General features: G+C 69.1%; 45 protein-coding genes, 1 tRNA gene and 1 pseudogene (2 of these 47 cut by a window edge). 24 read left to right on the forward strand and 23 right to left on the reverse strand.

Going from position 1 to position 57,671, the window contains the following annotated elements; genetic code table 11:
- On the forward strand, positions 1–1,559 hold the 3' portion of the coding sequence (locus AC1PK7_RS15655; protein WP_481098732.1) for a putative bifunctional diguanylate cyclase/phosphodiesterase. 331 nt of this gene lie to the left of the window's left edge; the window shows 1,559 of its 1,890 coding nt (coding positions 332–1,890); its start codon lies beyond the left edge, outside the window; the stop codon is at positions 1,557–1,559.
- Between the two features lie 405 nt (positions 1,560–1,964).
- On the opposite strand, the gene AC1PK7_RS15660 is transcribed toward AC1PK7_RS15655, so the two are convergent.
- The 5 genes from AC1PK7_RS15660 to AC1PK7_RS15680 form a co-directional block, all read right to left on the reverse strand.
- Complete coding sequence (locus tag AC1PK7_RS15660) at positions 1,965–2,672, reverse strand: hypothetical protein (protein WP_481098733.1); 708 nt, start codon at positions 2,670–2,672, stop codon at positions 1,965–1,967.
- Between the two features lie 10 nt (positions 2,673–2,682).
- Positions 2,683–3,261 (reverse strand): hypothetical protein, encoded by a 579-nt coding sequence (locus tag AC1PK7_RS15665; RefSeq protein ID WP_481098734.1) that lies wholly within the window; start codon positions 3,259–3,261, stop codon positions 2,683–2,685.
- Between the two features lie 304 nt (positions 3,262–3,565).
- Positions 3,566–4,579 (reverse strand): Fic family protein, encoded by a 1,014-nt coding sequence (locus tag AC1PK7_RS15670; protein WP_481098735.1) that lies wholly within the window; start codon positions 4,577–4,579, stop codon positions 3,566–3,568.
- A gap of 104 nt (positions 4,580–4,683) precedes the next feature.
- Positions 4,684–4,757, reverse strand: a tRNA-Gly gene (locus tag AC1PK7_RS15675).
- Between the two features lie 258 nt (positions 4,758–5,015).
- The gene (locus tag AC1PK7_RS15680) at positions 5,016–6,839 is read right to left on the reverse strand and encodes an autotransporter outer membrane beta-barrel domain-containing protein (RefSeq protein ID WP_481098736.1); all 1,824 of its coding nucleotides are present in this window, start codon (positions 6,837–6,839) and stop codon (positions 5,016–5,018) included.
- A 171-nt stretch (positions 6,840–7,010) separates the two neighbouring features.
- On the opposite strand from AC1PK7_RS15680, the gene thiS reads away from it, so the two are divergent.
- The 4 genes from thiS to AC1PK7_RS15700 all read left to right on the forward strand — a co-directional run bounded on the left by thiS (position 7,011) and on the right by AC1PK7_RS15700 (position 10,824).
- Complete coding sequence (gene thiS, locus AC1PK7_RS15685; RefSeq protein WP_010341814.1) at positions 7,011–7,211, forward strand: sulfur carrier protein ThiS; 201 nt, start codon at positions 7,011–7,013, stop codon at positions 7,209–7,211.
- Positions 7,212–7,275: 64 nt separating this feature from the next.
- The gene (locus AC1PK7_RS15690) at positions 7,276–8,070 is read left to right on the forward strand and encodes a thiazole synthase (RefSeq protein WP_481098737.1); all 795 of its coding nucleotides are present in this window, start codon (positions 7,276–7,278) and stop codon (positions 8,068–8,070) included.
- Positions 8,071–8,080: 10 nt separating this feature from the next.
- Entirely contained in the window at positions 8,081–8,839 is a 759-nt protein-coding gene (gene trmB / locus AC1PK7_RS15695; protein WP_371180874.1) for a tRNA (guanosine(46)-N7)-methyltransferase TrmB, read from the forward strand.
- A gap of 116 nt (positions 8,840–8,955) precedes the next feature.
- Entirely contained in the window at positions 8,956–10,824 is a 1,869-nt protein-coding gene (locus AC1PK7_RS15700) for an SLC13 family permease (protein ID WP_010341810.1), read from the forward strand.
- Between the two features lie 31 nt (positions 10,825–10,855).
- Here AC1PK7_RS15700 and AC1PK7_RS15705 read toward each other — a convergent pair whose 3' ends face one another.
- Entirely contained in the window at positions 10,856–11,194 is a 339-nt protein-coding gene (locus tag AC1PK7_RS15705; RefSeq protein ID WP_481098738.1) for a Rieske (2Fe-2S) protein, read from the reverse strand.
- A gap of 202 nt (positions 11,195–11,396) precedes the next feature.
- On the opposite strand from AC1PK7_RS15705, the gene AC1PK7_RS15710 reads away from it, so the two are divergent.
- From AC1PK7_RS15710 to AC1PK7_RS15730, 5 genes are all read left to right on the forward strand, one after another.
- Positions 11,397–11,669 carry a hypothetical protein gene (locus AC1PK7_RS15710; RefSeq protein WP_017910413.1) on the forward strand — a complete coding sequence of 91 codons (273 nt, stop codon included), beginning with the start codon at positions 11,397–11,399 and terminating at the stop codon, positions 11,667–11,669.
- A 119-nt stretch (positions 11,670–11,788) separates the two neighbouring features.
- Positions 11,789–12,496: a fumarylacetoacetate hydrolase family protein gene (locus tag AC1PK7_RS15715; protein ID WP_420007603.1), complete on the forward strand. Its 708-nt coding sequence runs from the start codon at positions 11,789–11,791 to the stop codon at positions 12,494–12,496.
- 124 nt (positions 12,497–12,620) lie between these two features.
- Positions 12,621–13,040 (forward strand): large-conductance mechanosensitive channel protein MscL, encoded by a 420-nt coding sequence (gene mscL / locus AC1PK7_RS15720; protein WP_019802352.1) that lies wholly within the window; start codon positions 12,621–12,623, stop codon positions 13,038–13,040.
- 96 nt (positions 13,041–13,136) lie between these two features.
- Positions 13,137–14,552, forward strand: coding sequence for a M28 family peptidase (locus AC1PK7_RS15725; protein WP_481098739.1), 1,416 nt, complete (start codon positions 13,137–13,139; stop codon positions 14,550–14,552).
- A 65-nt stretch (positions 14,553–14,617) separates the two neighbouring features.
- Positions 14,618–15,667 (forward strand): LacI family DNA-binding transcriptional regulator, encoded by a 1,050-nt coding sequence (locus tag AC1PK7_RS15730; RefSeq protein ID WP_481098740.1) that lies wholly within the window; start codon positions 14,618–14,620, stop codon positions 15,665–15,667.
- A 238-nt stretch (positions 15,668–15,905) separates the two neighbouring features.
- On the opposite strand, the pseudogene AC1PK7_RS15735 reads toward AC1PK7_RS15730, so the two are convergent.
- The 3 genes and pseudogenes from AC1PK7_RS15735 to AC1PK7_RS15745 form a co-directional block, all read right to left on the reverse strand.
- Positions 15,906–16,751: pseudogene (locus AC1PK7_RS15735) on the reverse strand (cytochrome P450); the annotation flags it as partial.
- A 91-nt stretch (positions 16,752–16,842) separates the two neighbouring features.
- Positions 16,843–16,923: a tryptorubin family RiPP precursor gene (locus AC1PK7_RS15740; protein ID WP_234006660.1), complete on the reverse strand. Its 81-nt coding sequence runs from the start codon at positions 16,921–16,923 to the stop codon at positions 16,843–16,845.
- A 207-nt stretch (positions 16,924–17,130) separates the two neighbouring features.
- Positions 17,131–17,973 carry a TrmH family RNA methyltransferase gene (locus tag AC1PK7_RS15745; protein WP_481098741.1) on the reverse strand — a complete coding sequence of 281 codons (843 nt, stop codon included), beginning with the start codon at positions 17,971–17,973 and terminating at the stop codon, positions 17,131–17,133.
- A 466-nt stretch (positions 17,974–18,439) separates the two neighbouring features.
- On the opposite strand from AC1PK7_RS15745, the gene AC1PK7_RS15750 reads away from it, so the two are divergent.
- Complete coding sequence (locus tag AC1PK7_RS15750; RefSeq protein WP_481098742.1) at positions 18,440–19,501, forward strand: hypothetical protein; 1,062 nt, start codon at positions 18,440–18,442, stop codon at positions 19,499–19,501.
- Between the two features lie 55 nt (positions 19,502–19,556).
- Here AC1PK7_RS15750 and AC1PK7_RS15755 read toward each other — a convergent pair whose 3' ends face one another.
- Positions 19,557–20,117: a GNAT family N-acetyltransferase gene (locus AC1PK7_RS15755; protein WP_481098743.1), complete on the reverse strand. Its 561-nt coding sequence runs from the start codon at positions 20,115–20,117 to the stop codon at positions 19,557–19,559.
- Positions 20,118–20,283: 166 nt separating this feature from the next.
- Between AC1PK7_RS15755 and AC1PK7_RS15760 the strand changes: the two genes are divergently transcribed.
- Both AC1PK7_RS15760 and AC1PK7_RS15765 read left to right on the forward strand, forming a co-directional pair.
- On the forward strand, positions 20,284–21,027 hold the full coding sequence (locus AC1PK7_RS15760; protein WP_148828492.1) for a polysaccharide deacetylase family protein: 744 nt from the start codon (positions 20,284–20,286) through the stop codon (positions 21,025–21,027).
- Complete coding sequence (locus AC1PK7_RS15765; protein WP_481098744.1) at positions 21,024–22,145, forward strand: glycosyltransferase family 4 protein; 1,122 nt, start codon at positions 21,024–21,026, stop codon at positions 22,143–22,145. Before AC1PK7_RS15760 ends, AC1PK7_RS15765 begins: the two co-directional genes overlap by 4 nt.
- Positions 22,146–22,170: 25 nt before the next feature.
- On the opposite strand, the gene AC1PK7_RS15770 is transcribed toward AC1PK7_RS15765, so the two are convergent.
- The 6 genes from AC1PK7_RS15770 to cysD all read right to left on the reverse strand — a co-directional run bounded on the left by AC1PK7_RS15770 (position 22,171) and on the right by cysD (position 33,424).
- Complete coding sequence (locus AC1PK7_RS15770) at positions 22,171–25,296, reverse strand: efflux RND transporter permease subunit (protein ID WP_481098745.1); 3,126 nt, start codon at positions 25,294–25,296, stop codon at positions 22,171–22,173.
- The gene (locus tag AC1PK7_RS15775; protein WP_481098746.1) at positions 25,293–26,390 is read right to left on the reverse strand and encodes an efflux RND transporter periplasmic adaptor subunit; all 1,098 of its coding nucleotides are present in this window, start codon (positions 26,388–26,390) and stop codon (positions 25,293–25,295) included. Before AC1PK7_RS15775 ends, AC1PK7_RS15770 begins: the two co-directional genes overlap by 4 nt.
- Before the next feature lie 152 nt (positions 26,391–26,542).
- Positions 26,543–26,965, reverse strand: coding sequence for a hypothetical protein (locus AC1PK7_RS15780; RefSeq protein ID WP_481098747.1), 423 nt, complete (start codon positions 26,963–26,965; stop codon positions 26,543–26,545).
- Between the two features lie 118 nt (positions 26,966–27,083).
- Entirely contained in the window at positions 27,084–29,762 is a 2,679-nt protein-coding gene (locus tag AC1PK7_RS15785) for a M1 family metallopeptidase (RefSeq protein WP_481098748.1), read from the reverse strand.
- A gap of 765 nt (positions 29,763–30,527) precedes the next feature.
- Positions 30,528–32,516, reverse strand: coding sequence for a sulfate adenylyltransferase subunit CysN (gene cysN, locus AC1PK7_RS15790; protein WP_481098749.1), 1,989 nt, complete (start codon positions 32,514–32,516; stop codon positions 30,528–30,530).
- On the reverse strand, positions 32,516–33,424 hold the full coding sequence (cysD, locus tag AC1PK7_RS15795) for a sulfate adenylyltransferase subunit CysD (RefSeq protein WP_481098750.1): 909 nt from the start codon (positions 33,422–33,424) through the stop codon (positions 32,516–32,518). The genes cysN and cysD overlap by 1 nt, the downstream gene beginning before the upstream one ends.
- Positions 33,425–33,619: 195 nt before the next feature.
- On the opposite strand from cysD, the gene AC1PK7_RS15800 reads away from it, so the two are divergent.
- From AC1PK7_RS15800 to AC1PK7_RS15810, 3 genes are all read left to right on the forward strand, one after another.
- Positions 33,620–35,506: an assimilatory sulfite reductase (NADPH) flavoprotein subunit gene (locus AC1PK7_RS15800; RefSeq protein WP_481098751.1), complete on the forward strand. Its 1,887-nt coding sequence runs from the start codon at positions 33,620–33,622 to the stop codon at positions 35,504–35,506.
- A gap of 134 nt (positions 35,507–35,640) precedes the next feature.
- Positions 35,641–37,365 (forward strand): assimilatory sulfite reductase (NADPH) hemoprotein subunit, encoded by a 1,725-nt coding sequence (cysI, locus tag AC1PK7_RS15805; protein WP_481098752.1) that lies wholly within the window; start codon positions 35,641–35,643, stop codon positions 37,363–37,365.
- On the forward strand, positions 37,362–38,102 hold the full coding sequence (locus AC1PK7_RS15810) for a phosphoadenylyl-sulfate reductase (RefSeq protein ID WP_010341781.1): 741 nt from the start codon (positions 37,362–37,364) through the stop codon (positions 38,100–38,102). Before cysI ends, AC1PK7_RS15810 begins: the two co-directional genes overlap by 4 nt.
- Before the next feature lie 304 nt (positions 38,103–38,406).
- Here AC1PK7_RS15810 and AC1PK7_RS15815 read toward each other — a convergent pair whose 3' ends face one another.
- From AC1PK7_RS15815 to AC1PK7_RS15825, 3 genes are all read right to left on the reverse strand, one after another.
- Positions 38,407–39,831 (reverse strand): PepSY-associated TM helix domain-containing protein, encoded by a 1,425-nt coding sequence (locus AC1PK7_RS15815; RefSeq protein ID WP_481098753.1) that lies wholly within the window; start codon positions 39,829–39,831, stop codon positions 38,407–38,409.
- A complete protein-coding gene (locus tag AC1PK7_RS15820) occupies positions 39,831–41,819 on the reverse strand; it encodes a TonB-dependent receptor (protein WP_481098754.1) in 1,989 nt (662 codons plus the stop codon). The genes AC1PK7_RS15815 and AC1PK7_RS15820 overlap by 1 nt, the downstream gene beginning before the upstream one ends.
- Before the next feature lie 130 nt (positions 41,820–41,949).
- On the reverse strand, positions 41,950–42,354 hold the full coding sequence (locus AC1PK7_RS15825; protein WP_481098755.1) for a DUF2946 family protein: 405 nt from the start codon (positions 42,352–42,354) through the stop codon (positions 41,950–41,952).
- Positions 42,355–42,722: 368 nt separating this feature from the next.
- Between AC1PK7_RS15825 and arsC the strand changes: the two genes are divergently transcribed.
- Positions 42,723–43,148: an arsenate reductase (glutaredoxin) gene (gene arsC, locus AC1PK7_RS15830; protein WP_481098756.1), complete on the forward strand. Its 426-nt coding sequence runs from the start codon at positions 42,723–42,725 to the stop codon at positions 43,146–43,148.
- A 134-nt stretch (positions 43,149–43,282) separates the two neighbouring features.
- Positions 43,283–44,482 (forward strand): GAF domain-containing sensor histidine kinase, encoded by a 1,200-nt coding sequence (locus AC1PK7_RS15835; protein WP_481098757.1) that lies wholly within the window; start codon positions 43,283–43,285, stop codon positions 44,480–44,482.
- A 374-nt stretch (positions 44,483–44,856) separates the two neighbouring features.
- On the opposite strand, the gene AC1PK7_RS15840 is transcribed toward AC1PK7_RS15835, so the two are convergent.
- Positions 44,857–45,444, reverse strand: coding sequence for an LURP-one-related/scramblase family protein (locus AC1PK7_RS15840; protein WP_481098758.1), 588 nt, complete (start codon positions 45,442–45,444; stop codon positions 44,857–44,859).
- A 355-nt stretch (positions 45,445–45,799) separates the two neighbouring features.
- Positions 45,800–46,783, reverse strand: coding sequence for a LysR family transcriptional regulator (locus tag AC1PK7_RS15845; RefSeq protein WP_209030980.1), 984 nt, complete (start codon positions 46,781–46,783; stop codon positions 45,800–45,802).
- A 166-nt stretch (positions 46,784–46,949) separates the two neighbouring features.
- On the opposite strand from AC1PK7_RS15845, the gene cobA reads away from it, so the two are divergent.
- Both cobA and cysK read left to right on the forward strand, forming a co-directional pair.
- Positions 46,950–48,143 carry a uroporphyrinogen-III C-methyltransferase gene (cobA, locus tag AC1PK7_RS15850; RefSeq protein ID WP_481098759.1) on the forward strand — a complete coding sequence of 398 codons (1,194 nt, stop codon included), beginning with the start codon at positions 46,950–46,952 and terminating at the stop codon, positions 48,141–48,143.
- A gap of 28 nt (positions 48,144–48,171) precedes the next feature.
- Positions 48,172–49,131 (forward strand): cysteine synthase A, encoded by a 960-nt coding sequence (gene cysK / locus AC1PK7_RS15855; RefSeq protein ID WP_481098760.1) that lies wholly within the window; start codon positions 48,172–48,174, stop codon positions 49,129–49,131.
- Between the two features lie 556 nt (positions 49,132–49,687).
- Here the strand turns inward: cysK and AC1PK7_RS15860 are convergent.
- The gene (locus AC1PK7_RS15860) at positions 49,688–50,785 is read right to left on the reverse strand and encodes a nucleoside hydrolase (protein WP_481098761.1); all 1,098 of its coding nucleotides are present in this window, start codon (positions 50,783–50,785) and stop codon (positions 49,688–49,690) included.
- Between the two features lie 275 nt (positions 50,786–51,060).
- On the opposite strand from AC1PK7_RS15860, the gene AC1PK7_RS15865 reads away from it, so the two are divergent.
- A complete protein-coding gene (locus tag AC1PK7_RS15865; protein WP_420007630.1) occupies positions 51,061–51,576 on the forward strand; it encodes a methyltransferase family protein in 516 nt (171 codons plus the stop codon).
- A 22-nt stretch (positions 51,577–51,598) separates the two neighbouring features.
- Here AC1PK7_RS15865 and AC1PK7_RS15870 read toward each other — a convergent pair whose 3' ends face one another.
- Positions 51,599–52,096 carry a hypothetical protein gene (locus tag AC1PK7_RS15870; protein WP_481098762.1) on the reverse strand — a complete coding sequence of 166 codons (498 nt, stop codon included), beginning with the start codon at positions 52,094–52,096 and terminating at the stop codon, positions 51,599–51,601.
- A 125-nt stretch (positions 52,097–52,221) separates the two neighbouring features.
- On the opposite strand from AC1PK7_RS15870, the gene AC1PK7_RS15875 reads away from it, so the two are divergent.
- The 3 genes from AC1PK7_RS15875 to AC1PK7_RS15885 all read left to right on the forward strand — a co-directional run.
- Positions 52,222–52,764, forward strand: a complete 543-nt coding sequence (locus AC1PK7_RS15875) for an O-acetyl-ADP-ribose deacetylase (protein ID WP_481098763.1) — start codon at positions 52,222–52,224, stop codon at positions 52,762–52,764.
- Positions 52,765–53,008: 244 nt separating this feature from the next.
- The gene (locus AC1PK7_RS15880; RefSeq protein WP_481098764.1) at positions 53,009–54,706 is read left to right on the forward strand and encodes a ShlB/FhaC/HecB family hemolysin secretion/activation protein; all 1,698 of its coding nucleotides are present in this window, start codon (positions 53,009–53,011) and stop codon (positions 54,704–54,706) included.
- A 13-nt stretch (positions 54,707–54,719) separates the two neighbouring features.
- Positions 54,720–57,671: the beginning of an MBG domain-containing protein gene (locus AC1PK7_RS15885; RefSeq protein ID WP_481098765.1), read on the forward strand. Its footprint extends 3,051 nt past the window's final position; the window shows 2,952 of its 6,003 coding nt (coding positions 1–2,952); its start codon is at positions 54,720–54,722; the stop codon falls past the right edge of the window.

Genomic DNA, 57,671 nt, shown 5'->3' on the forward strand with positions numbered 1-57,671 from the left:
GCATGCGGCTGTATCTGGCATTCAGCATCTTCGGCGTGGGCATCTGCTGTTTCGTCTGCACCATGCACATCCGCGTGATGTCGCTGATCGTCATCTGCCTGACGACGCTCCCATGCACCTGGATGTTCGTCGAATTGGGCCTGCCCGGCGGGACGGCGGCGGGGTCCCTGGCGCTGATCATGGCCTGCACGATGGTCGTCTCGATGTTCAGCTATCAGCACGATTTCAAGAAGCTGATCGCGACGCGGGTCGAGGCCGAGTTCCTCGCGGCCGAAAACATCCGGCTGGCCAGCGTCGATGAGCTGACCGGGCTGCCCAACAGGCGGTATTTCATCCAGCAGTGCCGCTTGCGTACCGCCAATGGCGCGACGGACAGTACCTCCCTGGCGATCGGCATCATCGACATAGACGGCTTCCGCTCGATCAACGAGCATCACGGTCATCAGATCGGCGATATCGTGTTGAAGGAGGCGGTCAAGCGGATCGAAAGTGCGGTTCCGGCCAATTCCACCGTCTGCCGCATCGGAGGCGATGAATTTGCCGTCCTGATCTTCGATCCGATCGTCCCGAAGGCGCTGCTGCAGATCGGCACACGTCTCAAGGCTGCATTCGAACAGCCCGTTGCAGCCAGGGATATCCGCGCGACCATCGGCTGTTCGGTGGGCTTTGCCTGTTATCCCCAAAATTCCCGTGATGTCGAGACGGTCTTCGAGCTTGCCGAATACGCCCTTCGCCACGGCGATGGCGAGGGAAGCAGCAGATGCACCGTTTTCAATGAGGATCTGGAACGGCTTCGCGCCTCGGAAGCGTCTTTGGAGCAGGCCCTGCGGCACGCCATTTCGCTGGGCCGGCTGTTTCCCGTCTACCAACCGATCACCCGCTCCGCCACAGGCGACATCATCGCCTTCGAATGTCTCTGCCGCTGGACGGACCCGCAACTGGGCGCCGTGCCGCCCGACATTTTCATCAGACTGGCGGAGAAGCTTGGACTCATTCAGACCCTGACCAAACAGATCCTGGCGTGCACATTGCTCAACATGCAGCGTTGGCCGCACGAGATGAAGGTCTCCATCAACATCTCGGCCACGGATGTGGCGGACCGCGCCTTCATGGAGGAGCTTCTTTGCCTGATCGGGGGGTCTTCGATCTCGCCAAGCCGCCTGATCTTCGAGATCACGGAAACCGCCGTCCTCTCCGATTTCGCAGGATCGCGACGTCAGTTGGACCTTGCGCGGCGGTCCGGCATCGAAATCGCACTCGACGATTTCGGCACGGGCTTCTCCAGCATGAGCCACCTGCACCAGCTCCCGCTGGACAAGGTGAAAATCGACAGGCGCTTCATCACCGACCTGTGCGACAACGTGGCAAGCCGCAATATCGTCTCCGGCATCGTTTCGCTCTGCGACAATCTCGGCGTCGCCTGCGTCGCCGAGGGCGTGGAACATGCGGCACAGCTGCAAATCCTGACGGATCTCGGCTGCACCTACAGCCAGGGTTATCACATCTCCCGGCCTGTGCCGGCCGACGAGGTCCCGAAGCTGATCGCCGCGCTGCGTTGACCTCTTCCGGCCTGGCGCTGGCACGCACTACCGCAGCGGATCGCTGATGCCGGGTAACCACGAGGCCAGCGAGACCCGCTGCTTTCATCTGCACGATCGGACTGCAAACGATCACATCGTCGGCCTCGTAGCGCGACAGGCACGGCGAGGTGGCTATCGACATTGGGTGCCGGCCGGCGCCGGTCCCGGAGTTGGGTGAAGAACCAAAAAATCCATCGCACAAATGCTTGACGGCAAAAATCCACTTCGATAACAGAACAACCAATACGTCCCGCGCCCAGCATTTACAAATTAAATGCGAGCACACACTTATAGCAGCAACGTAACCGCAGTCGACAAAAATACCAAAATTAAATATGTGAAATTAAAATCCGAATGAGCGTACCCACCCGGATTTAGCGAAACTCACTCAATTGGCCTGGGAGACGGCCGCTGATATTTTGCAAAAGTTCTGTATAGAGACGCAGCACGTTCGTCCGCGGCTACGCTCTCCACACCGCTCAACCCACGCAAAGCAATATCTGCAGATGCTTTCCCGTCCCCGAGAAGATAAGCAAGCCGCAAGTAAGCTGCGCTATCAATAAGATTCTTTTCCTTTATATCACTAGCATAAACCTCAGATATTCCATAATAAGCATACAAGCTGCCAGAAGATGCTGCGCCACGAAGGATTCCAAGGCCCTCTTGAAATCGCCCGCCCTCGATTGCCGTCTTCTTGCCATAGACCACAATAGCAGCTTTATTACCAGATTGAGCTTCGGCCTTCAGCTGCTCCAAGCTCATTTTCTCCAGCCGTGCCAGTTCGGCCTCCGAAGGATAGCCATTTACTAAGAGCCACTGAGCTTCTGCTTCTGTATTAGCAACAAGTGGCCCACTAGCCTTACATAAATCCGCCCCACTTTGACAGAGATACTGCTTGGCATCTTTCTGCATGGATTTAGTGCCGTTGGCACCAACTGGAATTGAAGCCAACTTTCCATCACCTGCTGTACCGACTCCCGCCGCTGGTTGCTGCTTGGAGGAGGTGTCCTTTGCTGCCGGATCGTCTGCCTTCCCGCATGAAGCCACGCAAATGGCAAGACTGGCTACAAAAAAGATCTTCTTTGTTTTCATCTTACGGCCTTTAGGGAGTGCATTGATTTTGCTGAAAATTGGTCCACCAAGTAGAGCAAGCCGCATCGGCAGAAGTAACTTTCCATTTTACCCCAAGCGAATTATCCATACTGGCGGAGCTAACGACCGGACCAGGCACATAGCTCTCCAAGGGCACCCCATACCGCTTAGACCAATCCAGGAAGAACTGGATAAAGCTCATTTCATCGTCAGCTTCAACATCCAGAGCCTTCATAATTTGGAAACAATAGTATTCAGGAACCGTCAACTGACCAGCAATTCGATACTTGCTGGAGCCCATGCTTTCCAACTCACATACCGATTTCAAATCATTCCGAAAAACCGTGGTCGCGTCCTTGAAGGACATGCCAGGATTCGCGTAATTTTGAGTCTGTTTATTTAAGGCAAAATCCATTGCCCATGCTGCAGTTGGATCAACCTGAGATACGGCTCCATTGGGACCATAAGCTCTGTTCTGAGAGTAAGCAATCGCCATCAATACGGTAGATTTGCCGTTAATCCCGGCGCCCGGGAGTTTGTCTTGTGCATAGGCTGCGCCAGACGGCACAGGTATAGGATTAGGGCACATTGCCGGTTTCGTGGCTTTGAGATTTTGGCAGACGACCTCATGTTCATAATCGCCGCCCCCTCACCTTCGCCACCATCCCCACCAGGCGGAAGCGGCGGAGAGGGATTATCGACTGGAGGTGGTGTCACAGGCGGAGGGACTTGTACAGGTGGCAAGTCCGTCGTTCCACCAGTATCTGTTGCGGACGCCAAGGGTGACAATACACCCGACGCCCCTGCGATTACCAAACTGATGTAGATCGTCCGTTTGATAGCAGACCTCAAAGAAACCTCACGGGCTCCGCTTAGTTTCGCCTTACCTTTCCTCATAAAATATCCTTATAGTTCATGCAAACAATTTCCATGATTAGAAAATCAAGCTCAAGCGAGTAAAACACCCCCTGCTCTTCTTTTAAAACACCAGAAATACGACTCAAAACTTTTTCCGCAAGCGACGGGCTGCACGCCCCCCTCCCTAACACGAGCGTCTCCTTAGAAACGTAACCGTAGGCAAGAAGAGATTGCAAAGCACGACGATCCAAGCCCTCAGACGCCAAATAATCACAATACCTCAGAATATTTAGGGAGTGAGAAAGCCAAGCGGCCGCTTTCTTTTGCCTAGATGCCGCCTGCGAAACAGACAATCGCATCCATGTAGACCCCGTGCGTTCTTTGGCAAAGCACAGCGAATGCGCAACATAAAGCGGGTACAGGCTCCTATAATGCATCGCAAGATTTATTAGAAGCGCGCGTACTGCCCTCCCATTCCCATCGCTGAGCGCGTGAATGCACAGCATTTGATAAGCTACCGCCTCAAAGTACGCGCAATTAATCTCACCCTGATCCCGATTTTTCAGGAAGGCTTCCAAATTAGCGATCAAGGCTGGTAATTTCTCAACTGCTGGCAGCACAAGCCATGCGGCCGAGGGGCTTGAGCCGCCAATCCAGGCGTTATCCGAACGACAACGCACCTGCGTATTGCCAGCGCTTTTTGCAAAAGAAAGAGACCATTCTAAAAACCCTCGCGCCAAAGGAAGTCCAGCGTTAAGGGTAGAAAGAATCGCACCTCTTTGATCTGGAGTCGCCCTAAGATCCACGACGTCAATTGGTTTCCTGCCTCTGCACACCAGACTAAGCCGTGCGGTGATAGCTGCCAGGAAAAAGGCGCCTTGCTGATCTATTGAAAAGCGACCGTAGTCTTGTTCGCCCTCAAGGGTTTTGAGCGGCCACTCTAAGAGTGCAGGCGTAAATACGGAGAAATTAGCACCCAGCCAAATATTGGCATCGGGAGCATCTTTGCGGCCAGGTTTTGGCACAAACACCAGATCGAGCAACGCCAAATCTCGACTTCCATCCATAGAAGATCACGCCGAAAAATCCTGGCAACGCCACTAAACGCCTCAGCTATCCGCAAATAGAAAGGTAGCGGGGCAAGAAGCGAGACTGGAGCGGGCGATGGGAATCGAACCCACGTCAGTAGCTTGGGAAGCTACAGCTCTACCATTGAGCTACGCCCGCGTTGCCGGTGCAGTCTATGCGCTGGGCCGGGGTTTGCGCAAGAAATCGGGGCGATGCGGCTGCAGCGCGCCGTGTTCCCGAAGCGGCCGGCGATCATGCCCCGGCAATGCGAAAGGGGCTTCAGTCCCGGCGGCTCAAACTTCGAACCGTCGGGACTGAAGCCCCTCCCACAACAGGCATGGCTGCCCTTGTACGGTACGTCGCTCGCCCTACCCTGCCCGGCGCGTAGCCGAGCAAGGCGGGCGAACTCGGCGTCGCTTAGAAGCTGCCGCCGAAGTTCACGAACAGCGAGGTGTCGTGCGCGCGCGACTGGCCGGTGGTGGCGGCGATGCCGACGTTGCTCTCCAGGCCCCACATCTTGGTCCGCGCGCCCAGCACCACCGAGGCGTAGTTGCGGTCGAAGTTGATGCCCGGCACCGCGTACTCACCCAGATCGGACATGGTCTGCAGGTACGCGGTGGCTTCCTGGTTCTTCTTGAACTCGTGGTCGTAGGTGGCCTGCAGGTACGGCTTCACCATGCCGGCGTCGATGCTGGCCTTCCAGCCGATGCGGCCGACCATCGACTCGACGTCGCGGTCGCTGTAGCCCAGCGCGCTGGAGTTCGGGTTGCTCTCGGCGTAGCCGTCGAGCTTGACCTTCTGCCAGATCGCCGCGGCCACCGGGCCGTGCCTGAAGCTGCCTTCGCCGAACTCGTAGCCGCCCTGCAGCGCCGCGGTCAGGTTGCTGCCGTCCGGCGAGCCCTTGTGCTCGATGGTGGCCGGGCCGAGGTTGACCTTGCGGGTGACGTCGTAGCTCAGCCAGGTGTAGCTGACCTGGGCGTTGACCCAGGCATGCTCGCCATACCAGCCGGCGAAGCCGCCGAGGGTGCTGTCGTCCTGGGTGTAGTCGCCGCCGCGGTTGCCGAAGTCGGCATCGGTGCGACCGAAGCCGCCGAAGCCGCCGAACACCCACTCGCCACGCGACCAGTCCACGCCGAACAGGCCGGCCGGGGCCAGACCGTCGTACAGGTCGCCGTGCTGGTAGCGCTGCATGTCGCCACGCAGGTTGCCCCACCAGCGCACGCCATCCGCTTCCGGGCGGCCATCGACGTGCCAGGCGACCTGGTCGGCGCGCGAGCGGCCGACCATCTGCGCCGAGTGGGTCAGGATCTGCTGGGTGCGCGGGCCTTCCAGGATCGACAGCGCGTACTGCGCCAGCAGCTCGTGGGTGCGGCCGGTCGGGTGCACGCCATCGGCGAACACGTAGGTATCGGCGGCATCGGCGCTGACATAGCTGGTCGGGTTGCAGGTCAGCGACTGCGCGGTGATCTGCGGCTGGCAGGCGGTGCCGGTGACGTTGGTGAAGCCGTAGGTGCCCGGGTTGGCCACCACTTCCTGCAGCAGGTGGAAGGTGTCGACCGGGATCACCCGCAGCCCGGCGCTCTTGAGGCCGGAGAACAGAGCGGTGTTGTACGCGGTGGCCAGGGCGGTACCCTGCGCCATCGCCGCGGCACCGCCGGCGCGGAAGCGCGGGGTGATGCCGACGTCGGGCAGGTTGTTGACCATGACATAGCGCGCGCCGGCGTTCTGCAGGCTGGCGACGATGCCGACTTCGGCGGTCACGGCGTTACCGATGGTGGTCTGCACCGGCGCACCGCCGGCGATGGCGAACAGGTCGTTGGCACCACCCCACACCGAGTACAGCGCGTTCGGATCGGCCTTGCCGCCGTTGGCGGCCAGGTAGTTGCTGGCCTGGGTCGCCAGCGAAGGCGCCACGCCCAGCGCACTGGCGTTGGCCACGCCGACGCGGGCGTTGCCGGCGGCATAGTCGTCGCCGATCTGGCCATTGCCGTTGGCGGCGGCGTTGGTGCCGTAGTACTCGGCCACGTACTGCGCCCACACGTAGTCCGGATTGGTGGTGAACTGGCCGGTCACCGCCCGCACCGAGGCCGGCAGCAGCGGACGGTAGTAGCCGGCGTCGGTCAGGCTGTCGCCGAAGAACACGGTGCGGCTGTAGGTGGTGGACTGCGCGAACGCAGGTGCGGCGGCGAGCACGATCGCGGCGGCGAGCAGCGAGCGGAGCGGACGGATAGACGACGTCATGGAAGCCCTCCCGGGCAAAAATGGACACGAAGTGGCACGAAACTGGGGGTGCGGCCGCACCATACGTTGCCGCATGGCCGACATCATTCCACCTCTGCCGGACACGCTCACGTTGCACTGCCGCAAATGACACGACTCGCGCGCCAGTGGCACGCATTGCACAATGATGGCATGAACATCGAATTGAACGGCAGACAATGCACGCTGGCGCCGGCCACCACGGTGGCCGCGCTGCTGCAGGCCGAGGGGTTGGGGCAACGACGGGTGGCGGTCGAGGTCAACGGCGAGATCGTGCCGCGCGGCGCGCACGCCACGCACGAACTGCACGCCGGCGACCGGGTCGAGATCGTGCACGCGCTCGGCGGGGGCTGAATCGGGCCGCCGCGCGCGGCGGCACGGACTCGGCAGGGCCGGTGCGATGGGCGATAATCCGCCGATGAACGCTCCCGCCCCCCATGATGCGCTGGTGATCGCCGGCAAACCCTATCGTTCGCGCCTGCTCACCGGCACCGGCAAGTTCGCCGATCTGGAACAGACCCGCCTGGCCACCGAGGCCGCCGCCGCGCAGATCGTCACCGTGGCGATCCGCCGCAGCAACATCGGCCAGAACCCGGGCGAGCCCAACCTGCTCGACGTGCTGCCGCCGGAGCAGTACACCATCCTGCCCAACACCGCCGGCTGCTACACCGCCGAGGACGCGGTGCGCACCTGCCGGCTGGCGCGCGAACTGCTCGACGGCCACAACCTGGCCAAGCTGGAAGTGCTGGGCGACCAGCGCACCCTGTTCCCGGACGTGGTGCAAACCCTCAAGGCCGCGGAAATCCTGGTCGCCGATGGCTTCGAGGTGATGGTCTATACCAGCGACGACCCGATCCTGGCCAAGCGCCTGGAGGAGATCGGCTGCGTGGCGGTGATGCCGCTGGCCGCGCCGATCGGCTCCGGCCTGGGCATCCAGAACCGCTACAACCTGCTGGAGATCATCGACAACGCCAAGGTGCCGATCATCGTCGATGCCGGCGTCGGCACCGCCTCGGATGCGGCGATCGCGATGGAGCTGGGCTGCGACGGCGTACTGATGAACACCGCCATCGCCGGCGCGCGCCATCCGGTGCTGATGGCCAGCGCCATGCGCAAGGCGGTGGAAGCCGGCCGCGAGGCGTTCCTGGCCGGGCGCATCCCGCGCAAGCGCTACGCCAGCGCCTCCTCGCCGATCGACGGGCTGATCGGGTGAGGCCGCAGGCATGACCGATCCGTTCTCCAGCGCCGGCGCCAAGACTCCGCCGAAACCCTTCACCGTCGAGGAAGGCCATCGCCAGGTGCGCAGCTTCGTGCTGCGCCAGGGCCGCTTCACCCCGGCCCAGCAGCGCGCGTTCGATGCGCTGTGGCCGCGCTTCGGCCTGGACTACCGCGGCCAGCCGCGCGACCTGGACGCCACCTTCGGCCGCAGCGCGCCCAAGGTACTGGAGATCGGCTTCGGCAACGGCGCGGCCTTGCGCCACGCCGCGCAGCACGACCCCAGCCGCGACTACATCGGCATCGAGGTGCATGCACCGGGCGTCGGCCGCCTGCTCAACGCCCTGGCCGAGGACGGCGCCGACCACGTGCGCCTGTACCACCACGATGCGGTGGAGGTGCTGCAGCACGAGATCGCCGACGGCAGCCTGGACGAGGTGCGCATCTACTTCCCCGACCCCTGGCACAAGAAGCGCCACAACAAGCGGCGCCTGCTGCAGCCGGCGTTCGCCGCGCTGCTGGTGCGCAAGCTGCGCGCCGGCGGCCGCCTGCACTGCGCCACCGACTGGGCCGACTACGCCGAACAGATGTGGGACGTGCTCGACGCCACCCCCGGCCTGGTCAACCGCGCCGGCCCGCGCGGCCACGTGCCGCGCCCGGACTGGCGTCCGCAGACCCACTTCGAGACCCGTGGCCAAAATCTGGGGCATGGGGTGTGGGATTTGTTGTATGACAAGCCGGGATTGGGGAGTCGGGATTCGGGATGAAGAGCGAATCCGCCACGTTCCGGACACAATGCATCCGCGGCATGCCATTACCGCGGCCGGTGCCGGTTAGCGCCGTTAGCTAATCCCGAATCTCCAATCCCCAATCCCGGCCGCCAATGGATACCGCGCTGACGCTGACCACCGATATGAAGCTCGTGCTCGGGCTGGTCGGCTTCACCATGGCGATGTTCGTGTTCGAGCGGATCCGCGCCGACGTGGTGGCGCTGGTGGTGCTGGTGGTGCTCGGGGTGACCGGCCTGATCGCGCCGGAGGAGCTGTTCAGCGGCTTCTCCGGTAACGCGGTGATGAGCATCATCGCCACCACCATCCTCGGCGCCGGGCTGGAGCGCACCGGCGCGCTGAACCGGCTGGCGTCCTGGCTGCTGCGCCGCGCGCGCGGGGTCGAGGAACGGTTGATGCTGCTGACCACCGCCATCGCCGGGCTCAATTCCTCGTTCATGCAGAACCCCTCGGTGATGGCGCTGTACCTGCCGGTGGCCTCGCGCCTGGCCGGGCGCACCGGGCTGACCCTGCAGCGGCTGCTGCTGCCGATCGCCGCGGCCATCGTGATGGGCGGTGCACTGACCATGGTCGGCAACTCGCCGCTGATCCTGCTCAACGACCTGCTGCAGTCGGCCAACAACAACCTGCCCTCGGGCATGGCCACCATCGAGCCGCTGCGCATGTTCGCGCCGCTGCCGATCGGCGTGGCGCTGCTGGCGGCGTCGCTGATCTATTTCCGCGTGCGTGGCGACAAGGCGCTGGCCGAAGAAGAGCGGCTGATCAACGACGGCGTCACCCCGGCGCGCACCGAGAGCTATTTCGCCCGTACCTACGGCATCGAAGGCGACGTGTTCGAGCTGATCGTCAGCGCCGACAGCCCGCTGGTCGGCATGACCCTGGGCGAGGCCGAGACCGTGCACAACGCGCCGCTGCTGCTGGCCCTGAAGACCGGCAACGACACCCGCCTGGCGCCGCCGGCGGACATGCGCATCTGGGTCGGCAGCGTGCTCGGGGTGATGGGCGCGCGCCAGCAGGTCGCCGATTTCGCGCAGAACCAGTTCCTGCGCCTGTCCTCGCGCCTGCGCAACCTCGGCGACCTGTTCAACCCCAGCCGCGCCGGCATCTCCGAGGCGGTGATCCCGCCGACCTCACGCTTCATCGGCAAGAGCGCGGCCGAGCTGCGCCTGCGCAAGCAGGCCGGGATCAGCCTGCTGGCGATCAACCGCGACAAGCAGGTGATCCGCGAGGACGTGCGCAAGGTGCCGCTGCGCGCCGGCGACATGCTGGTGTTCCACAGCATCTGGCAGGACCTGGCGCAGGCCTCGGAAAGCCGCGATTTCGTGGTGGTCACCGACTACCCCAAGGGCGAGCACCGTCCGCACAAGTTCAAGATCGCGATGACGATCTTCGCGCTGACCATCCTGATCGCGCTGACCTCCAGGCTGCCGGTGGCGCTGACCCTGATGACCGGCGTGGCCGGCATGCTGCTCACCGGCGTGCTGCGCATGGACGAGGCCTATGCGGCGATCAACTGGAAGACCGTGTTCCTGATGGCCGGGCTGATCCCGCTGGGCTGGGCGATGGACAGCAGCGGCGCGGCGGCCTGGGTCGCCGGCCATACCATCGCGCGGCTGCCCGAGGGCATGCCGGTGTGGGCGCTGGAGATCGCGCTGGGCCTGCTGACCACCGCGTTCTCGCTGGTGATCAGCCATGTCGGCGCGACCATCGTGATGGTGCCGATCGCGGTCAACCTGGCGCTGGCGGCCGGCGGCAATCCCACCGCGTTCGCGCTGATCGTGGCGCTGTCGGCATCCAACAACCTGATGACCGCGTCCAATCCGGTGATCTCGATGATCACCGGCCCGGCCAACTACCAGCCGCGCGAACTGTGGCGCGTCGGCGGCCCGCTGTCGCTGGTCTACACCCTGGTGGTGGTGCTGATGGTCAACCTGATGTCGATGGGCTGGTGGCACGCGCTGTAGCGCGGCTCGTCGCAAGCACCTGCGCTGCGCGCTAAACCAGCACCACCTGCCCGTCGCGCACGTCCACCGGCACCGCGTGCAGGCTCTGCCCGCGGCAGGGGCCGGACACGCACTCACCGCCCCGCAGTTCGAACGCGGCGCCATGCGCGGCGCACACCACGTGGCCCTCGCGGCTCTTCAGGAACTGGCCCGGCGCCCAGTCCAGGCGGCGCCCGGCATGCGGGCACACGTTCAACCACGCACGCACGCTGTCGCCCTCCCGGTACAGCAGCAGCGACTCGGATTCGCCACCGATCAGCGCCTCGGCCTCGGCCAGTTCGCCGGAAACGAGGTCGTGCAGCGATGCCAGCACGGCGGAAGAGTCGGTCATGGCTTACGGATACGCACGGCGTTGGGGCCGCAATTCTGGCACGGACGCGCGTGGCCGCGCCGGCGTGCGGCTTCACTTCGCGAGGACATGCAAGCGGTTGAACGCAAAGTGTTAATTTTTCGCTTAACGAAGTTTTCACTCCGTCACATAAAACAGCGCCGATACTGCGCGCCTTCGGTTCAAACTGAAACAGAGTTCTGCCATGCGCGCTCGCCTCTTCAATTTCGACCAATTCCGGCACGTCTTCGCGCCGCGCAAGCCGCGCCATCCGCTGGTGAAGCTGGCCGTGGGCCTGCTCGGCCTGGCGATCCTGGCCGGGCTGGTGTTCGTCAGCGTGTTCGTGGGCGCGGCGATGATCCTGGGCGGCATCGCCATGAAGCTGCTGAGCCAGCGCGGCAAGCGCCCGGCCACCGCGCGCCGGCATGTCGTGGATGGCGAGTACCGGGTGGTGCGCAAGCCGGCCTTGCCGTTGTAAGGCGGGGATTGGGGAATCGGGATTGGGGATTCGCGAAAGCGGATTCCGCGTGCCTGTTGGATTTGGGTTGAACCCATCGCGGTAGACTGCGGCATCCCCTTCTCGTTGGATGCACGCTCATGAAAGACCTGTTCGCTGCTGCCGAGGCTCCGCGCGTTCCCGTGCGTGGGCAGGGCTTGTTCCCCGTGCATCGCATCTACTGCGTGGGCCGCAACTTCGCCGACCATGCGCGGGAGATGGGCGCCAGCGCGCCGGCCTCGAAGGCCGAGCGCGGCCAGCCGACCTTCTTCATGAAACCGGCCGATGCGCTGGTGATCGGCGACGAGGCCATTCCCTACCCGTCCGCGACCCAGGACCTGCACCACGAGGTGGAACTGGTGGTGGCGCTGGGCCAGGATGCGCCGGCCGGCGTGCTGCCGGTGGAACGCGCCGAGGCGCTGATCCTGGCCTACGGCGTGGGCCTGGACCTGACCCGTCGCGACCTGCAGGCCGCGGCCAAGGCCAAGGGCCTGCCGTGGGATATCGCCAAGGGCTTCGACGCGTCTGCGCCGATCAGCGAGCTGATCCCGGCCGGCGAGGTCGGTGCGCTGGAAGCGCTGAACCTGTCGCTGGAAGTCAACGGCGAGGTGCGCCAGCAGTCGCTGCTGGAGCAGATGATCTGGAACGTGCCGGAGATCCTGCACGAGCTGTCCAAGCTGTTCGCGCTGCGCGCCGGCGACCTGGTGTTCATGGGCACGCCGGCCGGCGTGGCCGCGCTGCGTCCGGGCGACCGCTTCAGCGCGCGCCTGGAGAACGTGGCCGAGCGGCATGGGCGCATCGTCGGCTGAGTTGGTCGGCCGAGGACACGCGCGCGGTCGCACGGCGGACGCAGGCCTGTGACCCGACGACCACAATCGCTGCGCTAGGCTAGCGCCGCGGCGACAGGCCCGCACTGACAAGAGAGGAGTTCCGATGAGCATGATCCGCGAATTCAAGGAATTCGCCATGCGCGGCAACGTGCTGGACCTGGCGGTTGGCGTGGTGCTCGGCGCCGCGTTCGGCAAGATCGTCACCGCGCTGGTGGAGAAGATCATCATGCCGCCGATCGGGTTGCTCGTCGGCGGCGTGGACTTCTCGCGCTGGGCGTGGACGCTGAAGGCGGCCACGGTGGACGCGGCGGGCAAGCCGGTGCCGGCGGTGGTGATCGGCATCGGCGATTTCCTCAACACCATCATCCAGTTCGTGATCGTGGCCTTCGCCATCTTCATGCTGGTCAAGGCGATCAACCGCATCGCACGCAAGGAACCGCCGGCGCCGAAGGCCCCGACCGAGGAAGTGCTGCTGCTGCGCGAGATCCGCGATTCGCTCAAGCACGAACCGCGCGCGGAGTAAGCGCGACGGTGCGCGCGGCCTCTTCCATGGAGGCCGCGCCGTGCACGGCGGCGAGGCACTGTTAAGCTCCCCGTTCCTGTGTTCGCGGAGTTTTCCATGCGCCGTCTCGCCGTCGTCATCGCTGCCGTCCTGAGCCTGTCCTCCACCGCCAACGCGGCCGAGGCCACGCGCATTCCAGAGGCAGCGCTGCGCGATGCAGCGACCCTGCGCGAGCGGGCGCTGGCCGACGACACCGGCTGGAAGGTGGTCGAATCGCTGACCACCGAGATCGGCCCACGGATGGCCGGCAGCGAGGCCGATGCACGCGCCGTGGCCTGGGCCACGGCGAAATTCAAGGCACTGGGCTTCGACAAGGTGTGGACCGAACCGGTGACGTTCCCGAAGTGGGAGCGGCGCAGCGAACACGCGCAGGTGCTCGGCGCGCACGCGCAACCGCTGACCGTCACCGCGCTGGGCGGCAGCCCCGGCGGCACGGTCGAGGCCGAGGTGGTGCGCTTCGCCGACCTGGCCGCGTTGCAGGCGGCGCCCGCCGACGCGCTGCGCGGCAAGATCGCCTTCGTCGATTACCAGATGCTGCGCACCCGCGATGGCAAGGACTACGGCAACGGCGGCGCGGTGCGCAGCAAGGGGCCGTCCGAAGCGATCCGCAAGGGCGCCATCGGTTTCGTGATGCGCTCGGCCGGCACCGATTCGCACCGCGTGCCGCATACCGGCATCACCCGCTTCGACGAGGGACTGACGCCAGTGCCGGCGGCGGCGCTGTCGGTGCCCGATGCCAACCAGCTGGCGCGCCTGCTCGCGCTCGGCCCGGTACGCCTGCGCCTGGCGCTGGACTGCGGCTGGGACGGTACCGCCACCTCCTACAACGTGATCGGCCAGATCACCGGGCGCACGCTGCCGAACGAGGTGGTGCTGATCGGCGGTCACCTGGATTCGTGGGACCTGGGCACCGGCGCGATCGACGACGGCGCCGGCGTGGCGATCAGCATGGCCGCCGGGCATCTGATCGGCCAGCTCAAGCAGGCGCCCAAGCGCAGCATCCGCGTGGTCGCCTTCGCCAACGAGGAGCAGGGTCTGTACGGCGGCAAGGCCTACGCGCAGGCGCATGCCAAGGACGTGGCGCGGCACCAGATCGCCGCCGAGAGCGACTTCGGCGCCGGCCGCATCTACGCCTTCAACACCGGCTCCGGCGACGCCGCCGGCTCGCGCGAGGCGACCCGGCAGATCGCCGAGGCGCTGGCGCCGCTCGGCATCGCCTATGCGCCGGACGCCGGCGGCCCCGGCCCGGACGTCGGCCCGCTGGCGGCCAGGGGCGGCGCCTGGGCGTGGCTGGCGCAGGACGGCAGCGATTACTTCGATCTGCATCACACCGCCGACGACACCCTGGACAAGATCGACCCGAAGGCGCTGGCGCAGAACGTGGCCGCGTATGCGGTGTTCGCGTATCTGGCGGCGCAGGCCGACGGCGGGTTCGGCAGCCAGGCCAAGACAGTGGAACCGCCCAGGGAGTAAAGTGCACCGGACCTGCGCAGGACGCGCGCAGGGGCTTCCCTTCCGCAGCTGCGCCAGGACCTTTGATGGGCATACGGCAACGTCGCGCGGGCTCAGCGGTGACGTTGCTGGATGTGGCCCGCCATGCGGGCGTGTCGCCGATGACTGCTTCGCGCGTGATCAACCGCCACCCGCGCGTGAGCGCGACCATGCGCGAACGCGTCGAAGCGTCGATCCAGGCGCTCGGCTACCGCCCCAACCTCGCCGGCCGTTCGCTGCGCACCGCAGGACTGGCCCGCATCGGCGTGCTGTACAGCAACCCCAGCGCGGCCTACCTCAACCAGTTCATGCTCGGCGTGCTCGAACGCAGCAGCCTGGAAGGCTGCCAGGTGCTGGTGGAGAAGAGCGAGGACAGCGACAGCCAGCGCGCCGCCACCGAACGCCTGCTCGAGGCCGGTGCCGATGGCCTGATCCTGCCGCCGCCGCTGTGCGATGCGCGGCAGACCATCGCCGAACTGGAAGCGCGCGGCATCCCGCTGGTGGCGGTGGCCACCGGCGCGCCGTTGCCCGGGGTCAGTTCGGTGCGCATCGACGACTACGCGGCCGCATGCGCGCTCACCCAGCACCTGCTCGATCTGGGCCACCGCGACATCGGCTTCGTCAGCGGCGATCCCGGCCACACGCCCAGCGCGCTGCGCAGCCGCGGGTTCTTCGACACCATGGCGCGGGCCGGGCTGACGGTGGCGCCGGAACGCGTGGCCGAAGGCCTGTTCACCTACCGCTCCGGCCTGCTCGCGGCCACCGCGCTGCTGCAGGCCGCGCCGCGCCCCAGCGCGATCCTGTGCAGCAACGACGACATGGCCGCGGCGGCGCTGGCGATCGCCCACGGGCTGCGCCTGCGCGTACCCGAGGATCTGTCGATCGCCGGCTTCGATGACACGCCAGTGGCAACGACGATCTGGCCGGAGCTGACCACCATCCACCAGCCGGTCACGGCGATGGGCGGGGCGGCGGTGACGCTGCTGCTCGGCGAAATCCGTCAGCGCCGCGACGGCCTGCCCAGCCGCGGCACCCACCAGGTGCTGGACTACACCCTGGTCACCCGCGCCTCCACCGCGCCGCCCGCCGCGGGCTGATCGCGACGGCGTCGGGTGCGGCGTGCGCTGCCGCTCATGCGCGCGCGTGCCGGACCACGTCGACCTGGGCGACGCCCAGCAGGCCGGTCAACGGCACCTCGGCGCGGCGTTGCCGCGGGTCGGCGACCAATCCCTGGTTGCGCAGCAGGTCCAGCAACCGTTCCGCCAGCGGCATCACCATGTGCCGCCCCCAGCAGCGCTCGGAGGCATGGCCGAACGGCAGGTAGCCCGGCAACGCATCCGGGTCCAGGCCGTCCCAGCGCTCGGGCCGGAACGCCTCCGGTTCCTCCCACAGCGCCGGATCGCGATGGCTGAGCAAGGGCAGTACCAGCACGTCGTCGCCGGCGCCGATGCGCGGATCCAGCGCGCCATACTCGGGCGAGGCGTTGCGCAGGATGTTCCAGGACGGCGGCAGCAGGCGCAGGGTTTCGTAGAGGATATTGCGATTGGAGACATGCGGGTCGAACGGCGACCCCAGCCACAGCGCGTTGGCGACCAGCGTGGAAATGGTGAAGCACACCGGCGCGGCGGTGCGCCGGTACAGCCCCATCGCATCGCGACGTTCGCGGTAGTTGCCGGCCGCGGACAGCAGCGTGGCCAGTGCCGAGGCGTCCGCGCGCGGCGCCAGCGGTGCAAGCGCGCCGGCGGCGATCACCGCCCAGGTCAGACGCGGCGTCAGTTCCAGCGTGCGGTCCATCAGCAGGCGCAGCCGCCACGGATCGCCGCCGAGCAGCAGGTCGCGCAGATAGACATGGCCCACATGCGGCCAGGGGCCGGACAGGTCGAGCGTCGCGGGGACCGGACGCTTCAGCGCCTCGCGTACGTCGCGGCCGATCGCCTGCATCAGCTTGGCCGCTTCGCTGCGCGCGATCGAGCGGCCGTGCAACGGTTTGAAGGTCGGGCGTTCGTGTTCGGTCGCGGGCCGGGCCGCGAGCAGGCGGTCGGTCAACGTCGGCCCGGCAACGCCGACCGTGTCGGCATCCAGGCGGAACGCCTCCTGCCCCACATGCGTGCGCAACAAGTCCTGCAGACGCGGCGCGAAGACCGTGGCGCGCGCGTGGCGATCGACCAGGGTGGCGGACATCGCGAGTCTCCTGAAGGAACGGCGCCCGGCGCAGCGTCGCCGCCGCCGGGCACCGGCCGCACGCGACAGCGCGCGGCAACGCACAGGGCGCTCAGTACCAGATGTACCAGGCGTACGACTTCAGCGGCTTCTTCGACGACAGCAGGTGCTTGATGGAGAACAGCAGCTTCATAGCGACATCTCCGCAGGAGTGACGATGGCCCTTTCGGGAGGGGGAACTGCGCGGTCTCGCTGGCACGCATCGCGCGGCGCGCGATCGCATCGACGAGGCGCGCCTGCACGCTACGCCGCGGACAGGCGCCCCGCAAACCCGAAACCGGCAGACGCGCACACTATTTCGTAGCCAAATGCAGCCGACCGGTGACGCCGGCCGCCGGATTCAGCGCGCAGCGTGTTGGTGCGGATGCCGGCTGCGCCAGGTGCCCAGCAACACCGCGGTGGCGGCGGCGACATTGAGGCTTTCCACCGCGCCACTGCCCGGGATCGACAGGCGCAGGTCGCAGGCCTGCGCGAAGTCGCGATCCATGCCGTCGCTCTCGGCGCCCATGACGTAGACCAGGCGTTGCGGCAAGGCGCTGGCGAACAGATCGTCACCGCCGGCCACCAGCGTCGCCGCCAGGGCGAAGCCCGCGCCCCGCAACTGCGCCACCGCCTGCGCCGACGGCGGCAGCCGCACCAGCGGCACCGCCTCGGCGCCGCCCTCGGCCACGCGCGCGGCCGCACCGGACAGCGCCAGTGCGGCCTGCTCCGGCAACAGGATCGCGCCCACGCCGAAATGCGCCGCCGAGCGCAGGATCGCGCCGAAGTTGTGCGGATTGCCCACGCCGTCCAGCCACAGCGCCACCGCCGGCCCCGGCGCCAGCGTCTGCAGCCAGTCGGCCAAGGCCAGCGGCGCGACGCGCAGCACGTCGGCGACCACGCCCTCGTGGTGGCTGCTGGCGGCGAGCTTGTGCAGGTCGGCCTCGTCCACCACGCGGTAGCCGACCCGGTTGGCCACGCACCACTTCAGCAGCGGCTGCAGCGCCGGGATCCGCGCCTCGCTCAGGTACAGCTTGCGGATCGCCTCCGGCCGACGCGCGTACACCGCGCGCACCGCGTTGAGGCCGTAGAGGCGCAGTTCGTTGCGGTTGGTCGCCGCCGCCGCACCCTCGCCGCCGGCCCCTCTCCCGGAGGGAGAGGGGGGGCTTGCACCGCGTGGGCGGTTGCCCCAGGGCGAGGTCATCGGCGCACGCCCGTGGCGCAGCGGGAACGAAGGGCATGACGCATGGCAATCTCCTGAAAAAAGCGCGGGCCGCTCGTCGGGAACGGCGGGCTGCGGACATTTTCGCTCATCCGCGCGCCGCCGGCTGCCCCGGCGTGGTCCAGCGCGGCGCCGGCACTTGTCTACATCGCGCGACACGAAGCGCAAACCAGATCGCGGCGACGACCGAGAAGCAGTTCACCCTCGCCCGCACCATGCGGGATTCACGGGTAGACATGCGGAAATCCGACAAGCGTGCGCTGCGTGTTGGGTCCATCGTCGCCGCTTCCTCAGCGACCACGCAGGCCTCTATCGAGCACAGCCACGTCCCATCCCACTCGCTTCGCAGACGGGAGGCACGCCGCGACCGTAGGGCGCCGCAACGCGCCGCGCCGCCGCATGGCCTCCCGAGAACGCATTCCGCATTCTCACGACAAGGCGAACTCCCATGCACTCCGACTTCCTCACTTCTTCCTGGACCGCACGCCAGCGTGCCTGCAGCGCATTGCTGCTGATGCTGGCGCTGTTCGGCCTCAGCGCCAGCGCGCTGGCGCAGACCGCCGCGCCCGATGCACGCCTGGCCCGGGCCGGCGCCCTGCGCGCCGCACACAAACCCGCCGAGGTTCCCGACGACTACATCCAGACGCCCTTCGGCTACTTCGCGCCGGCCTGCGTGCGCCAGGTGCATCGCAACGAGCGCGTGCTCGGCGACGGCGGCCTGCAGCGCGCCAACGGCGTGCGCGAACAGGCGCAGGCCTGCACCCAGGACAACTTCACGCCCAGCGGCATCCGGGTACGGCCTGACGGAAGCGGCGTGGATGGCCGGCAAGTCCGCGGCAACGCCGCACTGGCGGCGTCCAGCGAGCGCCGCGCGGTGCCGCCGCCGATCACCCACGACTGGGTGCAGTCGGCCATCGACGTGACCGGCAACAAGATGGGCCGCATCGTGGCCAGTTGGACGGTGCCGCAGAACCCGACCAACGTGGCGCAGCAGACGGTGTATTTCTTCCCCGGCATGCAGAGCGACGATCCGACCATCCTGCAACCGGTGCTGGGCTACCGCGGCGACAGCAACACCTGGGATCTGAGCAGTTGGAATTGCTGCCAGGACGGCATGGTCTGGTACAGCGACTTCATCCCGGCCAAGGCCGGCGACCGGATCGTCGGCGACACCTATGCCACCTGCAACAACGGCAGCCCCTGCGCGAACTGGAACGTCGATACGCGCAACGTCACCACCGGCCAGAGCGTGCGGCTCAGCACCACCTACGACATCAATTCCCGGACGCACCTGGTGGTGGGCGGTGCGCTGGAAGTGTATGCGGTGGACAGCTGCGACCAATATCCGCCCGACCGCCGCATCACCTTCGAGGCGATCGGCGTCTACGACTACCGCATGCAACGGGTGGCATCGCCGGCATGGGTGTCCTACAACGACAGTTCCGGCCTGGACGTGCAGTGCGATTACGCGGTGGATACCACCGCCACCTCGGCGACCATTTCCTACTGAGGTCGCATGATCGCCTGAGCCCCGCGTCGCCGCCCGACGGCGGCGGCGACGCGGCTCAGGCGCCGGGCCAGGTGCGCGCGAACAGCCGCAGCGCGCGCCGTTGCCCGTCGCGTACCGAGACCTCGGGGCGCACGCCGATCTCGGCGAAGCCGTTCTTCTGCAGCACCCGCGCCGAGCCGTGATTGTCCGGCAGCGTCAACGCCTCGATCCGCTGCAGGCCTAGCGCCGGCACCGCCCAATCCAGGTAGGCGGCGACGATGCGGGTCATCCGCCCCTGGCCCCAATGCGCACTGCCGAGCCAGTAGCCGAGCTCGGCCAGCCCAGGCGCCGGCTGCGCCGCGGCATGCAGGCCGATGCCGCCGCAGGCCTCGCCGCCGATCTCGATCGCCAGCACCGGATGCCGCGGATCGTTCAGGTCGATCACCCGCCCGCCCAGAAAGGCCTCGCCGTCGGCCCGCGCGTAGGGGTGCGGAAAACGCCGGCTCAGCCCGCGCGCCACCTGGGCATCGTCGGCGTGGCGTAGCAGCGCGTCCAGATCGCTGGCGCGCCAGCGACGCAGCGCGATGCCGTCCCACTGCACATCCGGCTCTGGCCAACGGTCGGCAACGGCGGACATCGGTAGCTCCTGCGGCAACGGGACACCCAGCATAGCCGCCGGCCGGTCCGTCCGCCGGGGCGCGCGATCGTCTACGGCTGAGGGTTTTCCCCGACAGACCAGCGAAAGCCAGCGCCGCTAGACTCCCGCGCCGCACCTCGCCCTTCCGTCCCAAGAGCCGTTCCCGATGCCCTCCGACACCGCCGCCACGGCCCGCATTCCGATCTTCATGTACCACAACGTGGCCGAGGCGCCGCGCCACCTGCAGGTGTACCGCAGCCTGTACGTGAGCCCGGGCCGCTTCGCCCGGCAGATGCGCCTGCTGCAGCGGCTGGGCTACCGCGGCGTGTCCATGTCCGACGCCATGCCCTACCTGCGCGGCGAACGCCAGGGCAAGGTCGCGGTGGTCACCCTGGACGACGGCTACCTGGACAACCTGCACGCAGCGCTGCCGGTGCTGCAGCGGCTGGGCTTCACCGCCACCGTGTACATGGTCAGCGGCTGCATCGGCCGCCACAACGTGTGGGATGCGCAGAAGCTGGGCATCGAAAAGCCGCTGATGAACCTTGCCGAGCTGCGCCAGTGGCGCGCCGGCGGCATGGAGGTCGGCGCGCACACCCGCTCGCACCCGCACCTGACCGGCTGCAGCGATGCCGCCCTGCGCGAGGAGATCGGCGGCTGCAAGCGCGAACTGGAGGACCTGCTCGGCGAGGCGGTGCCGCAGTTCTGCTACCCCTACGGCGATGTCGACGACCGCGTCGCCGACGTGGTGCGCGAGGCCGGCTACACCGCCGCCACCAGCACCCGCCGCGGCCGCGCCCCGGCCGGCTCGGACCCGATGCGCTACCCGCGCATCCAGGTCGCGCGCCACCACCTGCTGCCGCAGTTCGCGCTGCGCGCCTTCACCGCCTACGAGGACCGGCGCGGATGAAATTCCTGTTCGTCGGCACCAATCCCGAAAACACCGGCGCGGCCACCCATTTCGTGGCGCTGGCGCAGGCGCTGGCCGGCGTCGGCCACCAGGTCGAGGTCATCGCCTGCGAAGGCGGCCTGATCGCCGACGAGTTGCGCCGCAGCGGCATCACCGTGCATGTCGGGCACTTCCGCAACGTGCTGGACCCGGACGGCTACGGGCCGTTGCTGCGGGTGGCGCGGCGCAGCCGGCCGGACTGGCTGGTCGGCAACTTCGGCAAGGAATACTGGCCGCTGCTGTTGGCCGGACGCGCCCTGGGCATCCGCGTGGCGCTGTTCCGCCACCGCACCCCGGCGATGAGCGCGCTGTCCGGCTATGCGATCCCACGCCTTGCCGCGCGCTTCTTCGCGGTGTCGCACTACGCGCGCCAGGCCTACCTGGAGCGCGGCGTGCCCGAGGCGCTGGTGCAGGTGCTGTACAACCCGGTGACCATGGAGCGGCTGCGCCCGGATCCGGAACGTGGCCGTGCCATCCGCGCCGCGCAGGGCTTGCCCGAGGATGCGATCGTGCTCGGCTACAGCGGACGCATGCATGCCGGAAAGGGCATTTTCCCATTGCTGGAAGCCGCAGGAGCGGCGATGGCGCAGGAACCGCGCCTGCACTGCCTGTGGCTGGGCGACGGCCCGGACGCGCCGCAACTGCAGGCGCAGGCCGCGGCGCAGCCGCACGGCGAACGCCACCGCTTCGTCGGCTGGGTCAACGACACCACCCCGTACTACAACGCGATGTCGATGCTGGCGTTTCCGTCGCTGGCGCCGGAAACCTTCGGCCGGGTCTCGGTGGAAGCGCAGGCCAGCGGCGTGCCGGTCCTGGCCAGCCACGTCGGCGGTACCGCCGAGACGCTGGACCCCGGCGTCAGCGGCGAACTGCTCACGCCCGGGGACATCGCTAGCTGGCGCGACGCGATCCTGCGTCTGTGCGACAGCGAACGGCGCCAGCGCATGGGCCAGGCCGGGCGCGACTTCGTGCAACGCCATTTCGGCGGCGCGGTGATCGCCGCGCAGTTCGTGCACCTGCTGCAGCAGCCGCGCTGCGCGCCGCGGCCGCTGGCGTCGTCGCGGGTCGATCCGGCCTGAAGCAAGCCGGTCCGAGCGATCCCGCTCAGGCGTGGCCGCCGACCGAGGGCGTCTGCGCTTCCAGTTCCTGCAGGCGCTGCTGCACTGCGTCAGGTGAGCGCGTGTACGGCGCCAGCAGCGCGTAGAACGCCGGCACCACGAACAGCGACAGCAGCGTGGATACCGACACGCCGAAGATCACCACGATGCCGATGGTGGCGCGGCTGGCCGACCCGGGGCCGCCGGCGACCACCAGGGGGATGGCGCCGACCACGGTGGCCAGCGAGGTCATCAGGATCGGGCGCAGACGCACCGCCGCCGCTTCGACGATGGCCTCGCGCACGCTGCGCCCGGCATCGCGCAACTGGTTGGCGAACTCGACGATCAGGATGCCGTTCTTGGCCGCCAGCCCGACCAGCATGACGATGCCGATCTGGCTGAACAGGTTGAGGGTGCCGCCGCTGATCGCCAGGCCAATCAGCGCGCCGAGCACGCCCAGCGGCACGGTCAGCATGATCACCAGCGGGTGGATGAAGCTCTCGAACTGCGCCGCCAGCACCAGGTATACGATCAGCAGCGCCAGGGCGAAGGTCAGCAGCACCGCACCGCCGGCCTTCTGGTACTCGCGCGATTCGCCCTTCCAGTCGAGCTGCGCGTAGTCGGGCAGTTCCTCGCGCGCCACCTGCTGCGCCCAGGCGATCGCCTCGCCGAGCGGATAGCCCGGGGCCAGGCCGGCGTTGATGGTGATCGCACGCAGGCGATTGAAGCGGTGCAGGTTGCCCGGCTCGGCGACTTCGCGCAGGGTCACCAGGTTCGACAGCGGGATCAGCTGGTCGTTGTCGGCGCGCACCCGGATCGCCGCCAGATCGTCGGGGTTGGCGCGGCCGTCGCGACTGGCCTGCAGCATCACGTCGTACTCCTCGCCGTTGTCGACGAAGGTGGTGACCTGGCGCGAGCCCATCAGCGTCTCCAACGCGCGGCCGATCTCGTTCACCGGCACGCCGAGGTCGGCCGCACGCTGGCGGTCGATCTCCACGCGCATCTGCGGTCGGGTTTCCTTGTAGTCCGAGTCCGCCCCGACCAGGCCGGGGTTGTCGGCGATGCGCGCGAGCAGGCGGTCGCGCCATTGCGCAATCTCGGCGTAGTCGGGGCCGCCGAGCACGATCTGGAACGGCTGCCCGCGGCTGTTGACCAGGCCGCCGCCGACCTGGGTGCGCGCGCGCACGCCAGGCAGCGCGCGCAGTTCGTCCTGCAACTGGGCGGCGACGTCGGCGGTGGCCACGTCGCGCTCGCTCCAGTCGCGCAGGAACACGCTGACCCGGCCGGTGTGCATCTCCTCGCTGGCGCCGAAACTGCCGGGCACGCGCGGATTGGCGCGCGCGATCGGCTGGCCGTCGCCGCGGTGGCGATCGAGGATGGCCTCGACCTGGTGCATCTGCCCCACGGTGTAGTCGAAGCCGGCGCCTTCCGGCGCATCGATCATCACCTGGAACGAGCCGCGGTCCTCGGCCGGGGCCAGTTCCGAGGGAATCACCCGCGCCAGCAGCGCACTGGCCGCCAGCGCCGCCAGCAGCAGCGCGCCGAACAGCCAGGCGCGGCCGACATGGCGCTCGAGCACGCGCCGGTAGCGCGCGCTCAGCCCCTGCAGCCGCGCCTCGACCCAGCCATGCACGCGGTTGGGTTGCTCGCGCGCGTGCGCCTTGAGCAGCTTGGACGACATCATCGGGGTCAGGGTCAGCGCGACGAAGGCGGAGATCGCCACCGCCGCGGCCAGCGCCACCGCCAGTTCGCGGAACAGGCGCCCGGTGTTGCCTTCGAGGAAACCGACCGGCAGGAACACCGCCACCAGCACCGCGGTGGTGGCGATCACCGCGAAGGCGACCTGCGCGGTGCCGCGCCGCGCCGCCACCAGCGCCGGTTCGCCCAGATCGACGCGGCGCTGGATGTTCTCCACCACTACGATCGCATCGTCCACCACCAGGCCGATGCACAGCACCAAGGCGAGCAGGGTCAGCAGGTTGATCGAGAAGCCGAACGCATACAGCGCGATGAACGCGGCCACCAGGCACACCGGCACCGTCACCGCCGGAATCAGCGCCGCGCGCACGCTGCCCAGGAACAGCCAGATCACCACCAGCACCAGCACCACCGCCTCGATCAGGGTGTGGTAGACGCGCTCCACCGAAGCATCGATGAACACGGTGGAATCGAACGCAACGAAGATCTGCGTGCCCTTGGGCAGGGTCTGCTGGATCTGCTGCGCGGCTGCGCGCGCGGCGCGGGCCACGTCCAGGCTGTTGGCGGTGGAGGTCTTGACGATGCCCAGGCCGACGTTGGGCACGCCGTTGCTGCGGAAGTAGGCGCGGCGCTCGGCCGAGGCCAGTTCCACCTTGGCCACGTCGCCCAGCCGCACCACGTAGCCGTCGCGGCCCTTGCCCAGCGGGATCGCGGCGAAGTCCGCGGGAGTGCGGTAGTTGCGCTCCACGCGCAGGGTGAAGTCGCGATCGGCCGATTCCAGGCGGCCGGCCGGCAGTTCCACGTTCTCGCGGGCCAGGGCGTTCTCGACGTCGGCCACGGTGAGCGCGCGCGCGGCCAACTGGTCGCGGTCCAGCCAGATCCGCATGGCGTAGCGCTGCCGCCCGCCCAGCATCACCTGCGCCACGCCGTCGATGCTGGACAGGCGGTCCACCACGTAGCGCTCGGCGTAATCGGACAGCTGCAACGCGTCCATCGTGCTGGAGCTCATGTTGAGCCACAGGATGGCGTCGGCATCGGACTCGACCTTGGCGATCTCCGGCGCGTCGGCCTCGTCGGGCAGGCGGTCGAGCACGCGGCTGACCGCGTCGCGCACGTCGTTGGCGGCGGCCTCGATGTCGCGGGTGGCGCGGAACTCCAGGCTGATGTCGGCCACGCCGTTGGAACTGCGTGCCTGGATCGTCTCGATGCCTTCGATGCCGGCCAGCGCGTCTTCCAGCACCTGGGTGATGCGGCTTTCCACCACCGCCGCCGAGGCGCCGGGATAGCGCACATCCACCGACACGATCGGCGGATCGATCGCCGGCAGCTCGCGCAGGGTCAGCCGGCTGTACGCCATCACCCCCAGCACCACCAGCAACAGGCTCATCACCGCGGCGAACACCGGCCGGGTGATGGAAACGTCGGACAGCTTCATCGCGCCAAATCCGCCGCGGCGCTGCCGCTGCGCGCGCCACCGCCGTCGACGCCGGCGGCGGCATCGACCACGGCCACGCCCGGGCGCAGCTTGCCGGTGCCCTCGACCACGATGCGCTGGCCGGGCTGCAGGCCCTCCACGATCTCGACCAGGCCGTCGCGGCGTGCGCCGGTGCGCACGTCGGCGCGGGCCACGGCGGCATCGGCACCGACCCGGTACACGAACGCATCGCGTCCCACCTGCACCACCGCGATCTCCGGGATCACCAGCGCCCGCCGCGCGGGTCGGTAAAGGCGCACGTCCATCAGCATGCCAGGGCGCAGCGCGCGGTCGGCATTGTCGAACGCGGCGCGCACGGTGACCGCACGGGTGGCGCTGTCCACGCGCGCATCCACCGTGGCGACCTTGCCTTCGAAGGCGCGCCCCGGATAGGCCACGCTGCGGCCGCCGACCACGTCGCCAGGCTTCACCGTGGACAGCGCCGCCTCGGGCACCTGGAAATCCACGTAGACCTGGGCCACGTCGTCGAGCGTGGCGATGGTCGCGTCCGGCGTCAGCAGCGCGCCGGGGCTGACCTGGCGCAGGCCGAGCACGCCGGCGAACGGCGCGCGCACGCTGCGGTCGCCGATCTCCGCACGCATCTGCAGCACCCGCGCCTGCGCGGCGTCGCGCAGGGCGCGTTGCGTGTCCAGTTGCGCGCGCGACACCAGTTGCCGGCCGACCAGCTCGCTCTGCCGCCGGTACAGTTGCTCGGCCTCGGTGTAGGTGGCCTCGGCCTCGCGCAGCGCCGCCTGCTGGCCCTGTCCGCGCAACGTCACCAGCGGCGCGCCGGCCGCCACTTCCTGGCCGCTCTCGAAATGCACCCGCTCGACGATCTCGCTGACCTTGGCGGTCAGCGTCACCGACTCGCGCGCCTTGACCGTGCCCAGCGAGGACAGGCTGTCGTTCCAGTCGCGCAGCTGCACCGTCTGCAGCGTCACCGGAACCGCGGCATTGGCTTTGGCTGGCGCCGCGGGCTTGCCGCACCCGCCAAGCGCGATCGACGACAACAGGAGATACACCAGGCGGACGCCGGCGCGTGGTCGGTGCGGCATGGAAATCCCGGACGCGTGGAGTTCGGCCCAGTCTAACGGCCCGGCGTGACCGGCGTTGAGACAGGTCGGGCATGACCGACGACCCTTGCCGGCCAGGGGAGGCACTGCGCGATGAGACGCAGCGCACGCGTGGCGCGGCCTGGGGCGCTCACTCACTCCTTGGCGGTACGACACCGGGTGAAGTACGGATAGGCCACCACGAAGGCGAGCGCCGATGCCGTCCCCAGCAGCATGCGCACCGCTTGCCCGAGGGTGTGCGGCACATACAGGGCATGCGCCGACGCGTCATACCAGATCGCGTGCAGCATCATCAATCCGAACGAGGCCATCGGCAGCCCGAACACCAGCCAGCCGAAAAAGCGCAGCGCCGGCGACGTACGCCCCTCGGCCAATTTGCCGACGACCTCGGTGCTGGCCAGGTGGTACTGGAACGGATCGGAGGTGGCGTACCTGGGCGGCGGTGGTGGCGCTGGCTCCGGCTGCACCGGCTGATGCGTCACCTGTTCGGCGCACGCCGGTTGGACCAGTTCGGCCACATTGGTTCTGGTCAGCACGTCATGCAGCTTCGGATCCATGCGTTCCCCCTGAAGGTTGCCCGGCAGCGTCGTCCGCCACCGGATCCGCCATCCCTGCGCCTGCCGCGCGAAGCATGCCGCATCGCATGCGGGCGGCGCAGGGGCCTGGCAACTGCAATCAGTGCGGCGGAAACGCGGCGCGCTGCCGCGCCTGCAGCGCACTGCACAGGCGAATCGTTTCGGCGGTCTGCGCCAGGCCGCGGTCGGCACCGCTGAGCGCCTTCAGGCGCGGGGTGAAGAATGCCTCCAGCCGATCCGCTTCGGCGGCGTCGCAGCCACCGCTGGCGGCCAGCGCCGGCAGGCGACCGCCGTCGAAGGATCCGGAGCGTGCCACGATGCGATCGAAGTTGGCGGTGTACCAGGGCCACATCGAGGCATGCGTGGCCGGCTCGGCATGCGCACCCATCAGCAGGCTGTTCATCTCGCCGACCTTGATCGCATCGGTCAACGCGAAATCGCGCACCTTCTGCAGCTGCTGCGGGTCGCGCACGGCGCCGAGCGCCTCGATCATCGCGTTGCGCTGGGCCGGTTCGCCATGGCCGTGCAGGGCGGCGATCAACGCGTCCACGGCCGGCGCACCACGCGTCTGCACCGCCACGGTCAGTGCCGTGCCGAGCAGGTCCGGGTTGGCGGCGGCGAAGTCCAGCGCGCCGCCCTTGCCGGCCAGCACCGCATCGCCCTGGGCCAGCAGCGCCTCCCGCACCGTCGGCACGCCCATGGTCACGCCAAGCAGATCGGCCAGGTGCGAGCGCAGCGCCACGTCGTCGTCGCTGTCGCCGGCACGGCGCTGATACCCCAGCGCCTGCAGGCGTGCGCCGAACGCGGCCTCGGTCGCCTGGCGCAGCCTGGCGCGCTGTGCGTCGTCGCGCGCCAGCACCCGCCAGATCCAGCCGATGCGGTCGTTCAACGCGGTGGCCACGGCCGTGGCCTTGGCCGGCGCCAGCTGCTGCATGGCCGCGATCACGTCCGCGGTGTCGGCCTCGCCGGTGCGGAACGCGCTGTCGATGGCATCGGCATAGGCCAGCTTCTCGGCATCGTCGAGCGCATCGAGATGGCGGCCGAGCGCGGTCAGCTGCGGCCTGGGCAGGGCGAAGCGGTAGTAGCCGGTGCCGCCGGCGTTGGGCATCACCCAACTGTTCGCATCGGCGCCGGCGAGCGTGAGGCGGCCGTCGCTGGAAGACAGCATCTGGCAGGCACGGCGCACGCCCTGGCGCGTGCCGTACTTGACGCACACCGGCACGCCCCAGGACTGTGCGGCGTTGCCGCGCGAGCCCAGCGGCAGGAAGCGTTGCTGGTGCAGTCGCAGCACCGCGCCGCCAGCCTCGGGCTGCAGCTGCGCTTGCAGATAGGGCACGCCGGGCTGGTCGAGGAAGCTGCGGAACGCGGCCTTGAACTCCTCGTCCTTGCCGGCCGCGGCGGCGATCGCATCGACCAGGTCGTCGGCGGTGGCGTTGCCGAAACGGTGCGCACGGATGTAGGCGCGCATGCCGCTGCGGAAGGTATCCTCGCCGACGAACTGCTCGAACATGCCCAGCACCGCGGCGCCCTTGCGGTAGGTGATGCTGTCGAAGGCGGTCTCGATGTCGCCGTTGCCGGTGATCGGCTGGCGGATCTTGCGCGCGCTGACCAGGCTGTCGTTGTCCATCGCCTCCTGCGCCGCACTAACGCGGTCCAGGTCGGCGCGGTACTGCGGACGCAGGCGCATGGTGATCTTCTGCTGCATCCAGGTGGCGAAGGCCTCGTTGAGCCACAGGTCGTCCCACCAGGCCATGGTCACCGTATCGCCGGTCCACTGGTGCGCCAGCTCGTGCGCGGTGACGTTGAACGAGCCCTCGACATTGTGCCGCGGCGAATCGTCGTCCAGCAGCAACAGCCAGTCGCGGAAGGTGACGAAGCCGGGATTCTCCATCGCACCGGCGGAGAAGTCCGGCGCGGCCACCAGGTCCAGCTTGTCGAACGGATAGCCGAAGTCGTAGTAGTCCTCCAGCGCGGCGATGATCTCCGGCGTCTGCTGCAGCGCGCGCTGGATGCGCGGCCCCTGTCCCTGTGCGGCCACGCCGCGCAGCGGAATGGCCTGCGGGCGCTGCGGCGTAGCCGGCAGCGCCGGCCCGTCGACCACATCCCACGGCCCGACCGCGTAGGCCACCAGGTAGGTCGGCAGCGGCACGGTCTCGGCGAAGCGCACGGTCTTCCAGCCCTTGCCGGCCGGCTCGGTGGACACGGCGCGGGTATTGGCCAGTGCCTGCTCGCCCTCGGGTACGGTCAGGCGCAGCGCGAACGGCGTCTTCAGCGCCGGCTCGTCGAAACCGGGGAAGGCGTAGCGCGCGCTGATCGGCTCCATCTGCGTCAAGGCATAGGCATGCCCCTGCGCCTTGACCTGGTAGAGGCCCTGCAACTGCTGGTTGAACGGCGCGCTGTAGACGATGGTCAGGGTCAGTTCCTGCGGCTGCAGCGTGCGCCCGAAGGCGATGCGGGCCACGCCGGCCTGCGCGTCGGCCTGGGTGTAGCGCACCGGGAACGACGCACCATCGGCGGTGCGCAGCGTGGCCTTGCTCACCCGCAACTCCTTGCCGTGCAGCCACAGATGGTCGGACGCGCGCTCCAGGCGCACGCGGACGGTGGTGGTGCCGTCGAAGCTGGTGCGCTCCGGATCGATCTTCAGGTCCAGGGCGTAGTGCTCGGGCACCGCCCACTCCGGCAGGCGCCCGCTCGGCACCGCGTCGGGCGCCTGCGCGCAGGCCGCGCCGCAGCACAGCGCGAGGACGGAGAACAGCACGCGACGGGACAGAACGGGCATGGAGGGGCCTTCGCCGATAAGGAGGGCGACGACTTAAGCACGCGCGGCGGCGGCTGTCACGTGATGAAGGTCAGTGTGGCAACACAGGCGCTAGCGCGGCGGGAGCAGTTCGTCTTAGGAATCAACTGGCATGCAGCCGCGACGAACGATTCCTGCTGTGCCCCAACCTTGAAAGGCGTCGGGACTGAAGTCCCTCCCACAGTGCACTCAGCCAACGTATCTCAGGGTGCCCGGTAGAAGTCGGCCCGCCACGCGCAACGGCGCCTGCGGCTGCTGCGGAAACCAGCTTTTTTGTGTACCCACCACGATCAACGGGCGACGTGGTCACCAAATGCAGCGCATTCGCTCTGCTATCGCCGTTGCTTCGGCTTTTGACTTGCCGGGTTCCCTTCCGAAGCGGCGGCCAGCGCGGGGAAACACCCGAAGGGCGGCGTACATGGATGTACGCCGTCCGCGGCAGGGGCAGGATGCCCCTTCCGCGGATCCCCGTGATGGGCGCGGACCCGGAGCGCGCAGCGCGGAGGGCGCGAAGGCAGGGCGCGCTTTCTTTTGGTTACCTTTTCTTTGCGCGAGCAAAGAAAAGTAACTCGCCCGACAGGGCGAAAGCCTTTGCTGTTGCATCAGGTTTGCGCGTCAGGCCAGAAAATCTATAGAAGCGGCTTCAGCCGCGACAGGCACGGCTGATTGCCCAGGTCGCGGCTGAAGCCGCTTCTACAAAGGTGCGTTATAGGGGCACGGCGACGTGATCAGCGCCGCGCACCAACATCAGTCCTTCAGCCCCAGCGCCGCCAGCACCTGCGCGGCCAGCGCTTCGACGTTGTCGCCGTCGGCGTGCAGGTGCAGTTCCGGGCGCTCCGGCGCCTCGTACGGCGAATCGATGCCGGTGAAGTTGGGAATCAGGCCGGCGCGCGCCTTGGCGTACAGGCCCTTGACGTCGCGCGCCTCGGCCACCGGCAACGGCACGTCGACGAACACTTCGAGGAATTCGCCCTCGCCGAAGCGCTCGCGCGCCAGTTGCCGCTCGGCGCGGAACGGCGAGATGAAGCTGACCAGCACGATCAGGCCGGCATCGGTCATCAGCCTGGCCACTTCGGCGACGCGGCGGATGTTCTCCACGCGGTCCTCGTCGGTGAAGCCCAGGTCGCGGTTGAGGCCATGGCGGACGTTGTCGCCGTCGAGGATGAAGGTGTGGTAGCCCAGCGCATGCAGGCGCTTGTCGACCAAGTTGGCGATGGTCGACTTGCCGGCGCCGGACAGGCCGGTGAACCACAGCACCTTCGGCGTCTGGCCCTTGATCCGCGCGCGCGCGACCCTGTCCACGTCCAGGTGCTGCCAGTGCACATTGCCGGCGCGGCGCAGCGCGAAATCCAGGGTGCCGGCGGCGACGGTGGCGTTGCTGTGGCGGTCGATCAGGATGAAGCCGCCGAGCGTGCGGTCCTGCGCGTACGGGGCGAAGGCGATCGGCTGGTCCAGCGCCAGGTTGCAATAGCCGACCTCGTTTAGCTCCAGCCGCTTGGCCGCCAAGCGCTCCTGCGTATTGACGTCGATGCGGTGCTTGATCTCGGTGACGCTGGCGGCCACGGTGCGCGCGCCGATCTTCAGCCAGTACGGGCGGCCGGGCAGCAGCGCGGCATCGTCCATCCACAGCACATGCGCGGCGAACTGGTCGGCCACCTCCGGCGGATCGCCAGCGGCGGCGATCACATCGCCACGGCTGACGTCGATCTCCTCGGTCAGGGTCAGGGTCACAGCCTGGCCGGCCACGGCGCGCGGCACCGGTTCGGCGCCGACCAACACCTGCGCGACCTGCGCGCGCCGCGCCGACGGCAGCACCACCACCGCATCGCCAGGCTGCACCGCGCCGGCCGCCACGGTGCCGGCGAAGCCGCGGAACTGCGCATGCGGGCGGTTGACCCACTGCACCGGCAGACGCAGGCCGCTGTCGGCGGTGCGCGCGTCCAGCTGCACGCTTTCCAGATGTTCCAGCAGCGCCGGGCCAGCATACCAGGGCGTGCGCGCCGAGCGCTGCGACAGGTTGTCGCCCTCCAGCGCCGACAGCGGAATGCACTGCACGTCGGCGATGCCCAGTTGCGCGGCGAGCGCGCGGTACTCCGCGGTGATGGTCTCGAACGTCTCCTGCGCAAACTCGACCAGATCCATCTTGTTGACCGCCAGCACCACGTGGCGGATGCCCAGCAGCGCGACGATGTAGCTGTGCCGGCGGGTCTGGGTCAGCACGCCCTTGGCGGCGTCGACCAGCACCACCGCCACGTCGGCGGTGGACGCGCCGGTGGCCATGTTACGGGTGTACTGCGCATGCCCGGGGCAGTCGGCGACAATGAACTTGCGCCGGTCGGTATCGAAGTAGCGGTAGGCCACGTCGATGGTGATGCCCTGCTCGCGCTCGGCGGCCAGGCCGTCCAGCAGCAACGCATAGTCGATCGCCCCGCCGCGGGTCCCGTGGCGCTTGCTGTCGGCGCCAAGCGCCGCCAGCTGGTCGTCGAACAGCCGCTTGCTGTCGTACAGCAAGCGCCCGATCAAGGTGCTCTTGCCATCGTCGACGCTGCCGCAGGTGATGAAGCGCAGCAGCGGCTTGTGTTCGTGTTGCTGCAGGTAGGCGGCGACGGCGGCGCCGCCTACGGGATTGGGGATTGGGGATTGGGGATTCGTCACAGCGCTCCCTCCCGACACCGCATCCGCCGCCGAACTCCGCTCTTGCGAATCCCCAATCCCCAATCCCGAATCCCGGCTCATCAGAAATACCCCTCCACCTTCTTCTGCTCCATCGAGGCGCCCGGGTCCTGGTCGATGATCCGGCCCTGGCGTTCGGAGGTGGTAGCCTGCAGCATCTCGGCGATGATCTTCTCCAGGGTGTCGGCCTGCGATTCGATCGCGCCGGTCAGCGGGTAGCAACCGAGGGTACGGAAGCGCACGCGCCGCAGTTGCGGGGTTTCGCTGGGACGCAGCGGCAGGCGTGCGTCGTCGACCATGATCAGCGCGCCGTCGCGTTCCACCACCGGACGCTCGGCGGCGAAGTACAGCGGCACCACCGGAATCGCTTCGCGGTAGATGTACAGCCAGATGTCCAGCTCGGTCCAGTTGGACAGCGGGAACACGCGCACGCTCTCGCCGGGATGGATCCGCGGGTTGTACAGATTCCACAGCTCCGGACGCTGCTGCTTGGGATCCCAGCGGTGGTGCGCGTTGCGGAACGAGAACACCCGCTCCTTGGCCCGCGCCTTCTCTTCGTCCCGCCGCGCGCCGCCGATGGCGGCGTCGAACTTCCACAGGTCCAGCGCCTGCTTCAGCGCCTGGGTCTTCATCACGTCGGTGTGCACGCTGGCGCCGTGGCTGAACGGGCCGACGTCCTGGGCGACGCCGTCGGGATTGATGTGCACGCGCAGCTCCACCCCGGTCTCGGCGGCGCGGCGGTCGCGGAAGGCGATCATCTCGCGGAACTTCCAGCGCGTGTCCACGTGCAGCAGCGGGATCGGCGGCGGCGCCGGCGCGAACGCCTTGAGCAGCAGATGCAGCAGCACCGAACTGTCCTTGCCGACCGAATACAGCAATACCGGGTTGCGGAACTCGGCAGCGACCTCGCGCAGGATGTGGATGCTCTCGGCCTCGAGGCGGTCGAGGTGGGACAGGGAAAACGCACTCATCGAGACGGCGGCGGCAGGCAGTGGAGGGATGGCCCCGAAGCGTAACAGCGGGCGTGACGATCGGGGCGGCAGTGTGCGCGGCGTCTACGGGCCGCAGAAATAAGCCACGGGCATGAGCCGATAACCCCTGTTCCTTTCTGTCGCGCGCAACGAATCCCTAACATCGGTCATCCCTTCCTCATCCCCGGACCGGCCATGACCGCCGCCTCGCCCGCGCTGCCACCCAGCCCCTTGCCCGAGGAGCGCAAGGCGCTGTTGGCGCGGACCGTGGAGGGCCTGGACGCGGCCGGCCTGTGGTGGCTGTCCGGCTACGCCGCGGGCCTGGCCCAGGCGCAGGGCCCGGCGACGCCGGCGCTGGCCGTGGTCGCCGGCGCCGCCGCGGCGCCCTCGCCGGCGCCGGCGCCGGCGCCGCAGCTGAGCATCGTCTACGGCAGCCAGACCGGCAACGCGCGCCGCGCCGCCGAACAGGTGGCCGCCGAGGCCGAAGCGGCCGGGCTGGCGGTGCGCCTGCTGCGCGCCGACGCCTATCCCACCCGCGAGCTGGGCAACGAACGCCTGCTGTACGTGGTCATCAGCACCCAGGGCGAGGGCGACCCGCCGGACGATGCGATCGGCTTCGTCGAGTTCCTGCAGGGTCGGCGCGCGCCAAAGCTGCCGCAGCTGCAGTACGCCGTGCTCGGTCTGGGCGATTCCAGCTACGCCGATTTCTGCGGCATCGCCCGGCGCCTGGACGCGCGCCTGGCCGAACTCGGCGCGCAGCGGCTGCTGCCGCTGGGCGAGGCCGACCTGGAGATCGAAACGGTGGCGGCACCGTGGCGGGCGCAGGCGCTGGCGCAGGCGCGCGACATCCTGGGCCGCACGCCCGCGACGCCGTCGGCCACGGTGACGCCGCTGCGCGGCGCCGCCGCCGCGACCTGGAGCCGCACGCAACCGTTCGCCGCCGAAGTCCTGGCCAACCAGCCGATCAGCGGCCGCGACTTCAAGGGCCCGCGCTACGCCGCGCACGGCCAGGCCGACAAGGACGTGCGCCACCTGGAACTGTCGCTGGCCGGCAGCGGCCTGCACTACGAACCCGGCGACGCCCTCGGTGTGCGCCATCGCAATCCGCCCGCGCTGGTCGAGGCGGTCCTGGCCGCGACGCGCCTGGACGGCGACGTCGCATTCACTGTCGATGGGCAGACACTGCCCCTGCACGAGTGGCTCGCCAGCCATCGCGAACTGACCCGGGCCTCGCGCCCGTTGCTCGCCGCGGTGGCCGAACTCGCCGGCGCCAACGCGCTGACCGAGCTGCTCGCCCCCACCCAGACCGCCGGCCTGGCGGCTTTGCTCGCCGATCACCAAGTGATCGACGTGCTGCGTCGCTGGCCGGCGGATTGGGACCACGCCGCGCTGCTGCAGGCGCTGCGGCCGATGGTCCCGCGCCTGTACTCGATCGCCTCCAGCCGCAAGCGGGTCGGCGACGAAGCCCACCTCACCGTCGACGTGCTGGCTTACGACGCCCACGGCCATGCCCACGGCGGCGCCGCCAGCGGCTATCTGGCCGCCCTGGCCGAAGGCGACAGCGCCCCGATCTACATCGAGCCCAACGAACGCTTCCGGGTGCCGGCCGACGACAGCCGCGACATCCTGATGATCGGCCCCGGCACCGGCGTGGCGCCGTTCCGCGGTTTCGTGCAGGAGCGCGCCGAGCGCGGCGCCAGCGGCCGCAACTGGCTGTTCTTCGGCGCCCGCCACTTCAACCGCGACTTCCTCTACCAGGCCGAATGGCAGCAGGCGCTGCGCAGCAGCGAACTGCACCGGCTGGACCTGGCGTTCTCGCGCGACGTGCAGCCGCTGCGCGGCACCACCGTCCCTTCCAAGGTGTACGTGCAGCAGCGCCTGCGCGAACACGGCCGCGCGGTCTACGACTGGCTGCAAAACGGCGCGCACCTGTACGTGTGCGGCGCCATCGCCATGGGCAAGGACGTGCACGCCACCCTGCTGGACATCGTCGCCGAACACGGCGCCCGCAGCGCCGAGGACGCCGCCGCCTACCTCAGCCAACTGCAGCAGGAGGGGCGGTATGCGCGTGATGTCTATTGAGTCGGGGATTGGGGATTCGGGATTGGGGATTCGCAAGAGCCGCTCTCCCTGCACTGAGAACTGTCGAAGGTCCTGATCCTTCAGCACACGTCTGCTCGCTTCACCAATCCCGAATCCCCAATCCCGGCCCCTCAATGTCCCACTCCGTCGAAGACATCAAGCACCACAGCCAGCGCTTGCGCGGGTCGCTGCTGCAGAGCCTGGCCGATCCGGTCACCGGGGCGCTGCGCGAGGACGATCAGACCCTGATCAAGTACCACGGCAGCTACCAGCAGGACGACCGCGACCTGCGCGAGGAGCGGCGCCGGCAGAAGCTGGAGCCGGCCTACCAGTTCATGATCCGCACGCGCACCCCGGGCGGGGTGGTGGATCCGGCGCAGTGGCTCAAGCTCGACGCCATCGCCACCACCTACGGCAACCACTCGCTGCGCATCACCACGCGCCAGGCGTTCCAGTTCCATGGGGTGATCAAGCGCGAACTGAAGGCGACCATGCAGGCGATCAACGCCGCGCTGATCGATACCCTGGCCGCCTGCGGCGACGTCAACCGCAACGTACAGGTCGCCGCCAATCCGCTGGCCTCGCAGGCGCACGCCACGCTCTATGCCGACGCCGCGCGCGTGTCCGAACACCTGCTGCCCAATACCCGCGCCTACTACGAGATCTGGCTGGACGAGGAGCAGGTCGCCGGCAGCGGCCAGGAGGACGAGCCGATCTACGGCAACGCCTACCTGCCGCGCAAGTTCAAGATCGGCTTCGCGCTGCCGCCGATCAACGACGTCGACGTGTTCGCCAACGACCTCGGCTTCATCGGCGTGCTGGACGCCGACGGCACGTTGGTCGGCTACAACGTCAGCCTCGGCGGCGGCATGGGCGCCAGCCATGGCGATGCCGAGACCTACCCGCGCGTGGCCAACGTGGTCGGCTTCATCGACCGCGCGCAGTTGCTCGACGTCGCCACCGCGGTGGTCACCACCCAGCGCGACCTGGGCAACCGCACGGTGCGCAAGCGCGCACGCTTCAAGTACACCATCGACGACCACGGCCTGGACACGGTGCTGGCGGAGATCGAGCGCCGCGCCGGCGTGCGCCTACAGGCCACGCGCGACTTCGCCTTCGAGCACAACGGCGATCGCGCCGGCTGGCAGGCCGGCGAGGACGGACGCTGGCACCTGACCCTGTCGCTGCCGGCCGGGCGCATCGCCGATCATGCCGACGGCGCGCAGCACCTCAGCGGCCTGCGCGCGATCGCCGCGCAGCTGCGCGATGCCGGCGACGGCGCGCACTTCCGCATGACCTCGAACCAGAACCTGGTCATCGCCGGCATCCCCGCCGCGCAGCGCGAGGCGATCGACGCGCTGGTACGCGCGCATGCGCTGGACGCCGGCAACCGCGCGCCCACCGCGCTGGCGCGCGCGGCCATGGCCTGCGTGGCGCTGCCCACCTGCGGCCTGGCGATGGCCGAGGCCGAACGCTACCTGCCGGCCTTCGCCGCGCAGCTGCAGCCGCTGCTGGCCCGCCACGGCCTGGAGGACGCGCCGATCCTGCTGCGCATCTCCGGTTGCCCGAACGGCTGCTCGCGTCCGTACCTGGCCGAGATCGCCCTGGTCGGCAAGGCGCCCGGCCGCTACAACCTGATGCTCGGCGGCGACCACCGCGGCCAGCGCCTCAACACCCTGTACCGCGAGAACATCGCCGAGCCGGAGATCCTCGCCGCGCTGGAGCCGCTGTTCGCGCGCTATGCCAACGAACGGCACGCGGGCGAACGCTTCGGCGACTTCCTGCACCGCAGCGGCGTGGTCGCCCTGCCCGCCTACCCCACCCACCGCCACCTGATTCCGTCGGAACTGCACGCATGAGCGCTCTGCCCGCCGCCTCCCAAGACGCCTCCGCCAACGCACCGGTGCCGGCCCTGGATCTCGATGCCGCCAATGCGCTGCTGGCGACGCTGTCTGCGCCGGAGCGCGTGGCCTGGGCGTTGCAGCACGGCCCGGCCGAAGCGGCGCTGTCGTCCAGCTTCGGCGCGCAATCGGCGGCCACCTTGCACCTGCTGACCCGGCAGCGCCCGGACATCCCGGTGATCCTGATCGACACCGGCTACCTGTTCGCCGAGACCTACCGTTTCGCCGACGCGCTGACCGAGCGGCTCAAGCTCAATCTCAAGATCTACCGCCCGCTGGTCAGCCGCGCCTGGATGGAAGCGCGCCACGGCCGCCTGTGGGAACAGGGCATGGTCGGCATCGAGCAGTACAACAACCTGCGCAAGGTCGAGCCGATGCGCCGCGCCCTGGACGAGCTGAAGGTCGGCACCTGGTTCACCGGCCTGCGCCGCAGCCAGTCCGACAGCCGCGCGCAGACCCCGTTCGTGCAGAAGCGCGGCGAACGCTACAAGATCAACCCGATCGCCGACTGGAGCGATCGCGACCTGTGGCAATACATGCAGCAGCACGACCTGCCCTATCACCCGCTGTGGGAACAGGGCTACGTCTCCATCGGCGACTTCCACACCACCCGCCGCTGGGAACCGGGCATGCGCGAGGAAGACACCCGCTTCTTCGGCCTCAAGCGCGAGTGCGGGATCCACGAGGATCTGTGAGGCGCGCCAGCACGCGTTTGGCCTTTCTGTAGCCGCGTCGTCAGCCGCGGCAGACCTTACCGACCACACCGCGTCTTTTCCGTAGGAGCGGCTTTAGCCGCGACCTGGTATTTCATGGGAACGTCCGGTCGCGGCTGAAGCCGCTCCTACAGCGCAGAATCTCTGTCTCCTGTGCGGGTGAAAGCAGCGCTGAATGCTGATCCGCCCCTTGTGGGAGGGACTTCAGTCCCGACTGCACAAGATCGGATGCGCCGATGGCATCGCTTGTCGCAGCGGAATCACCTTAGATTCCAATCTCGACCCGCTAAGCCCCCACCACCGGCTCACGCCGCAGCACCAGCGCCCAGTCCAGCGCCAACATCAGCAGCAACGACACTCCGACCAGCGGAAACAGCAGCCCACCCAGCACCAGCAACGCCACCACGCCGCGCAAGGTGCGCCGGTCCGCCGGCAGCGGCGGCACCCCGAGCCCGCCATGCGGGCGCCGCTTCCACCACATCACCGCCGCGCTGACGCACAACAGCACGACACCCAGGCAGGCCAGGATCAGCAGGAGCTGGTTGAGCACCCCGTACTCCTGGCCCAGGTGCACGTTGATGCCCCACTCCAGCGCCTTGGCCAGCGGGCCGTAATCGGCATAGCGCATGTCCAGCAGCACCTGGCCGCTGTACTGATCCAGGTGGATTACCCGCTGCTGCGCCAGGTCCGGCGGATACACCGACGCGGTATAGACACCACGCGCGCCGCGCGGCAGCGCGACGCTGTAGCCGGGCGCGATCCCGCGCGCCTGGAACCGCGCCACCGCCGCATCCAGGCCGATCGCGCCGGCCACCGGCGCGGCATCCGCCATGCCGGCCATGCCGCCGTGCTCACTATGCCCACCGTGCGCCGCATGCGGATCCACGGACGGCGGCGACGACTGCGGCAGGCGCGCCTGCCGCAGCGACCACGCCGGCACCTCGCTGTCGCTCAGCCGCTGCGTCGACATCGGCACATCCACCCGCAACCCGGACGGATAGCCGTAATGGTGGCCATTGGCCAGGCGATTGACCTGCGCGCCCCAGAACCACGACCACGGCATCCCGGTCAGCGCCAGGAACAGCAGCGCCACGCCGACCACGCTGCCGGTGAGCGCGTGCAGATCGCGCCAGAACACGCGCTGCGGCGGCCGTCCGCGCACCGTGGTCACGCCGCCGCGGCGCCCGCGCGGCCACCACAGGTACACACCGGTCAGCACCAGCAGGATCGCCCAGCCGGCGGCCACCTCGATCAGCGCATTGGCGAACCAGCCGACGTAGTCGAGGCTGTGCAGGCGGCGGATGGTCCAGGCCACGGTGCCGTGTTCGGGCAACTGACCGAGCACCCGTGCCCGGTACGGATCCACGTACACCACGGCGTGACGGCCATCGGCGGTGGCGATGGTCACTTCCGCCGAGGCATCGCGCTGCGGCGGCGTGGTGTAGCGCAGCGCTTGGCCGGGTTGCGCCGCCAGCGCCGCGTCCAACAACCGCTGCGGGGCCAGCGCCTGCGGGTGCGCCGGCACCGGCACGGTCTTCAGCGCATGGTGGAAGTAGCGGTCGATCGGCTGTTGGTAGACGAAGGCCGCGCCGGTCAGCGCCAGCCACACCAGCAGCGGCAGCACCAGCAGGCCGGCATAGAAATGCCAGCGCCACACCGCACGGTAGAAGCGCGCTGGTGCCGCCTCGGCGGCAAGGGTGCGCGCGGCCATCACCAGCCCCAGCCCAGGGTGGCGTACAGCGCGCGGCCATCGCCAGGCGAGTAGCCGGACGACCCGCTGTCGTACCAGGCGTAGACGTAGTGCCGATCGGTCAGGTTCTTCAGTTGCAGCGAGACCTCGCGCTGCGCGCGCCAGCGCCAGGTCGCGCCGAGATTGGCCAAGGCGTAGCCACCGTAGCGACCCAGTGTGTTGCTGCGCTCCACGTAGTAGTCGCCCTGCGCGTTGCCCCAGGCCGACAGCGTCAGCCTTGGCGTGGCCTGCCAGTCGATGCCCGCCGTCGCAAGGTAGTGCGGCACGTTCTCGATCTCCTTGCCACGGGTAGCCGGCGCGCTCGGGTCGGGCGTGACGATCAACGCGCGTTGCAGGGAATAGGCCAGCCACAGCGTCCAGCGTTCGTCCGGACGCAGGTTCAGTTGCGCATCCCAGCCGCGGCGCAGGGTCTTGCCGACGTTGCCGACCTCGCCGGTGCCGACGCTGCCGTTCACGCCGAGGATGGTGGCCACTTCGTCGGAGGCGCGCTGCTCCCAGTAGGCCACACGTGCGTCCCAGCGCTGCTGCGCGCCGGCGAACTTGAGGCCGCTCTCCCAGCCGTCGTTGTAGGACGGCGCCAGGTTGCGCGCCTGGGTGCGGTAGGCGCCGTTGCCGCTGCCGATCTGGAAGGTGCGGCCGATGTTGGCGTACAGGCTGACCTGCCCAGTGAGCGCGTACACCGCGCTGAACTTGGGTTGGCGAATCGTGCCGTAGGCGTAGGTCGGATAGCGCGCACCGCTGGCGAGGTCGCGGAACTGCCCGCCGACCCGATCCACCCGGTAGCCCGGCACCAGTTGCAGGCGCGCGGTCGGGCGCAGCACCGCCTGCACGTAGGCGCCTTCGGTGTGCAGATCGAAATCCCAGTCGCGCAACGGCGCGGTGCGCACGCGTACCACCGTGCGGTAGCGCTGCGAGATGTTGTCCTGCCACTGCGCGTCGACCCCGCCCTCCAGCGCGAAGGCGTCGGCACGGGCCAGCGCCGGGCGCCAGCTGAGCTTGGCCAGCACGCCGCGCTGGCGCTCGTCGGTGTCGCGCTCCTGCTGCGCTCCGGCCGCGGTGAAGCGCACCCAGCGCTGATTGTCGTAGCGGTTCCAGTACGCCTTGGCGCTGCCCTGCACGGTCTCGGCCAGGCGCGCGTCCAGGTGCAGCGACACCTGCGTGGTGTGGCGCTGGCTGCGGTCGTCGCGCGCGTAGTCGGGGGAACTGCGCGGCGCACGCTGCGCGGTCGCGTAGTCCAGATACCCCGCCTCCAGCGCCGTGTTGCGGTAGTCGCGCGCGCTGAGTCCGGCACGCCAGCGCCCGTCCGGATCGGTGTAGAACCACTTGCCGGAGAACGCATGCTTGCGCGCGTCGGCGTGGTCGCGGTAGCCATCGCTGTCGCGCCAGGCGGCGAAATAGTTCTGGCTCCAGGCCCCGCGCTCGATGCCCTGCGTCGCCTGCACCTCGCGGGTGCCGAAGCTGCCGACGGTGACGCTGGCACGGCCGTCGTTGCCGCCGCTGCGGGTCAGCACGTCGACGCTGCCGGCGATCGCGTTCAGGCCGTAGCGCGGGTCGTTGGTGCCGCGCACGATCTCGATCGCGGCGATGTCCAGCGGAAACACCGCATCCAGATACGGCATGGCGCCGGCATTGTCGTTGCTGGGCACGCCGTCGATCAGCAGCTTGACCGCATTGACCCGGCCCTCGCCGTTGAAGCCGCGGAAGGAAAAGCGCCCGGCGTCGGTGCCCATCTTGAACTGGGTCACCTGCACGCCGGGCGCGCGCATCAGCAGTTCCCAGCTGTAGTCGACGTGCTGGTCCTGCAGCAGGTCGCCGCCGAGGATGTCGACGGAACTGAACACGCTGCGCGCGCTGGAACCGGCGGCGAGCGGCGAAGTGGCCTGGACCTTGCCCAGGGTCAGCACGGAATCGCCGGCGCCTGGCGGCGCATCGGCGGCCAGGGCAGGCATGGCCGCTGCGAGATACACGCAGCAGCATGCCGCCACGGGCGGCATGGAAGAAAAGCGGAACATGGCGAAACTCCATCGGCACGAGGACATGCCGCAGCGATGCCGCGGCACGGAAACGGCAACCCGTGGATCAGGAGAACAGCGGTGGCCCGCGTGGCGGGTGTGCGCGGCGTGCGATGGCCGTGACGACACGGCGGCGCAGCGCCGCCCTCGGCGCCGGCGGGCAGCACCAGGGCAGCAGCGCCAGCAACAGCGCCACCCACGGCAACAGACGCGCGGCGAGCAGGCAGTAATCGCAGGCCGACGCGTGCGCCAGGCCGGCATCGTCGTGGTGGCCGCCATGCGCCGCCGAGACGGCTCCCGCCAGCGCCGCCAGGCGCAGGCCGCCGCTGGTGCACAGCGCCTGGTCCTGCTGTGCGGCCGCTTCGGTCCGTGCCTGGCGCCACTGGCTGATCGGCGGCGCCAGCAGCAACAGGCCGAGCGCCAGCGCGGCGAGCGCGGCCCAACACGACGGCAACTGGCGGAGACGGACCATCGGCGCATTCTAGAGGGTGCGCCGGCCATTGAAACGCGTGCGACACCGTGTGCGGCGAAGTGACGCATGGTGCAGGACCGGCCGCGTCCTCGGTCGGCAGGCCGCAGGCCGCCATCGCGGCCGCTGCGTCGGTGCGACCATGGCCGCAGCGTTGTCGTCTTGCCGGCTGCCAGGCGCTCGGCAAGGTGTGGTCCATCCGTTGCCCGGCCGCACCATGCCGTCTCCGCAGATCGAAGACAGACCGGCCGCTCCCACCCCGCGACGATCGCTGCCCTTGCATGCCGCCGCGATTGCGGCACCATCAGCCGCGGCCGCGTGGAGGATCCGCAATGGCCACCCTTGTTCCGTCCCACTCAGCGAGCCGCCCCATGCCCACGATCACGATTTACCACAACCCCGCCTGCGGCACCTCGCGCAATGTGCTCGGGCTGATCCGCAACAGCGGCGTCGAGCCGACCGTGATCGAATACCTGAAGACCCCGCCCGACCGCGCCACCCTGCAGGCGCTGGCGACGGCCAGCGGGCTGCCGCTGCGGGAGCTGATCCGGCAGAAGGGCACGCCCTACGCCGAACTGGGGCTGGACGACCCGACGCTGGACGATGACGCGCTGCTGGAGGCCATGCTGCAGCACCCGATCCTGCTCAACCGGCCGATCGTGGTCAGCCCACTGGGCACGCGCCTTTGCCGGCCGTCGGAGACGGTGCTGGAGATCCTGCCGACGCCGCAGCGCGGCGCCTTCGCCAAGGAAGACGGCACGCCGCTGGTCGACGCGCAGGGCCGCTGGGTGGGCTGACCGGGCCACGCCGCCGGCGCCCGCCGATTCGCTAAGCGCAGGTACAGCCCATGCGAGCGCCATGTGAACGCCGCGTCGGCACAAACCGTGACAGGTACCCTAGACTGCGCGTCTTCCTGACCGAGCCGCGCCGTATGTCCACCGTCGAATCCGCCGCCGACCCGGTCTACTGCGCGGTCAAGCCGCGCAACGAGGCGCTGCGCCTGGACGCGTTGCACAGCTACGCGATCCTGGACACCCCACGCGAGCCGGCGTTCGACGACATCACCCGGCTGGCGGCGCTGATCTGCCAGGCGCCGATCGCGGTGGTCAACCTGATCGACAGCGAGCGCCAGTGGTTCAAGAGCGAGATCGGGCTGGGCACGCGCGAGACCCCGCTGGCGACCTCGCTGTGCGCGCACGCCCTGCTCGAGGACGACCTGCTGCTGGTGCCGGACACCCGCGAGGACCCGCGCTTCGCCTGCAATCCGCTGGTGACCGGCGAGATGCGCCTGCACTTCTACGCCGGCGCGCTGCTGAAGACCTCCGACGGCCTGGCCCTGGGCACGGTGTGCGTGCTGGACCGGCGCCCGCGCCAGCTCAGCTACGAGCAGATCGAAGCGCTGCGCGCGCTGGCGCGGCAGGCCATGGGCCAACTGGAACTGCGCAAGGCGCTACACCTGGCGCAGGAATCCAACCACTACCGCAGCCGCCTGATGGCCATCGCCGGGCACGATCTGAAGACGCCGCTGCGCACCGCGTCCTACGCGCTGAGCAAGCTGCAGCGCCAGCACGACGCCGCGCAGGATGGTTCGCTGGAGACCGCACGCGCGGCCCTGAACCAGGTCGCCGTGGGTCTGGACCAGCTCGCCACCAATGCCGCCGCCGGCGAACTGCGCCTGCCGGCGCTGCACGACCTGGCGCTGGCCGACGTGCTGGCGCCGATCCTGGCCACCTGGCAGCCGCAGGCCGCGGCCAAGGGCGTACAGCTGCGCAGCGTGCCGACCTCGCTGCGCGTGCGCAGCAGCGCTGCCCTGTTGTCCACCTTGCTGGGCAACCTGCTGGGCAACGCGGTCAAGTACACCGCGCAGGGCAAGGTGCTGATCGGCTGCCGGCGCCGTGGCGATCGCGTGGCGGTGGAAATCATCGACCGCGGCATCGGCATGGACGAAGCCGGCCTGCGCACGATGTTCCAGGCCTTCCAACAGGCCGACCCGCGCAGCGACGGCCTCGGCCTGGGGCTGTGGATCGTCCGCCGCGCCGCCGAGACCCTGGGCTGCACCGTGGAAGTGCGCAGCCAGCCCGGCCACGGCAGCCGCTTCACCGTGCTGCTGCCGGCGGCCACGGACGCCTGAGCTACGCTGCGCTGGGCGTGGGTGCAGACACTGGTGCTGGCACGCGCACCCTCATCCGCCCCTTCGGGGCACCTTCTCCCGGAGGGAGAAGGGTGGGTCGGCGGCGGCGGAGGAGCACGCTATGAGCCAACGGAAGCGACGCGTTTCAGGGAATGCCCGTCGCGGCTGAAGCGCTCCTACGGAAAACCGCGCACTGGGTTAGGCCTCGGCAGCAACCGGTGAAGCACCGGGTTCTTCCGGCAGCATGCAGTCGGGACTGAAGTCCCTCCCACAACGCGCACGGCCGCTCAGTGTGAGGAGCCGGGGTGCAACCGCCGCGGAGATCCCGCTTTTGCGAATCCCCACTCCCGACTCCCCAATCCCGGCTTCACGAGTCACTCCTTCAACACCATATCGATACACAACACCGCCGCCATGATCAGGATCCGCCGCGGATCCTCGGCCGGCACGCTGTCGGCGATCGACAGCATGTAGTTGTCGGCGCTGGTGAACAGCTCCTTGCCGAGCCCGGCCCACTTCTTGGACACCTGCGCCAGTTCGCGCTCGCCCTGCACGAAGCGGAAATCCCAACTGGTCCACTTGCCGCGCAGCGTGCACACCGGCGCGCCCTGGGCATCGAGCACATCGAACTTGCCGCCGATGGAGAAGAACTTCTGGCTGAAGGAACCGACCAGCCGATCGTGCTCGTCCAGCACCTCCACCCGGGACAGGAACAGCGAGAAGCCGCGCTTCACCGTCAGCACCTTCTGCCCATCCGGAGTCCGCACTTCCACCTGGAACGGGGTCATGCGCTTGTAGTCGGAGAACCGGAAGATCTTGGTCAACAGGCCCAGGTTCGGCTCGCGGCATTCCAGCAACTTGCGATTGCTGTGCGGATCGAACACGTCGTAGTTGTTGGCGGCCTTGAACATGCCGACCTGTTCCTTGACGAAGAACAGGTTGTGCTGAAGAACAGGATGCATCGGGCGTCCTTGCGTTGGGAAAGTCGACGCGCCCTGGGCGGCGGCCGCACAGCGGCGGCGTGGTGCCGGCAGGCGCCGGCACGCCCAGGGTCGCGGTCTGCCGGGTGGCAGAAGGGGCCGCATGATAGGGGGCGGCTCGCGCTGCGGCAACGCGCACGGCAGGCAATCACGCCGGTGCGGGGCCTTCATTCCAGTGCAGGCCGCGACGCCGTTGCCCTTACTTCTTTTGCCCGGAGATCTGCATAAGCCAATCGACGCATCGAGCACGGGGCACCGCTGTCGCCATTCCCCAATCCCGATTCCCTATTCCCGGCTTCACCGCGATTCCCCATTCCCAGCTTCAACATTCCCGGCTTCAACTGGTAATGGTCTGGGTCAGATCTTCCCAGCTCGGCGGCGCCGGCCAGTCCGGCTGCTGGTTGCCTTCCATCACCCGGCGCAGGTCGCGGGTGTCGATCTGCGGCGCCAGCACGTGCACCAGCTCCAGCGCGTAGTCGCGCAGCACGCGATCGCGCGGCAGCACTGCCCAGGCGATGCACTCGGGAATCTCCGGCGGCGCCGGCCACGCGCGCAGGTCGGTGTCGTTGGCACTCACCGCCATTTCCGCCAGCAGGCCGACGCCCAGCCCGGTGCGCACATAGGTCTTGATCAGGTCCGCGTCGAGCGCGGTCAGCGCGATCCGCGGCTCCAGCCCGAGGCGGCCGAAGGCGCGCTGCAGCGAGGAGCCGGCACGCGTGGAGGATTCGTAGCTGATCAACGGCTGCGCCGCCAGCGCGGCCATGTCCGGCACCCGCTTGGGTACGTCCAGCGCATGCCCGCGCGGCACCAGCACCAGCCGCCGCCAGCGGTACAGCGGGACGGCGATGCCGGCGGCCGGGGCGGTGCCGGCGGTGCTGACGATGGCGATGTCGGCATCGCCCTGGCTGAGCAGATCCAGCGCCGCGCTCTCGGCCGCCTGCTGCAGGTGCACGCTGACCTGCGGATAGGCCTGCTTGATCTGCGCCACCGCCGGCGGCAGCACGAAGCGCGCCTGGGTGTGGGTGGTGGTGAGGGTCAGCTGGCCCTGGCTCTCGCGGCGCTGGTTGGCCGCGTAGGTGCGGATGTTGTTGGCTTCGGCCAGCACCGCACGGGCGCGTTCGATCACCTCGCGCCCGGCCGGGGTCACCGTCTCCAGGCTGCGGCCCTTGCGCACGAACAGCAGGAAGCCCAGTTCGTCCTCCAGTTGCTTGAGCTGCTTGGACAGCCCCGGCTGGGTGGCGTGCACGCGCGCCGCCGCCAGGGTGATGTTCAGATCGGCATCGGCAATGGCGACGAGGTAGCGGAGTTGGGTCAGCGTCATCGGGACGAGGGCGAGGCGCCGCCTGGCGGGACGCTCGACTGTAGTGGAATTCGGCCTTTCACCTTATAACCGAAAGCTATCTGCGTTGGGCATGAAGTCATTTCCTGGGGCTATGAGCCGGCGCTACGGTCGTCGCTCCCGCCTGCCCCGCGTTGCGAGCCATCCTGTGAGCCCTGCCCCGATTGCCCTGTATCCGGACCTGCACGACCGGGCCGTGCTGGTGATCGGCGGCGGTACGGCCGCCGAACGCCAGGTACAGGCGCTGCTGGGCGCCGGCGCCCTGCCACGGGTGGCCGCGCCGACCCTGACCCCGGCATTGCAGGCGCTGTCCGCGCAGGGCCGGCTGACCTGGCTACGCGGCGCCTTCGACAACACCTGGCTGGAGAGCGTGTGGTTCGTGATCGCCGCCAGCGAGGATCCGGCGCGCAACCGGCAGGCGCTGCAGGCCGCCGCGGCCCGGCGGGTGCTGGCGCAAGCCGTGCCGGCCACGCCGGCGTCCGCCGCAGATGCCGCAGCTGCCGCCGAAACCGCCGCGCACCAGGCGCTGCCGCTGCGCCCAGGCAGCGTGACCCTGGTCGGCGCCGGTCCCGGCGATCCCGGCCTGCTCACCGGCAACGCGCTGCATGCCCTGCGCCAGGCCGACGTGGTCCTGCACGACCGCCTGGTCAGCGCCGCGATCCTGCAGCTGATACCGGCGGGTACCCAACGCATCGCCGTCGGCAAGTCGGCCGACGGCCACAGCGTCGCCCAGGAGCAGATCCACGCGCTGCTGCTGGAACACGCGCGGCGCGGACGCCGGGTGGTGCGACTGAAGGGCGGCGACCCGTTCGTGTTCGGTCGCGGCGGCGAGGAACTGGAATACCTGCGCGCGCATGGCGTGCCCTACGCGGTGGTGCCCGGCATCACCGCTGCGCTGGCCTGCGCCGCCTACGCCGGCATCCCGCTGACCCATCGCGACCATGCGCAGTCGCTGCGCCTGGTCACCGCGCACTGCAAGGCTTCGCTGGACACCCTGGACTGGGCCGCGCTGGCGCAGGAGCGGCAGACCCTGGCGGTGTATATGGGCGTGGCCGGCCTGGACACGGTGCGCACGCGCCTGCTCGCCGCCGGTCGCGCCGCCGGCACGCCCTTCGCGCTGGTGGAGAACGGCTCGCGCGCCGAGCAGCGGGTGGTGCGCGGCACCCTCGCCGACCTGCCCGACACCGCCCGCGCGCATGCGGTGCGCGCACCGGCGCTGCTGATCCTGGGCGAGGTGGCCGCGCTGGCCGACACCCTGCACTGGTTCGGCGCCGCCCCCCTGCACGCGCTGCCCTCACCTTCCCCGAAGCAGGCGGCGCCTACCCTGGCCCACGCCGCCTGACCCGCCCCCATTCCCGGAGACCTTGCCCATGGCCATCTACGACAACATCCTCGACACCATCGGCCACACCCCGATCGTCAAGCTGCAGCGCCTGGCGCCGGCGCACGTGGACCTGTACGTCAAGGTCGAGGCGTTCAACCCCGGCGGTTCGGTCAAGGACCGCCTGGCGCTGGCGATCGTGCTCGATGCCGAGGCGCGCGGCCTGCTCAAGCCCGGCGACACCATCGTCGAGGCAACCTCCGGCAATACCGGCGTGGCCCTGGCGATGGTCGCCGCCGCGCGCGGCTACAAGTTCGTGGCGACGATGGTGGAGACCTTCTCGATCGAGCGCCGCAAGCTGATGCGCGCCTATGGCGCCAAGGTGATCCTGACCCCGGCCGCCGAGCGCGGCAGCGGCATGGTGCGCAAGGCCGAGGAACTGGCGAGGCAGCATGGCTGGTTCCTGGCCCGGCAGTTCGCCAACCCGGCCAATCCGGCCTATCACCGCAGCACCACCGCCGCGGAGATCCTGCGCGATTTCGCCGGCCGCCGGCTCGACCACTTCGTCAGCGGCTGGGGTACCGGCGGCACCCTCACCGGCGTCGGCGAAGTGCTGCGGCTGGCACGCCCGGACGTGCACATCACCGCCACCGAACCGGCCGGCGCGGCCCTGCTGCAGGGCCAGGAGTGGAAGCCGCACAAGATCCAGGGCTGGACCCCGGACTTCGTGCCCGAGGTGCTCAACCGCGAGGTCTACGACGAGGTGCTGAGCGTCGAAGACACCGACGCCATCACGGTGTCGCGCCGCCTCGCCGCCGAGGAAGGCATCTTTACCGGCATCTCTGGCGGCGGCACCGTGGCCACCGCGCTGCGCGTGGCCGAGACCGCGGCGCCCGGCGCGGTGATCCTGGCGATGCTGCCGGACACCGGCGAGCGCTACTTCTCCACGCCGCTGTTCGCCGACATCAACGAAGGCAGCGACGACGACTGGCTGGCCGGCCTGCCGTAAGCGCGCAGCGGCAGACAGGCGCCCTGGCGATGCCGCACCGGCGCGGCGTCGCTACTGTGCGTGCGGATCGAAGTACGCCGTCCACGACACCGGTGCGGCGCGCAGGCTGGCCGCGTGCTGGAACGCGGCCATGGCCTCGGCCTCCCGACCCGCATTGAGCAAGGCCACGCCGAGGTTGAAATAGGTAGTGCGATGTCGGACTGCAGGCGCACGGCGCGGCGCAGTGCCGTCGCTGCCCGCCGGGAGTGCCCGCGATCGTACAGCACCGCGCCCAAGCAGGTGAGCGGGCGTGGATCGGCGGGTGCCGCCCTGGCCGCGGCGCGCAGCAGCGCCTCGGCCTCGGCCAGCAGCGCATCGGCACGCTGCGGCTCGCGGAACGCCGCCATGGCCAAGGCTTTCGCCTGCGCGAGGCGGTCATCGGGCACGGACGCGCTCATGCCGGCGCACCGCAGGCCGGCGTCCCGCCTGCCACGCACGCGAGCGGCAGGACGACGAGCCCGCTGCGCACCAGGACGACGTGGCGTGCACCGGACTGCAAATCCGCGTGCGCCATGCCTCAGGGCAGCGGCACGCCCAGCGCCGGCGGCTGCGGCGCGGTCAGCCGCTCCACCAGCAACTGCTCGATCGCGTCCACGTCGACCTCGCGCACCACCTGCTGCGCCTGTTCGCCCAGGCCCGGCTGGTAGCCCGGCGCCCACGACAGGATGTCGCCATAGCCGGCGCCGAACTCGGTGTTGGTGTCCACGTACAGGGTCTCGCTGACGGTGGCCAGTTCCGGACGCAGCCACACCGCGGTGGCCAGTTCGTCCCACATCGGGAAGCCGGCTTCGCGCCGGCGCAGCGCATGGCCGATCGGCGTGTCGGCGGCGCTCATCCGCGCCAGCAGCTGCGGGGTCAGTTCGGTGGCGGTGGACGGATCCACCGGCACCATCACCATGCGCCGCCACGGCGCGCGCATCACGATGCTGGCCGCCTCCGGATCCCAGCGGATGTTGAACTCGCGCCGCGGCGAATTGACGAACTCGCGGGCGAACTGCGCCGCCGACACGCTGTCGCGGCGCTGCCGCGGATTGAGGCTGCCGCCCATGTACACCAGTTCCTTGGCCAGGCTTGCGAACTCGGGGTCCAGCCGCTGCGCCAGGGCCAGGTTGGTCAACGGCCCGGTGGCGACGATGCTGACCTCGCCGGGGAACTCGCGCACCTTGCGGATCATGAACAGCGCCGCCGGCTCGCTGGCCGCCTGCACCACCGTGGGATTGCCCAGCGGCAGGTCCGGGACCACGTCGTGGGCGTGGTAGCGCGGTGCGCTCTGCACCGTGTCGTGCTCGACCCATTGCCGGGTCCACGCGCCCTTCCACAGCAACTTCCCGTACAGCGCCTCCCAGCGCTCGGTGGCCAGTTCGCTGTTGAGCAGCGGGAACACCGGGCCGGGCAGCACCGGCACCTCGCCGCGCCCGGCGATTTCCAGCAGCCGGCGCGTATGCGCCAGCGCCTCGTCGCGCCAGATGTTGCCGCTGACCACCGAGATGCCGAGCACCTCGACCTCCGGCGATTGCAGCAACAGCAGCTGCGCAGGGGTGAAGCCGTCGATGTCGTCCTCGAGGATGACCCGGCGACGCGGGGTGGTGGCGGTGCTGGCGGAAGCGATTGGCATGAGGCGGGACAATGGGTAGCGAAAGGGGAAACAAGCCGCGATCGGCGCGTCGGGCGCGATCGACGTGGAACGCGGCGCCACGTCGAAACGCAAGCGCTGGCGACGTGCCGCGCGGGGCGCTAGGGTAATCGGGTTTGCGCGCACTGCCACGCGCGGCGAGGCGCCGCCGGGCGCCGTCGGCTCGCGTCCGTGCCTATCCGTGACGCGCTCGCGCGCGTGCGCCGGGGGCAGCCGCGTAAACTTGCGCGGCCGCAACCGAACCAGGGAAGGACTGCATGCACGAACGAACCGACCACACCGAGCAAGCGCCTGCGCGCGCGCAGGCACGCGTGCCGTTGCTGGTCCGCACGACCTCCCCGGCGCACTTCCTGCTGGCGCTGCTGCTCGGCGCCAGCCTGCAGCACGCGCTGCCGCTCCCGCTGCCGCAGGGCGCCGCACTGGCCTGGCTGCAACTGGGTGGCGGCGTGGTCGCGCTCGCCGGCCTGCTGCTGGCGTGCTGGTGCTTCGTGCTGTTCGCGCGCGACCGTACCACCCTGCTGCCTGAGCGCGCGCCCTCGCACCTGGTCTGCCACGGCCCCTACCGGCTGACCCGCAACCCGATGTACGTCAGCCTGACCCTGAGCTACCTCGGCCTGAGCGTGCAGATCGGCTGGCCGTGGTCGGCGCTGTTGCTGCCCTTGCCGTTGCTGGCCTTGCAGTGGGTGGTGATCCCCTACGAGGAAGCGCGCCTGCGCGAGCGCTTCGGCAGCGCCTATGCGCGCTACTGCGCGCAGGTCGCGCGCTGGCTGTAGCCAGCGACCCGGGCAGCACGCCTCAGCGTGCCAGCCACCAGGCCGCCGCCGCGGCCAGCAGCAGCGCCAGCAGCACCCAACGCCAGGCCCCGCCGCGGTCGCCGGCGGCCACGGTCGAGGCGGCACCCAGCGTCGGCGCCGAGCGCAGATGCCGCTGCACCATCTCCAGCGCCTCGCGCAGCGACATGTCCGGATACTGCTCGAACACCAGCTTGGCGGCCTTGCGCCGCTCGCCGCGACGCAGCGCCAGTTCCGCCGCCGGCGGCAGGCGCCGTTCCTCGGTCGGCGTTTGCGCCTCGGCCGACGGCGCCGACGTCGTCCCCGCTGCGGCAGCGGACGCGTGGCGGTCGAGCAACTCCGTCACCGAGCGCGCCGCGCCGGCCAGCAGCCAGGCATCGACCTGCTCCTTCGCGCTGCGCAGGTCCATGCCGCTGTGCGCGCGCAGCAGCTTGATCGCCTTGACGATCTGGCCCTGCGCGAGGGCCTCGGCGACCTGTGGCGGCGGCGGGTTCGGGTTCATGTCGCAGGTGCTGAGATGGGAGCGCGTCAGTCTTGCCGCTGGCAGGTTAAGCGGCCGTGGCAGCGCGCGGCGGCGGTGGCGACACCCTCACGCATCCATCATTCGGCTCCCCTAAAGATCGGCGCATGAAGATCGAAATCTGGCAAGGCGACATCACCCAGCTCGACGTGGACGCGATCGTCAACGCCGCCAACGAGTCCCTGCTCGGCGGCGGCGGTGTGGACGGCGCCATCCACCGTGCCGCCGGCCCGGACCTGCTGGAAGAATGCCGGCGCCTGCCGGAACTCAAGCCGGGCGTGCGCTGCCCGGTCGGCGAGGTGCGCTCCACCGCGGGCCATCGGCTCAAGGCACGGCATGTGCTGCATACCGTCGGGCCGGTGTGGCGCGACGGCGCCCACAACGAACCGGCCCTGCTCGCCAACTGCTACTGGCGCACGCTGCGCCTGGCCGAGCAGATGGGCCTGCACTCGGTGGCGTTCCCTGCGATCAGCTGCGGCGTCTACGGCTACCCGCTGCATCAGGCCGCGCGCATTGCGGTCGCCGAAACAGACGCCTGGCAGCGCGCGCACGCGGTGCCGAAGCGGATCATTCTGGTGGCCTACAACGACGCCACCGCCAAGGCGTATCGGCAGGCGCTGCGCGACGCGCAGTGCGCCACCGCGGCCTGAGCGACCGTCCGCTGGCAGCACCACGCCAGACATGGGCACCTGGCCTACGCCGGGCGTAGGCTGCCTCGAATCCCGGGCATCTGCTCACTGATTGACGTTGCGGGCGCCGCGGGGTGTCGGTGTTTCCCCGACAGCGTGTCGGGGGACGCTGCAAAGAGTGATTGCGCGCTCAGATTTGCTCAGATTGACCCGCGGCGGGAAGGCTACAGTGCGCGAGCCTCAATCCTAACGCCGCCTTAACATCATGACGATCTCCTGCCGCCCGCGCCCAAGCACGCTGGCAAATGCGCTGTTTGCGCTCCCGTGGGCCGCCGGCCTGGCCTTGACCCTGACCTGCGCGACGGCACTTGCCCAGGAGGCCGCCCCGGCCACCGGCACCACCACCGACGCGGCGGCGCCGATCGCGGTGCAGGCGATCCGGGTAACCGGGGTCGGCACGCATCCGCGCGAGCAGATCGACCCGACGCGCCTGCAGGCGCTGGCCGACGCCCGCCTGCGCGCGCTCGGCGGCGGCACGCTGCCGGCCCGGCTCAGCTTCGCGCAGCTGCAGCAGATCGCCGACACGCTGACCCAGACCTATCGCGACGCCGGCTTCCTGGTCGCCCGCGCGTATCTGCCGGTGCAGACCCTGGGGCCGGACCAGGTGGTCGAGATCCGCGTGGTCGAGGGCCGGGTCGGCAAGATCACCGTCGAGGGCGCGCGCCGCTACGACGACCGCCTGATCGCCAGCCCTGCCCTGGCCCTGCAGGGCCAGATCCTGCGCCAGCAGGACCTGCAGTCGGCGCTGCTGTATGCCCGCGACCTGCCGGGCGTTTCCGCCACCTCCGTGCTCAAGCCCGGCGCCAACCCCGGCGAGACCGACGTGGTGATCCAGGCGCGCGAGGAGCGGCCGCTGCAGGTCAGCGTCGGCGCCAGCAACTACGGCACCCCGAGCATCGGCCGCTACCGCGCCCAGGTGGGTGTGGACTGGAACAACCCGCTGGGCCTGGGCGACCACCTGTCCGCCAGCTACGCCTATGCGCTGGATCCGGCTAATACCTGGCAGGGCAGCCTCGCCTACCAGGTGCCGATCGCCGGCGTCGACGGCCTCAGCGCCAGCGCGTCGTACACGCGCAGCGTGGTCAACCTCGACAACGGCGCGTTCGCCGCGCTCGACATCCAGGGCCCGACCCAGCAGAGCGCGCTGGGCCTGGACTGGAAGTTCGTCAATTCCGATGCCTGGCGCGTGCAGAGCTGGCTGCACCTGGTCAAGGAAAGCTCGCGCCTGCAGGGCCTGGGCGTGCTGCTGTCCAAGCAGAAATTCGACGTGGCCGAGCTCGGCACCAGCGTGCGCCACGACGACCGCCGGCTCCACGCCATCGACCTGCTGCAGCTCAGCGTGCGCGGCGCGCTCGACGACGATTCGCCGCAGACCGATTACCTGTACGCCCGCCACGACCGCCACTTCACCGTCGCGCGCCTGAGCTACACCCGGCTGCAGGGGCTGACCGCCACACAGCGTCTGCAGCTGCGCGTCAACGGCCAGTACAGCGACGACACCCTGACCCCGCTGGAACAGTTCTCGCTGGGCGGACCAACCAGCGTGCGCGCCTTCCCGCTTGGCGCCGCGCTCGGCGACCGCGGCTTCGATTCCGGCCTGGAGTACCAGGTGGACGCACCGGGCTTCGCCGGCGCCGCCTCGCCGTTCGGCGGCCGCGCCTGGGGCCAGTTGCTGACCGCCAGCGTGTTCTACGACTACGGCCGGGTCTACCCGAACGGCGCGAACCGCGCGGTCTACGACAGCGTCACCACCTTCGAGGGTGCCGGCGTCGGCCTCAGCTTCCGGCTGCCCGACTGGCACGGGCTCTCGTTCGATCTGGCCGCGGCCAAGCCCACCGGCACCACCAAGCCGGGCGACGGCAAGGATGTGCGCTACTGGGCCCGCTTCGGCCTGACCTTCTGACCTGGGGATCTCCATGAACCGCATCTACCGCCTCGTCTTCAACCGCCACCTCGGCGTGCTCCAGGTCGCCTCCGAAGTCGCCGCCGGCCACGCTGGCGCAACCGGCGCGAGCGGCGCCGCCCGCCTGGCCGCGCCGCTGCTGCCCTTCGCCCTGGCCTGTGCCCTGGCCGCACCGGCCCACGCCAGCGGCGTGCCGTCGCTGTCCAGCGCCACCGGCGCCACCGTGTCGCAGAACGGCGGCACGCTGCAGATCGACCAGAACGCCGCCAAGGCGGTGCTGAACTGGAACAGCTTCAACGTCGGCAAGGACGCCAGCGTGGTGTTCGTGCAGCCGTCCAGCTCGGCGGTGGCGCTCAACCTGATCGACGCCAGCCGCGGCGCCAGCGTCATCGACGGCAGCCTGCGCGCCAACGGCAACGTGTTCCTGATCAACTCCGCCGGCATCCTGTTCGGCAACCACGCGCAGGTGAACGTCGGCGGCCTGGTCGCCAGTTCGCTGGGCCTGGCCGGCGACGACGCGCACGGCTACCTGCTCGCACGCGGCGACCATGGCGCTGCCAGCGTGATCAACCAGGGCAGCATCAACGCCGGCAACGGCGGCTCGGTGAACCTGGTCGGTAACCATGTCGACAACCGCGGCAGCATCACCGCCGACGGTGGCGCCATCCGCCTGCTGTCCGCCGACCAGGTCAAGGTGACCATGGACGCGGCCGGCGCGATCGGCATGCAGGTGGTCGCGGCCGCCAGCCAGTCGGTGGACGGCGCCGCGGCGGCGGTGGAGAACAGCGGCACCCTGCGCGCCAATGGCGGGCAGATCCTGCTGCAGGCCGGCAGCACCGGGTTGTCGCAGTTGCTGGTCAACAATACCGGCACGCTCGAAGCCACCGGCATCGACACCTCCGGCGGCAGCGTGCGCCTGATCGGCAGCGGCGGCGACGTGGCCAGCAGCGGCCGCATCGATGTCTCCGGTACGCAGGGCGGTAGCGTGCAACTGCTGTCCGATGGCGCGGTGAACGTCGCTGGCCGCATCGATGCCCGCGGCAGCGCGGCCGGCGGCAGCATCCGCATCGGCGGCGGCTACCAGGGCGGCGAACAGTTGCAACACGCCAGCGCGGCCACCGTCGCCAGCGGCGCGACGCTCGACGCCAGCGCGACCGGCCAGGGCAACGGCGGCTCGATCGTGGTCTGGTCCGACGGCCACACCGCGGTGCACGGTGCGCTGCATGCCGACGCCGCCGGCAGCGGCAACGGCGGCCTGCTCGAAACCAGCGGCCACACCGTCGACTTTTCCGGCATCGCCGTCGGCGCCAAGGGCGCCGGCCCCGGCAGCGCCGGCACCTGGCTGGTCGACCCGGAAGACCTGACCGTGGACAGCGCGGCCGCCAGCACCATCAGCGGCGCGTTGAACGGCGGCACCAACGTCAGCCTGATCGCCTCCATCACCAACGCCAGCGGTCCGGGCAACGTGAGCAACGGCAGCGGCGACATCAACGTCAATGCGGCGATCGGCTGGAGCGGCAACTCCACGCTGACCCTGGACGCGTATCACAGCATCCGCCTCAATGCGGCCGTCACCGCGACCGGCGACACGGCCGGCCTGGTCCTGAACTACGGCGGCTACACCGACAACGGCACCGTCGGCGGCACGGGCGACTACTACGTCAACACCCCCGTCTCGCTCGGAGGCGCGCATGCCAGCCTGAGCATCAACGGACAGGCGTACCGGCTGATCCACTCGCTGGCCGACGCGGCCACCTATTTCAACACCCCTGGTTCCTACGCACTGGCCCAGGACATCGACCTGAGCGGCGTCACCCGCAGCAGCGCCCTGGTCTCCTCCTTCCAAAGCAAGCTGGCCGGCCTGGGCCACAGCATCAACAACCTGACCATCTCCGGCGCCAGCGGCTACGTCGGCCTGTTCGGCACCACCAGCAGCAACAGCGTCATCCGCGACCTGCACCTGGGCAATGTGTCCATCTCCGGCGGCTATTACGTCGGCGGCCTGGTCGGCTACGGCCAGGGCGCGATCAAGAACATCACCGTCGACGGCAGCGTGACCGGCACCTCGGGCGGCGTCGGCGGATTGGCCGGCTACAATCTGGGCCTGATCGACAACGGCGTGTTCAATGGCGCCGTCAATGGACAATCCGCGGTCGGCGGCCTGGTCGGCAACAACGTCGGCGCCACGATCCGCAATTCCCACAGCACCGGCAGCGTGACCGGAAGCTCCAGCAACACGGGCGGCCTGGTCGGCTACAACGACGGCGGCAGCCTCACCAACACGTATTCCACCAGCACCGTGAGCGGCACCAGCTATGTCGGCGGGCTGGCCGGAACCAACCAGAACGCCGGCACGATCAAGAACAGCTATGCCAGCGGCAGCGTCATCGGTACCAGTTCCATGGTCGGCGGGCTGGTCGGCATGAACTACCAGAGCACCATCGCCAATACCTACGCCACCGGCAGCGTCACCGCGCCGACCTCGGTCGGCGGACTGGTGGGCGTCAACAATCCGGGGGGCGCGGCCGTCACCTCCGCCAGCGTCAGCAACAGCTACGCCACTGGCGCGGTCAGCGGCACCAACAATGTCGGTGGGTTGATCGGCTCCAATGCGGGCAGCGTCAGCAATGCGTCGTGGGACGTCGGCAGTACCGGCCAGGCCAATGCCATCAGCAGCGGCGGCGGCGGCAGCGCCACCAACCTGACCAGCTTCGGCAGCGGCAACCGCTACAACCACGCCACGTACGGCAATCTCGGCACCTGGGCGCTGCTCGCCGGCACCAGCAATGTCTATGTCGCCAGCGACGGCAACGGCAACCCGGCCTGGATCATGATCGAAGGGCAGACGCGCCCGTTCCTGGCCAGCGAGTACAGCACCATCATCGGCAACGCGCACCAGTTGCAGTTGATGGCGTACAACCTGGCGGCCAACTACAGCCTGTCCGCCGACATCGATGCCAGCCAG

The organism is Xanthomonas sp. NCPPB 3174 (assembly GCF_056725205.1).

Bases quoted from the DNA above. Each gene is read 5' to 3' on its own strand.
- AC1PK7_RS15725 (WP_481098739.1), top strand. From the start codon at position 13,137: ATGCGCCGTCTCGCCGTCGTCATCGCTGCCGTCCTGAGCCTGTCCTCC.
- AC1PK7_RS15860 (WP_481098761.1), bottom strand. From the start codon at position 50,785: ATGCCAATCGCTTCCGCCAGCACCGCCACCACCCCGCGTCGCCGGGTC.
- mscL (WP_019802352.1), top strand. From the start codon at position 12,621: ATGAGCATGATCCGCGAATTCAAGGAATTCGCCATGCGCGGCAACGTG.
- AC1PK7_RS15775 (WP_481098746.1), bottom strand. From the start codon at position 26,390: ATGCCGCACCGACCACGCGCCGGCGTCCGCCTGGTGTATCTCCTGTTG.
- AC1PK7_RS15845 (WP_209030980.1), bottom strand. From the start codon at position 46,783: ATGACGCTGACCCAACTCCGCTACCTCGTCGCCATTGCCGATGCCGAT.
- AC1PK7_RS15810 (WP_010341781.1), top strand. From the start codon at position 37,362: ATGAGCGCTCTGCCCGCCGCCTCCCAAGACGCCTCCGCCAACGCACCG.
- AC1PK7_RS15800 (WP_481098751.1), top strand. From the start codon at position 33,620: ATGACCGCCGCCTCGCCCGCGCTGCCACCCAGCCCCTTGCCCGAGGAG.
- AC1PK7_RS15710 (WP_017910413.1), top strand. From the start codon at position 11,397: ATGCGCGCTCGCCTCTTCAATTTCGACCAATTCCGGCACGTCTTCGCG.
- AC1PK7_RS15680 (WP_481098736.1), bottom strand. From the start codon at position 6,839: ATGACGTCGTCTATCCGTCCGCTCCGCTCGCTGCTCGCCGCCGCGATC.
- AC1PK7_RS15770 (WP_481098745.1), bottom strand. From the start codon at position 25,296: ATGAAGCTGTCCGACGTTTCCATCACCCGGCCGGTGTTCGCCGCGGTG.
- AC1PK7_RS15745 (WP_481098741.1), bottom strand. From the start codon at position 17,973: ATGACCTCGCCCTGGGGCAACCGCCCACGCGGTGCAAGCCCCCCCTCT.
- AC1PK7_RS15730 (WP_481098740.1), top strand. From the start codon at position 14,618: ATGGGCATACGGCAACGTCGCGCGGGCTCAGCGGTGACGTTGCTGGAT.
- thiS (WP_010341814.1), top strand. From the start codon at position 7,011: ATGAACATCGAATTGAACGGCAGACAATGCACGCTGGCGCCGGCCACC.
- cysD (WP_481098750.1), bottom strand. From the start codon at position 33,424: ATGAGTGCGTTTTCCCTGTCCCACCTCGACCGCCTCGAGGCCGAGAGC.
- AC1PK7_RS15825 (WP_481098755.1), bottom strand. From the start codon at position 42,354: ATGGTCCGTCTCCGCCAGTTGCCGTCGTGTTGGGCCGCGCTCGCCGCG.
- AC1PK7_RS15880 (WP_481098764.1), top strand. From the start codon at position 53,009: ATGACGATCTCCTGCCGCCCGCGCCCAAGCACGCTGGCAAATGCGCTG.
- AC1PK7_RS15875 (WP_481098763.1), top strand. From the start codon at position 52,222: ATGAAGATCGAAATCTGGCAAGGCGACATCACCCAGCTCGACGTGGAC.
- AC1PK7_RS15815 (WP_481098753.1), bottom strand. From the start codon at position 39,831: ATGGCCGCGCGCACCCTTGCCGCCGAGGCGGCACCAGCGCGCTTCTAC.
- AC1PK7_RS15780 (WP_481098747.1), bottom strand. From the start codon at position 26,965: ATGGATCCGAAGCTGCATGACGTGCTGACCAGAACCAATGTGGCCGAA.
- AC1PK7_RS15755 (WP_481098743.1), bottom strand. From the start codon at position 20,117: ATGTCCGCCGTTGCCGACCGTTGGCCAGAGCCGGATGTGCAGTGGGAC.
- AC1PK7_RS15750 (WP_481098742.1), top strand. From the start codon at position 18,440: ATGCACTCCGACTTCCTCACTTCTTCCTGGACCGCACGCCAGCGTGCC.
- cysN (WP_481098749.1), bottom strand. From the start codon at position 32,516: ATGAGCCGGGATTCGGGATTGGGGATTGGGGATTCGCAAGAGCGGAGT.
- AC1PK7_RS15785 (WP_481098748.1), bottom strand. From the start codon at position 29,762: ATGCCCGTTCTGTCCCGTCGCGTGCTGTTCTCCGTCCTCGCGCTGTGC.
- arsC (WP_481098756.1), top strand. From the start codon at position 42,723: ATGCCCACGATCACGATTTACCACAACCCCGCCTGCGGCACCTCGCGC.
- AC1PK7_RS15660 (WP_481098733.1), bottom strand. From the start codon at position 2,672: ATGAAAACAAAGAAGATCTTTTTTGTAGCCAGTCTTGCCATTTGCGTG.
- AC1PK7_RS15835 (WP_481098757.1), top strand. From the start codon at position 43,283: ATGTCCACCGTCGAATCCGCCGCCGACCCGGTCTACTGCGCGGTCAAG.
- cysK (WP_481098760.1), top strand. From the start codon at position 48,172: ATGGCCATCTACGACAACATCCTCGACACCATCGGCCACACCCCGATC.
- AC1PK7_RS15705 (WP_481098738.1), bottom strand. From the start codon at position 11,194: ATGACCGACTCTTCCGCCGTGCTGGCATCGCTGCACGACCTCGTTTCC.
- AC1PK7_RS15820 (WP_481098754.1), bottom strand. From the start codon at position 41,819: ATGCCTGCCCTGGCCGCCGATGCGCCGCCAGGCGCCGGCGATTCCGTG.
- trmB (WP_371180874.1), top strand. From the start codon at position 8,081: ATGACCGATCCGTTCTCCAGCGCCGGCGCCAAGACTCCGCCGAAACCC.
- AC1PK7_RS15665 (WP_481098734.1), bottom strand. From the start codon at position 3,261: ATGTGCCCTAATCCTATACCTGTGCCGTCTGGCGCAGCCTATGCACAA.
- AC1PK7_RS15700 (WP_010341810.1), top strand. From the start codon at position 8,956: ATGGATACCGCGCTGACGCTGACCACCGATATGAAGCTCGTGCTCGGG.
- AC1PK7_RS15760 (WP_148828492.1), top strand. From the start codon at position 20,284: ATGCCCTCCGACACCGCCGCCACGGCCCGCATTCCGATCTTCATGTAC.
- AC1PK7_RS15690 (WP_481098737.1), top strand. From the start codon at position 7,276: ATGAACGCTCCCGCCCCCCATGATGCGCTGGTGATCGCCGGCAAACCC.
- AC1PK7_RS15740 (WP_234006660.1), bottom strand. From the start codon at position 16,923: ATGAAGCTGCTGTTCTCCATCAAGCACCTGCTGTCGTCGAAGAAGCCG.
- cysI (WP_481098752.1), top strand. From the start codon at position 35,641: ATGTCCCACTCCGTCGAAGACATCAAGCACCACAGCCAGCGCTTGCGC.
- AC1PK7_RS15840 (WP_481098758.1), bottom strand. From the start codon at position 45,444: ATGCATCCTGTTCTTCAGCACAACCTGTTCTTCGTCAAGGAACAGGTC.
- AC1PK7_RS15765 (WP_481098744.1), top strand. From the start codon at position 21,024: ATGAAATTCCTGTTCGTCGGCACCAATCCCGAAAACACCGGCGCGGCC.
- AC1PK7_RS15870 (WP_481098762.1), bottom strand. From the start codon at position 52,096: ATGAACCCGAACCCGCCGCCGCCACAGGTCGCCGAGGCCCTCGCGCAG.
- AC1PK7_RS15865 (WP_420007630.1), top strand. From the start codon at position 51,061: ATGCACGAACGAACCGACCACACCGAGCAAGCGCCTGCGCGCGCGCAG.
- AC1PK7_RS15715 (WP_420007603.1), top strand. From the start codon at position 11,789: ATGAAAGACCTGTTCGCTGCTGCCGAGGCTCCGCGCGTTCCCGTGCGT.